46 protein-coding genes and 4 pseudogenes (1 of these 50 running past the window's edge) are annotated in these 47,177 nt (G+C 72.3%); 27 read left to right on the top strand and 23 right to left on the bottom strand.

Annotated features, from left to right (window positions below; all coding sequences use genetic code 11):
- Together ACZ5NH_RS19660 and pqqB are read left to right on the top strand one after the other, a co-directional pair.
- Positions 1 to 134, top strand: the 3' end of a protein-coding gene (locus ACZ5NH_RS19660; RefSeq protein ID WP_468776855.1) for a hypothetical protein. Its footprint begins 979 nt before the window's first position; the window shows 134 of its 1,113 coding nt (coding positions 980–1,113); its start codon lies off the left edge, out of view; it ends in the stop codon at positions 132 to 134.
- Positions 135 to 182: 48 nt separating this feature from the next.
- Positions 183 to 1,094 (top strand): pyrroloquinoline quinone biosynthesis protein PqqB, encoded by a 912-nt coding sequence (pqqB, locus tag ACZ5NH_RS19665; RefSeq protein ID WP_468776857.1) that lies wholly within the window; start codon positions 183 to 185, stop codon positions 1,092 to 1,094.
- Here pqqB and ACZ5NH_RS19670 read toward each other — a convergent pair.
- Both ACZ5NH_RS19670 and ACZ5NH_RS19675 read right to left on the bottom strand, forming a co-directional pair.
- Positions 1,091 to 1,510, bottom strand: a complete 420-nt coding sequence (locus ACZ5NH_RS19670) for a MarR family winged helix-turn-helix transcriptional regulator (RefSeq protein ID WP_451557080.1) — start codon at positions 1,508 to 1,510, stop codon at positions 1,091 to 1,093. The genes pqqB and ACZ5NH_RS19670 overlap by 4 nt on opposite strands.
- A 74-nt stretch (positions 1,511 to 1,584) precedes the next feature.
- Complete coding sequence (locus ACZ5NH_RS19675; RefSeq protein ID WP_468776860.1) at positions 1,585 to 1,935, bottom strand: VOC family protein; 351 nt, start codon at positions 1,933 to 1,935, stop codon at positions 1,585 to 1,587.
- 315 nt (positions 1,936 to 2,250) lie between these two features.
- On the opposite strand from ACZ5NH_RS19675, the gene ACZ5NH_RS19680 reads away from it, so the two are divergent.
- From ACZ5NH_RS19680 to ACZ5NH_RS19730, 11 genes are all read left to right on the top strand, one after another.
- Positions 2,251 to 2,538: an ArsR family transcriptional regulator gene (locus ACZ5NH_RS19680; RefSeq protein WP_468776862.1), complete on the top strand. Its 288-nt coding sequence runs from the start codon at positions 2,251 to 2,253 to the stop codon at positions 2,536 to 2,538.
- A 49-nt stretch (positions 2,539 to 2,587) separates the two neighbouring features.
- Positions 2,588 to 3,556 (top strand): SMP-30/gluconolactonase/LRE family protein, encoded by a 969-nt coding sequence (locus ACZ5NH_RS19685; protein WP_468776865.1) that lies wholly within the window; start codon positions 2,588 to 2,590, stop codon positions 3,554 to 3,556.
- Between the two features lie 67 nt (positions 3,557 to 3,623).
- Positions 3,624 to 4,085, top strand: a complete 462-nt coding sequence (gene crcB / locus ACZ5NH_RS19690) for a fluoride efflux transporter CrcB (RefSeq protein WP_388628565.1) — start codon at positions 3,624 to 3,626, stop codon at positions 4,083 to 4,085.
- A complete protein-coding gene (locus ACZ5NH_RS19695; RefSeq protein WP_468776869.1) occupies positions 4,082 to 4,462 on the top strand; it encodes a DUF190 domain-containing protein in 381 nt (126 codons plus the stop codon). The genes crcB (ACZ5NH_RS19690) and ACZ5NH_RS19695 overlap by 4 nt, the downstream gene beginning before the upstream one ends.
- Positions 4,459 to 4,833: a fluoride efflux transporter CrcB gene (gene crcB / locus ACZ5NH_RS19700; protein ID WP_468776870.1), complete on the top strand. Its 375-nt coding sequence runs from the start codon at positions 4,459 to 4,461 to the stop codon at positions 4,831 to 4,833. Before ACZ5NH_RS19695 ends, crcB (ACZ5NH_RS19700) begins: the two co-directional genes overlap by 4 nt.
- Before the next feature lie 75 nt (positions 4,834 to 4,908).
- Positions 4,909 to 5,745 carry an undecaprenyl-diphosphate phosphatase gene (locus tag ACZ5NH_RS19705; protein WP_388628556.1) on the top strand — a complete coding sequence of 279 codons (837 nt, stop codon included), beginning with the start codon at positions 4,909 to 4,911 and terminating at the stop codon, positions 5,743 to 5,745.
- A gap of 172 nt (positions 5,746 to 5,917) precedes the next feature.
- The gene (locus tag ACZ5NH_RS19710) at positions 5,918 to 6,598 is read left to right on the top strand and encodes a FadR/GntR family transcriptional regulator (protein ID WP_388629238.1); all 681 of its coding nucleotides are present in this window, start codon (positions 5,918 to 5,920) and stop codon (positions 6,596 to 6,598) included.
- The gene (locus ACZ5NH_RS19715; protein WP_468776872.1) at positions 6,595 to 8,034 is read left to right on the top strand and encodes an amino acid permease; all 1,440 of its coding nucleotides are present in this window, start codon (positions 6,595 to 6,597) and stop codon (positions 8,032 to 8,034) included. Before ACZ5NH_RS19710 ends, ACZ5NH_RS19715 begins: the two co-directional genes overlap by 4 nt.
- 40 nt (positions 8,035 to 8,074) lie before the next feature.
- The gene (locus ACZ5NH_RS19720) at positions 8,075 to 9,091 is read left to right on the top strand and encodes an asparaginase (RefSeq protein ID WP_388628550.1); all 1,017 of its coding nucleotides are present in this window, start codon (positions 8,075 to 8,077) and stop codon (positions 9,089 to 9,091) included.
- 143 nt (positions 9,092 to 9,234) lie between these two features.
- Positions 9,235 to 10,647 (top strand): aspartate ammonia-lyase, encoded by a 1,413-nt coding sequence (gene aspA / locus ACZ5NH_RS19725; protein WP_468776875.1) that lies wholly within the window; start codon positions 9,235 to 9,237, stop codon positions 10,645 to 10,647.
- Positions 10,648 to 10,711: 64 nt separating this feature from the next.
- A complete protein-coding gene (locus tag ACZ5NH_RS19730) occupies positions 10,712 to 11,650 on the top strand; it encodes a glutaminase (protein WP_388628545.1) in 939 nt (312 codons plus the stop codon).
- Between the two features lie 14 nt (positions 11,651 to 11,664).
- On the opposite strand, the gene ACZ5NH_RS19735 is transcribed toward ACZ5NH_RS19730, so the two are convergent.
- Entirely contained in the window at positions 11,665 to 11,796 is a 132-nt protein-coding gene (locus tag ACZ5NH_RS19735) for a hypothetical protein (protein ID WP_468776877.1), read from the bottom strand.
- A gap of 287 nt (positions 11,797 to 12,083) precedes the next feature.
- Here ACZ5NH_RS19735 and mptB point away from each other — a divergent pair, with 287 nt between their 5' ends.
- Together mptB and ACZ5NH_RS19745 are read left to right on the top strand one after the other, a co-directional pair.
- Positions 12,084 to 13,487, top strand: coding sequence for a polyprenol phosphomannose-dependent alpha 1,6 mannosyltransferase MptB (mptB, locus tag ACZ5NH_RS19740; RefSeq protein ID WP_468776879.1), 1,404 nt, complete (start codon positions 12,084 to 12,086; stop codon positions 13,485 to 13,487).
- Positions 13,484 to 14,884: a glycosyltransferase family 87 protein gene (locus tag ACZ5NH_RS19745; RefSeq protein WP_468776881.1), complete on the top strand. Its 1,401-nt coding sequence runs from the start codon at positions 13,484 to 13,486 to the stop codon at positions 14,882 to 14,884. The genes mptB and ACZ5NH_RS19745 overlap by 4 nt, the downstream gene beginning before the upstream one ends.
- A gap of 59 nt (positions 14,885 to 14,943) precedes the next feature.
- Here the strand turns inward: ACZ5NH_RS19745 and ACZ5NH_RS19750 are convergent.
- Both ACZ5NH_RS19750 and rho read right to left on the bottom strand, forming a co-directional pair.
- Positions 14,944 to 15,777 (bottom strand): annotated as a pseudogene (locus tag ACZ5NH_RS19750) (D-alanyl-D-alanine carboxypeptidase family protein); the annotation flags it as partial.
- Positions 15,778 to 15,877: 100 nt separating this feature from the next.
- Positions 15,878 to 17,026, bottom strand: a complete 1,149-nt coding sequence (rho, locus tag ACZ5NH_RS19755; RefSeq protein WP_468776883.1) for a transcription termination factor Rho — start codon at positions 17,024 to 17,026, stop codon at positions 15,878 to 15,880.
- A 363-nt stretch (positions 17,027 to 17,389) separates the two neighbouring features.
- Between rho and ACZ5NH_RS19760 the strand changes: the two genes are divergently transcribed.
- Positions 17,390 to 18,655, top strand: a complete 1,266-nt coding sequence (locus ACZ5NH_RS19760; protein ID WP_468776885.1) for a cytochrome P450 family protein — start codon at positions 17,390 to 17,392, stop codon at positions 18,653 to 18,655.
- Between the two features lie 138 nt (positions 18,656 to 18,793).
- Here ACZ5NH_RS19760 and ACZ5NH_RS19765 read toward each other — a convergent pair whose 3' ends face one another.
- Complete coding sequence (locus ACZ5NH_RS19765) at positions 18,794 to 19,192, bottom strand: nuclear transport factor 2 family protein (RefSeq protein ID WP_388628531.1); 399 nt, start codon at positions 19,190 to 19,192, stop codon at positions 18,794 to 18,796.
- 79 nt (positions 19,193 to 19,271) lie between these two features.
- Between ACZ5NH_RS19765 and ACZ5NH_RS19770 the strand changes: the two genes are divergently transcribed.
- Positions 19,272 to 19,835, top strand: a complete 564-nt coding sequence (locus tag ACZ5NH_RS19770; RefSeq protein WP_388628528.1) for a PadR family transcriptional regulator — start codon at positions 19,272 to 19,274, stop codon at positions 19,833 to 19,835.
- A 4-nt stretch (positions 19,836 to 19,839) separates the two neighbouring features.
- Positions 19,840 to 20,592 (top strand): class I SAM-dependent methyltransferase, encoded by a 753-nt coding sequence (locus ACZ5NH_RS19775; RefSeq protein WP_468776887.1) that lies wholly within the window; start codon positions 19,840 to 19,842, stop codon positions 20,590 to 20,592.
- On the opposite strand, the gene ACZ5NH_RS19780 is transcribed toward ACZ5NH_RS19775, so the two are convergent.
- From ACZ5NH_RS19780 to ACZ5NH_RS19805, 6 genes are all read right to left on the bottom strand, one after another.
- Positions 20,562 to 21,305, bottom strand: a complete 744-nt coding sequence (locus ACZ5NH_RS19780) for a GntR family transcriptional regulator (protein WP_451554465.1) — start codon at positions 21,303 to 21,305, stop codon at positions 20,562 to 20,564. The two genes, ACZ5NH_RS19775 and ACZ5NH_RS19780, sit on opposite strands and share 31 nt — an antisense overlap.
- 130 nt (positions 21,306 to 21,435) lie before the next feature.
- Positions 21,436 to 22,602, bottom strand: a complete 1,167-nt coding sequence (locus ACZ5NH_RS19785) for a serine hydrolase domain-containing protein (protein WP_468776889.1) — start codon at positions 22,600 to 22,602, stop codon at positions 21,436 to 21,438.
- A gap of 116 nt (positions 22,603 to 22,718) precedes the next feature.
- Positions 22,719 to 23,687, bottom strand: coding sequence for an acetylxylan esterase (locus tag ACZ5NH_RS19790; RefSeq protein WP_468776891.1), 969 nt, complete (start codon positions 23,685 to 23,687; stop codon positions 22,719 to 22,721).
- Between the two features lie 107 nt (positions 23,688 to 23,794).
- On the bottom strand, positions 23,795 to 24,379 hold the full coding sequence (locus ACZ5NH_RS19795) for an Rv1733c family protein (RefSeq protein ID WP_468776893.1): 585 nt from the start codon (positions 24,377 to 24,379) through the stop codon (positions 23,795 to 23,797).
- Positions 24,380 to 24,614: 235 nt separating this feature from the next.
- A complete protein-coding gene (locus ACZ5NH_RS19800) occupies positions 24,615 to 25,334 on the bottom strand; it encodes a ferredoxin reductase (RefSeq protein ID WP_468776950.1) in 720 nt (239 codons plus the stop codon).
- 385 nt (positions 25,335 to 25,719) lie between these two features.
- The gene (locus ACZ5NH_RS19805) at positions 25,720 to 26,325 is read right to left on the bottom strand and encodes a sulfite oxidase-like oxidoreductase (RefSeq protein ID WP_388628510.1); all 606 of its coding nucleotides are present in this window, start codon (positions 26,323 to 26,325) and stop codon (positions 25,720 to 25,722) included.
- Between the two features lie 196 nt (positions 26,326 to 26,521).
- On the opposite strand from ACZ5NH_RS19805, the gene ACZ5NH_RS19810 reads away from it, so the two are divergent.
- A complete protein-coding gene (locus tag ACZ5NH_RS19810) occupies positions 26,522 to 27,445 on the top strand; it encodes an NADP-dependent oxidoreductase (RefSeq protein WP_468776895.1) in 924 nt (307 codons plus the stop codon).
- 5 nt (positions 27,446 to 27,450) lie between these two features.
- Entirely contained in the window at positions 27,451 to 28,203 is a 753-nt protein-coding gene (locus tag ACZ5NH_RS19815) for a GNAT family N-acetyltransferase (protein WP_468776952.1), read from the top strand.
- Positions 28,204 to 28,223: 20 nt separating this feature from the next.
- Here the strand turns inward: ACZ5NH_RS19815 and ACZ5NH_RS19820 are convergent, their stop codons facing one another.
- Complete coding sequence (locus tag ACZ5NH_RS19820; RefSeq protein WP_388629230.1) at positions 28,224 to 28,640, bottom strand: MarR family winged helix-turn-helix transcriptional regulator; 417 nt, start codon at positions 28,638 to 28,640, stop codon at positions 28,224 to 28,226.
- A gap of 126 nt (positions 28,641 to 28,766) precedes the next feature.
- Between ACZ5NH_RS19820 and ACZ5NH_RS19825 the strand changes: the two genes are divergently transcribed.
- A complete protein-coding gene (locus ACZ5NH_RS19825; protein ID WP_468776897.1) occupies positions 28,767 to 29,855 on the top strand; it encodes an ABC-2 transporter permease in 1,089 nt (362 codons plus the stop codon).
- 86 nt (positions 29,856 to 29,941) lie between these two features.
- Here ACZ5NH_RS19825 and ACZ5NH_RS19830 read toward each other — a convergent pair.
- Positions 29,942 to 30,744, bottom strand: a pseudogene (locus ACZ5NH_RS19830) (vWA domain-containing protein); the annotation flags it as partial.
- A pseudogene (locus tag ACZ5NH_RS19835) lies at positions 30,710 to 31,285 on the bottom strand (hypothetical protein); the annotation flags it as partial. The pseudogenes ACZ5NH_RS19835 and ACZ5NH_RS19830, both read right to left, overlap by 35 nt.
- Positions 31,286 to 31,509: 224 nt before the next feature.
- On the opposite strand from ACZ5NH_RS19835, the gene ACZ5NH_RS19840 reads away from it, so the two are divergent.
- Complete coding sequence (locus ACZ5NH_RS19840) at positions 31,510 to 32,304, top strand: putative protein N(5)-glutamine methyltransferase (protein WP_468776899.1); 795 nt, start codon at positions 31,510 to 31,512, stop codon at positions 32,302 to 32,304.
- Positions 32,305 to 32,307: 3 nt separating this feature from the next.
- On the opposite strand, the gene ACZ5NH_RS19845 is transcribed toward ACZ5NH_RS19840, so the two are convergent.
- On the bottom strand, positions 32,308 to 34,386 hold the full coding sequence (locus ACZ5NH_RS19845; protein WP_468776901.1) for a SpoIIE family protein phosphatase: 2,079 nt from the start codon (positions 34,384 to 34,386) through the stop codon (positions 32,308 to 32,310).
- Between the two features lie 313 nt (positions 34,387 to 34,699).
- Here ACZ5NH_RS19845 and ACZ5NH_RS19850 point away from each other — a divergent pair, with 313 nt between their 5' ends.
- From ACZ5NH_RS19850 to ACZ5NH_RS19865, 4 genes are all read left to right on the top strand, one after another.
- Positions 34,700 to 35,581 carry a hypothetical protein gene (locus ACZ5NH_RS19850; protein ID WP_468776903.1) on the top strand — a complete coding sequence of 294 codons (882 nt, stop codon included), beginning with the start codon at positions 34,700 to 34,702 and terminating at the stop codon, positions 35,579 to 35,581.
- 104 nt (positions 35,582 to 35,685) lie between these two features.
- Positions 35,686 to 36,057, top strand: a complete 372-nt coding sequence (locus tag ACZ5NH_RS19855; protein ID WP_351545904.1) for a hypothetical protein — start codon at positions 35,686 to 35,688, stop codon at positions 36,055 to 36,057.
- 281 nt (positions 36,058 to 36,338) lie between these two features.
- On the top strand, positions 36,339 to 38,354 hold the full coding sequence (locus ACZ5NH_RS19860) for an NADPH-dependent 2,4-dienoyl-CoA reductase (protein WP_468776905.1): 2,016 nt from the start codon (positions 36,339 to 36,341) through the stop codon (positions 38,352 to 38,354).
- A 31-nt stretch (positions 38,355 to 38,385) separates the two neighbouring features.
- On the top strand, positions 38,386 to 38,934 hold the full coding sequence (locus ACZ5NH_RS19865; RefSeq protein ID WP_468776907.1) for a PadR family transcriptional regulator: 549 nt from the start codon (positions 38,386 to 38,388) through the stop codon (positions 38,932 to 38,934).
- 20 nt (positions 38,935 to 38,954) lie between these two features.
- Here ACZ5NH_RS19865 and ACZ5NH_RS19870 read toward each other — a convergent pair whose 3' ends face one another.
- Together ACZ5NH_RS19870 and ACZ5NH_RS19875 are read right to left on the bottom strand one after the other, a co-directional pair.
- Complete coding sequence (locus ACZ5NH_RS19870; protein WP_468776909.1) at positions 38,955 to 39,494, bottom strand: hypothetical protein; 540 nt, start codon at positions 39,492 to 39,494, stop codon at positions 38,955 to 38,957.
- Positions 39,495 to 39,600: 106 nt separating this feature from the next.
- Complete coding sequence (locus ACZ5NH_RS19875) at positions 39,601 to 40,575, bottom strand: fibronectin type III domain-containing protein (protein ID WP_468776911.1); 975 nt, start codon at positions 40,573 to 40,575, stop codon at positions 39,601 to 39,603.
- Between the two features lie 431 nt (positions 40,576 to 41,006).
- Here ACZ5NH_RS19875 and ACZ5NH_RS19880 point away from each other — a divergent pair, with 431 nt between their 5' ends.
- Positions 41,007 to 41,726: a glycoside hydrolase family 75 protein gene (locus ACZ5NH_RS19880; RefSeq protein WP_468776912.1), complete on the top strand. Its 720-nt coding sequence runs from the start codon at positions 41,007 to 41,009 to the stop codon at positions 41,724 to 41,726.
- 22 nt (positions 41,727 to 41,748) lie between these two features.
- Here the strand turns inward: ACZ5NH_RS19880 and ACZ5NH_RS19885 are convergent, their stop codons facing one another.
- From ACZ5NH_RS19885 to ACZ5NH_RS19905, 5 genes and pseudogenes are all read right to left on the bottom strand, one after another.
- On the bottom strand, positions 41,749 to 42,159 hold the full coding sequence (locus ACZ5NH_RS19885; RefSeq protein WP_468776914.1) for a PTS-dependent dihydroxyacetone kinase phosphotransferase subunit DhaM: 411 nt from the start codon (positions 42,157 to 42,159) through the stop codon (positions 41,749 to 41,751).
- Complete coding sequence (gene dhaL, locus ACZ5NH_RS19890) at positions 42,156 to 42,761, bottom strand: dihydroxyacetone kinase subunit DhaL (protein WP_468776916.1); 606 nt, start codon at positions 42,759 to 42,761, stop codon at positions 42,156 to 42,158. Before dhaL ends, ACZ5NH_RS19885 begins: the two co-directional genes overlap by 4 nt.
- 67 nt (positions 42,762 to 42,828) lie before the next feature.
- Positions 42,829 to 43,821, bottom strand: a complete 993-nt coding sequence (gene dhaK / locus ACZ5NH_RS19895) for a dihydroxyacetone kinase subunit DhaK (protein WP_468776918.1) — start codon at positions 43,819 to 43,821, stop codon at positions 42,829 to 42,831.
- A gap of 627 nt (positions 43,822 to 44,448) precedes the next feature.
- Positions 44,449 to 46,692 carry an RICIN domain-containing protein gene (locus ACZ5NH_RS19900; RefSeq protein ID WP_468776920.1) on the bottom strand — a complete coding sequence of 748 codons (2,244 nt, stop codon included), beginning with the start codon at positions 46,690 to 46,692 and terminating at the stop codon, positions 44,449 to 44,451.
- Between the two features lie 303 nt (positions 46,693 to 46,995).
- Positions 46,996 to 47,177 (bottom strand): annotated as a pseudogene (locus ACZ5NH_RS19905) (esterase); the annotation flags it as partial.

Raw genomic sequence — 47,177 nt, forward strand, 5'->3', positions numbered from 1 at the left:
GCCGGCGCTGCGACGCCGTACCCGCTCCGTGGACCGGTCCCCGCGACTTCCCCGGTGCGCCGATCCCGCCCGAGCGCCCGGCGGACCGCCGGCCGGGCGCAGGACGGCCGGAACTGCCCCCCGCCGCCGGGTAGTCCCCGGCCCGACACGGGAAGATCCCCAGCGAGAACAGGTCCGGACGCATGTCGAAGGAGCGGATGGTCGTGAGGGTCGTCCTGCTGGGCACCGCCGCCGGTGGTGGCTTCCCGCAGTGGAACTGCGCCTGCTCGCTGTGTACGGCGGCAAGGGACGGCAAGCTGCCCTCCCGGACCCAGGAGTGCGTGGCCGTCACCGGCAACGGCCGCGCCTGGTGGCTGCTGAACGCCTCGCCCGACCTGCGCACCCAGCTCGCCGCCACACCGGCGCTGTGGCCGGGACCCGGCCCCCGGGACAGCCCGCTCCGCGGCGCCCTGCTCACCGACGCCGAGGCCGACCACGTCACCGGCCTCGCCGGCCTGCGCGGCGCGGCGGGTTTGAAGGTCTACGCGGCCCCGCCGGTCCGCACCGTGCTGGCCCCCGCCCGGGCCGCCCTGGACCGCTATGCCCACTGGGAGTGGCCGGACAGCCTGGCCGACGGCGGGTTCGTGCTGGCCGGCGGGCTCGTGGTCACGGCCCATCCGGTGGGTGTGAAGATCCCGAAGTACGTGCCGGTGCAGGCGCCGGGACCGGCCGGCCCGTGGGTGACGGCGTACCGGGTGGAGTCACTGGCCAGTGGGGGAGTGCTGGTGTACGCGCCCTGTGTGGGCGCCTGGAGTCCGGCGCTGGACGACCTGTGCGCCGAGGCCGACTGCGTGCTGCTGGACGGCACCTTCTACGCGGCCGACGAGATGGGCACGGCGGTGCGGTCCGGCGCAGGGCAGGCCGCCATGGGGCACCTGCCGGTCACCGGACCGGACGGCAGCCTCGCCGCCCTGGCCCGGCATCCGGGCGCACGCCGGATCTACACCCACCTCAACAACACGAACCCGCTGCTCGACCCCGCCTCAGCGGCACACGCGCGTGTCGCCGAGGAGGGCGTCGAGGTCCTGCCCGACGGGGCCGAGCTGGTGCTCTAGTGATCCTGGCCGGCGCTCCAGCGCTCCTGCCCGGTCAGCATGCGCTCCAGCACTTCGCGCTGCAGCGGCAGCACCTCGGCGTGCAGCGCGCGGCCCTTGGGGGTCAGCGCCACCCACACCCCGCGCCGGTCCTCCGCGCACACCGAGCGCTCCACCAGCCCGTCCTTCTCCAGCCGGCCGATCAGCCGGGACAGCGCGCTCTGGCTGAGATGGACCCGGCCGACCAGGTTCTGCACCCGGCACTGGTCGCCCTCCGCGGGCGACTCGGTCGCCAGGATGTCCAGCACCTCGAAGTCGCTGGCGCCCAGCCCGTGCGGATGCAGGGCCCGGTCGATCTCGCACATCGTGCGCGCGTGCACGGCGAGGATGTCCCGCCAGCGTTCCTCGAGCCGGGCCTCGGCCGTCTTGACTGCCATACCCGCACCGTAGCACCGATCCGGCCAATCGTTGAGTGTGCAACTAGTGCCGGTGTGAGCGGAGGTGGCGGTGCTCAGGCGGCCGGGTCCTGGAGCAGGCCGATCAGGTTGCCGTCGGGGTCCTTCACGGAGGCGATCAGCCGGCCGTTGCCGACGTCCCGCACGTCCTGGACCACCTCGGCGCCCGCCGCGAGCAGGGCCGCGAGCCGCTCCCGGAGGTCGGTGACGTGCCAGAACGGCACCGGCCCGGTCAGGCCCTGGGCATGCCCGCTCGGGTCGAGGCCGATGTCCTGTCCCTCGGCCTTGAAGCCGACGTAGTAGGGCTGGTCCGCGTACGGCTCGACCCCCAGCAGGGCGGTGAACAGGGCCTTGGCACGGTCCTTGTCCTTGACGGGATAGATGATCGTCTGCACGCCGGCGGTCATGGGACTCTCCTTCTGCGGTGCGTGGCCCGACGGGTTTTCCGCCGGTGCACCTCACGCTAGGACCGGGGAGCCCGCTCCGGCTTCTTCGATCCTGACCGGTTGCGGGCTCCCCGGTGGCCACCGCTGAACCACCGGTGATGGGCCCGGCCGTAAGGGGCGGCCGGGCCTTCGCCGATTTTCCGGGGTCATATACACCCGCTCGGTCGTACGGCCGTTCGGTACCGGACAACGACCGTCGAGTCCCGGACGTGCCGGAGTCGGCCGCGCGACAGTGGGAACACTGCGTACGAGGAGGTCGGGGACGGAGGCGGACGGATGATGGGAACTCCCTCGGGCCGGGTGCGGCAGTCGATTCTGGAATGGCTCAAGGACCCCGCGGACCACTTTCCGGCGCCCCGTCGCCGCGACCTCGCCGACACGGGAGTCACCGCGCGCGCCGTCGCCGCCAAGCTGGGCGTGCCCCGCCGGACCGCCGTCGCCCACCTGGACTTCCTCACCCGCCTCGGCCTGCTGCGCACCCGCCGCAGCTACCGGGGCACCTGCTACCGGCGCGACGAGATCCGCATCGCGGAGGTGGCCCGGGTTTTCGAGAAGGGGTGGTGAGGGGACGACACAGTCGTAATGGGCCGACCCGACCGCGAAGGGCACGCGCATGGACCGACCCACGGCACTCGTCCCGCTCCACCACGTCCCCCTGGGCGCCCGCGGCCCCGAGGACGTCGTCGTCGACGCGCACGGGAGCGTGCTGACCGGAGTGGAGGACGGCCGGATCCTGCGCGTCCACCACCCCGGCAACCGGCGCACGGCCCGCGTGGAGGTGCTGGCCGAGACCGGCGGCCGTCCACTCGGACTCGAACCCCTTCCGGACGGCGCCCTGCTGGTGTGCGACGCGGAACGCGGACTGCTGCGCGTCGATCCCGGCGAAGGCTCCGTCGGCACCGTCCGCGTACTCGCCGACTCGGCGGCGGGGGAGCGGCTCCGCTTCTGCAGCAACGTCGTCGCCCTGCCCGACGGCACCGTGTACTTCACCGTCTCCAGCCGCCGCTACCCACTGGACCAGTGGATCGGCGACATCGTCGAGCACACCGGCACCGGACGGCTGCTGCGCCTGCCTCCGGAAGGCGGTGAGCCCGAAGTCCTGCTGGACGGGCTGCAGTTCGCCAACGGACTGGCGGCGAGTGCCGACGGCGGCTTCCTGGTGATCGCCGAGACCGGCGCCTGCCGCCTCACCCGCTACCACCTCACCGGTCCGCGCGCCGGCCACGCCGACCTCTTCGCCACGCTGCCCGGCATGCCGGACAACCTCTGGCGCGAGGGCCCCGACGGCCCGCTCTGGGTCGCGCTCGCCGGTCCCCGGGTTCCGCCGCTGGACCTTCTGCACCGCACGCCGCCCGCGGTGCGCGGCGCTGCAGCCCGGGCCGCCGTACACGCGCCGTACCGCCCGAGCGGGACGATCGGGGTGATGGCCCTCGACGACAGCGGGCGGACGGTCCGGCACCTCACCCGCCGCCGCTCCGGCTTCCGCATGGTCACCAGCGTCTGCGCGAGCGGGGACCACCTCGTCCTCGGCAGCCTGTGGGAGTCCGGTGTCGCGGTCTGCGCACGGACCGCGGCCCGCTGACACGGCGGTACGCTGGTGCCCGGCCGTGATCACCCGACGGGGCGGGCCGAACAGGAGACGCACCAGCATGACAGCCCCGGAAGCGCAGAGCCTCCGCGTCCGCCCCACCCCACGGCGGCGGCCGGAGTGGCGTGCCCAGATACCCGTCGTCGCGATGGTCGCCCTCGGCGGCGCCCTCGGCGCGTGCGCCCGCTACGGCCTCGCCCTCGCCTGGCCCACGCCGCCCGGCGGCTTCCCCTGGGCGACCTTCCTCACCAACGTCATCGGCTGCGCGGTGATCGGCGTCTTCATGGTGCTCATCACCGACGTGTGGGCCGCCCACCGCCTCGTACGCCCCTTCTTCGGCACCGGCGTGCTCGGCGGCTTCACCACCTTCTCCACCTACGCCGTCGACATCCGCAAGCTGGTGGACGCGGGCCGCCCGGGCCTCGGGCTCGCCTACCTCGCCGCGACGCTGTGCGCGGCCCTCGCCGCGGTGTGGCTCGCCTCCGTCGCCGCGCGCCGTGTGCTGATCAGGAGGAAGCGATGACGTCACTCACCGGCCGCGCCCTCAGGCTGACCGTCTACATCGGCGAGGACGACACCTGGCACCACAAGCCCCTCTACTCCGAGATCGTGCACCGCGCACACGTGGCCGGCCTCGCCGGGGCGAGCGTCTTCCGGGGCATCGAGGGCTTCGGCGCCTCCTCTCTCATCCACACCTCCCGCCTGCTCTCCCTGAGCGAGGACCTGCCCGTGGCGGTCGTCGTCGTGGACACCGAGGAGCGGGTACGGGCGTTCCTGCCGCAGCTCGACGAACTCGTCGAGGAGGGGCTCGTGACCCTGGAGGAGTGCGAGGTCGTCCGGTACGTGGGGCGCACCGGCGGCCCCGAGGGCACGAAGCCGAAGGGTAAGAAGTCGTTGTGAACTGGCTGCTCGTCATTGCGGGGGCCGTGGTCGGCGCACCGCTGCGCTATCTCGCCGACCGTGCCGTGCAGGCCCGGCACGACTCCGTCTTCCCCTGGGGCACCTTCATGGTGAACGTCACCGGCTCGCTGATCCTCGGGCTGCTCACGGGCGCCTTCACCGCCGGGGCGGCCGGGCCCCATCTGCAGCTGCTCCTGGGCACCGGGTTCTGCGGAGCGCTGACTACGTACTCGACCTTCTCCTACGAGACACTGCGGCTGTCCGAGGCGGGCTCGGGCCTCTACGCTGCCGCCAACGTCGTGGGGAGCGTGGTGGCGGGGCTCGCCGCCGCCTTCGCCGGAGTCTCGATCGCCGCCACCCTGTGGTCCTAGGTGCTTGCCGGAGCGCCGGACGCAACAAGTACTGTCTACAACAATGTCGACCAACTCTCCTCAGAACTGGATCCCATGAGCGCCATCTCCGTCGGTCAGGCCGTCGTCCTCGGAGTAGTCGAGGGGGTGACCGAGTTCCTCCCGGTGTCCTCCACCGGTCACCTCAAGATCACCGAGGGGCTCATGAACATCCCCGTCGACGACAAGTCCGTCGTCGGGTTCTCCGCCGTCATCCAGGTCGGCGCCATCGCCGCCGTGCTCGTGTACTTCTTCAAGGACATCAAGCGGATCGTCTCGGCCTGGTTCCGCGGTCTGACCAACCGCGAGGAGCGCTACCACCACGACTACAAGTTCGCCTGGTGGGTCATCTACGCCACCATCCCGATCGTGCTGGTGGGCCTGGCCGCCAAGCCGCTGATCGACGGGCCGCTGGGCTCCCTCTGGGTCGTCGCGGGCTCCCTGATCCTCGGTTCCGTCGTGATGTGGTGCGCGGACCAGATGGGCCGGCACAAGCGCGGTGAGGACGACACCTCGTTCAAGGACGCGATGTGGGTCGGCTGCTCGCAGATCCTCGCCCTGCTCTTCCCCGGCTTCTCCCGCTCCGGTGCCACCATGTCCACCGCGCTCATCCTGGACCTGGACCGTGTCGCCGCCACCCGGCTGTCCTTCTTCCTCGGCATCCCGGCCCTGACCGGCGCCGGCATCTACGAGCTCAAGGACGCCCTCGGCGCGGGCGTGGGCGCGGCGCCGCTCGCCGTCGGCACCATCGTCTCCTTCGTGGTCGCCTACGCCTCCATCGCCTGGCTGCTGAAGTTCGTCGCCAAGCACTCCTTCAACGCCTTCGTGATCTATCGGATCGTCATCGGCGTGGGGCTGCTCGGCCTGCTCGCCACGGGTGTGCTCAACGCCTGACCGAACCCTCCTGATCACCCACGGGGTGCGGATGCCTGCATTCAGGCGCCGCACCCCGTGAATGTTTCCTTACGCGATGCCTTGACAGTGCGGGCACGCAACCCGCAGGATCGCTCCCGTGAACCTGTCAGACAGCCAGACAGGTGGTCTGGGTCCCCGGCGTGTGAGCGCCATGGAAGCGGTCCTCGCCCACCTCCGCGGCGCCATCGAACGCGGCGAGTACGCCATCGGCGACAAGCTCCCCTCCGAGGCCGAGCTGTGCCGCACCCTCGAGGTGTCCCGGCCCGTGCTGCGCGAGGCGCTGCGCGCGCTGCAGACGATGGGCCTCACGGTCTCCCGGACCGGCAAGGGCACCTTCGTCGTCGCGAACGCCGTCGAGGACCCCACCTTCGGCGACTACGCGGCCAGCGACCTGCTGGAGGTGCGCCGGCACATCGAGATCCCGGTCGCGGGCTACGCGGCCGTGCGCCGCACCCCGGAGAACCTGGACCACCTGGCCCATCTGCTCGACCGCATGGAGCGGGAGACGGACACCACGGCCTGGGTCGCGATGGACACCCTCTTCCACCTCGCGATCGCCGAGGCCGCCCAGAACCCGGTCTTCCGCCGGGTCATCGAGGAGATCCGCGACGCACTGGCGCGTCAGTCGGCCTTCCTCAACGAGCTGGGCGGCCGCCGCGAGCAGTCCAACCGCGAGCACCGGGCCATCGTCGAAGCGCTGATCGACGGTTCCGAACACGACGCCGTCCAGGCCATGAGTCACCACCTGGACCGCGTCGAGACGACCCTCACCGACATCGTCCGTCCCCAGCGGACGGACGATCTACCCACGGAAGGCGGACCCGAGGCGTGAGCGAGCAGCACCTCAAAGACGAGACGCGCCCCTCGTCCGGCCATGTCGACGCCGGAGACGCCGGCTACAGCAAAGGCCTGAAGCACCGGCACGTCAACATGATCGCCATCGGCGGAGCCATCGGCACCGGCCTCTTCCTTGGCGCGGGCGGCCGGCTCGCCGACGCCGGGCCCTCCCTGTTCATCGCCTACGCCGTCTGCGGCGTCTTCGCCTTCCTGGTCGTACGCGCCCTCGGCGAACTCGTCCTGTACCGCCCGTCCTCCGGCGCCTTCGTGTCGTACGCCCGGGAGTTCCTGGGCGAGAAGGGCGCCTACACCGCGGGCTGGATGTACTTCCTCAACTGGGCGACCACCGGCATCGCCGACATCACCGCGGTCGCCACCTACACCCACTACTGGGGCATGTTCTCCGACATCCCGCAGTGGGTGATCGCGCTGATAGCCCTGGCGGTCGTCCTGACCGTGAACCTGATCTCGGTGAAGATCTTCGGCGAACTGGAGTTCTGGTTCGCGATCGTCAAGGTCGGCGCGCTCGTGGTCTTCATGGCGATCGGCATCTTCCTGCTGGTCACCCAGCATCCGGTGGCCGGCCACCACCCCGGCCCGTCCCTGATCACCGACAACGGTGGCATCTTCCCCAATGGCCTGCTGCCGATGCTGCTGATCATCCAGGGTGTCGTCTTCGCCTACGCCTCCGTCGAGCTGGTCGGCGTGGCCGCCGGTGAGACCGAGAGCCCCGAGAAGATCATGCCGAAGGCGATCAACTCGATCATGTGGCGGGTGGGCCTGTTCTACGTCGGCTCCGTCGTCCTGCTGTCCATGCTGATGCCCTGGAACGCGTACAGCGCCGGCCAGAGCCCCTTCGTGACGGTCCTGTCGCACATCGGCATCCCGGCGGCCGGCGACGTGATGAACCTGGTCGTGCTCACCGCCGCCATGTCCTCGCTGAACTCCGGCCTCTACTCCACCGGTCGCATCCTGCGCTCCATGGCCATGAGCGGCTCGGCCCCGAAGTTCACCGCGCGGATGAGCCGCAGCCAGGTCCCGTACGGCGGCATCCTGCTCACCAGCGGAATCTGTGTCCTCGGCGTGGGCCTCAACTACGTCGTCCCCGCCGACGCGTTCGAGATCGTCCTCAACTTCGCGGCGATCGGCATCCTCGCGACCTGGGGCATGATCATGCTCTGTCACCTGCTCTTCTGGCAGAAGACCCGGAAGGGCGAGCTGACCCGGCCGTCGTACCGGCTGCCGGGCTCTCCCTGGACCGAGGTCGTGACGCTGGCGTTCCTCGCCTCCGTCCTGGTCCTCATGTACGCCGACGGCGGCGCCGGACGCACCACCGTGCTCTGTCTGCCGCTGATCGTCGCAACCCTGGTCGCGGGCTGGTACGGCATCCGCGGCCGGATATCCCGCACATCCACCGGCGCCGACGCGTGACCCGCGACCCGGGCGTCCCAACCCATCGATGCAGGCAGTGATGTACAGCAGTTCCCCCGCAGACGCACCCCTCGTCCGCGAACCACTCCACGCCCCGGTCGCCCACCTCATCCGCGGTGGAGTCGTCGAGGGCATCCACCACGGCTCCGTCGTCGTCCTCGGCGCCGACGGCCGGGTGGAGTTCCAACTCGGCGACATCGAGGCCGCCTTCTACCCGCGCTCGGCCGTCAAGCCCCTCCAGGCCGTGGCCATGCTGCGGGCCGGGCTGCCGCTGGACGGCGAACTGCTGTCGCTGGCCGCCGCCAGCCACTCCGGCGAGGACCGCCACCTGGCCGGCACCCGGCGCATCCTCGAACTCGCCGGGCTCACCGAGGACGACCTGCGCAACGTCCCCGACATGCCGTTCGACCCGGTCGTCCGGGACTCCTGGGTGCGCGAGGGCCGCATGCCCTCCCGGCTCGCCCAGAACTGCTCCGGCAAGCACGCGGCCATGCTGTGGACCGCCAAGCTCAACGGCTGGTCCCTGGGTGACTACCTCGACCCGGAGCACCCGCTCCAGCAGGCGATCCAGGAGATCGTCGAGGACCTGACCGGCCAGCGGGTCGCCCGGGTCACCGTGGACGGCTGCGGTGCGCCGCTGTTCGCCATCTCCCTGCACGGCCTCGCCCGCGCCCTGTCCCGGATCACCTCGGCCGCCCCCGGCACACCCGAGGCCCGCGTGGCCGACGCGATGCGCACGCACGCCGAGATGGCCTCCGGCTCGGGGCGCGATGTCGCCGCGCTCATGCGGGCCGTGCCGGGGTTGCTCGCCAAGGACGGGTTCGAGGGCGTTCAGGTCGCTGCCCTGCCGGATGGCCGTGCCATCGCCGTGAAGATCGCCGACGGGGCGAATCGGGCGCGGATCCCGGTCGCGGCGGCGGCGCTCGCTCGCGCGGGCGTGGATCCCGAGTTGCTGACCGAGTTCGCCGGAGAGCCGTTGCTCGGGGGCGGGGAGCCGGTGGGCTGCGTGCGGGCTGTGCGTGCGCTGGATCCGGTTCCGTTCACTGCCTGCGCGTAGCCCTCGGCTGGATCGGCCGTCCTGCAGCCGCGGGTCCGTTGTGGTTGATCGCGCCCGCGCGGCCGAGCCGCATATCGAACACCGCCCCGCGCCCCTTTCGGGGCGCCTTCACTTCCGTACCTCAGAAAGAGGACCGTACCCTCATGACCGCCGCCACCACGCGCAGTGAGCACGATCTGCTCGGCGACCGTGACGTACCCGCCGACGTCTACTGGGGTGTGCACACCCTGCGCGCGACGGAGAACTTCCCCATCACCGGCACCCCGATCTCCGCCTACCCGCATCTGATCGACGCCCTGGCCGCCGTCAAGGAGGCCGCCGCCCTCGCCAACGAGGAACTCGGCCTGCTGGCGCCGGAGAAGGCGCGCGCGATCGTGGCCGCCTGCCAGGAGATCCGGACGGGCAAGCTGCACGACCAGTTCGTCGTCGACGTCATCCAGGGCGGCGCCGGCACGTCCACCAACATGAACGCCAACGAGGTCGTGGCCAACCGGGCGCTGGAGCTGCTCGGTCACGTCAAGGGCGAGTACAGGTATCTGCACCCCAACGAGGACGTCAACCTCGGTCAGTCCACCAATGACGTCTACCCGACCGCCGTCAGGACAGCGACGGTGTTCGCGGTCCGTGGACTGCTCAAGGCGATGGCCGTACTGCAGAACGCCTTCGCCCGCAAGGCCGTCGAGTTCCGTGACGTGCTCAAGATGGGCCGTACACAGTTGCAGGACGCCGTGCCGATGACGCTCGGTCAGGAGTTCTCCGCATTCGCCGTCATGATCGAGGAGGACCGCAGCCGTCTCGCCGAGGCCGTCGAGTTGATCCATGAGATCAACCTCGGTGCCACGGCGATCGGTACGGGCCTCAACGCCCCGGCCGGCTACGCCGAGGCCGCCCGCCGGCACCTGGCCGACATCACCGGGCTGCCGCTGGTCACCGCCGCCAACCTGGTCGAGGCCACCCAGGACTGCGGTGCCTTCGTGCAGATGTCCGGCGTGCTGAAGCGGATCGCGGTCAAGCTCTCCAAGACCTGCAACGACCTGCGGCTGCTGTCCTCCGGTCCGCGCGCGGGCCTCGGTGAGATCAACCTGCCGCCGGTGCAGGCCGGTTCGTCCATCATGCCGGGCAAGGTCAATCCGGTGATCCCCGAGGTGGTCAACCAGGTCGCCTTCGAGGTGATCGGCAACGACGTCGCCATCACCATGGCCGCCGAGGCCGGACAGCTCCAGCTCAACGCCTTCGAGCCGATCATCCTGCACTCCCTGTCGGAGTCCATCACGCACCTGCAGAGCGCCTGCCTCACCCTGGCCGAGCGCTGCGTGTCCGGCATCACCGCCAACACCGGCCGGCTGCGCGCCACCGTGGAGAACTCCATCGGCCTGGTCACCGCCCTCAACCCGCACATCGGGTACACGGCCGCCACCGAGATCGCCAAGGAGGCGCTCGTCAGCGGCCGGGGCGTGGCCGAACTCGTCCTGGAGAAGGGCCTCCTGCCGGCCGAGCGGCTCGCCGAGCTGCTGCGCCCCGAGGTCGTCGCGGGCAGCGGGGCACCTGCCGCCTGACCTGCGGTTACGGGCAGATATCAACCCGTACGCGAATGGGCTCCAGGGCCGGTCCGGAGGCACAATGGTGATCATGACAACGACGTCGTCCCTCACCTTCCTGCCGGTCCTGGAGCGCATCGCCGAGGAGATCGAGCGCACACCCGGCCGCGGCCGGGCCGCCGACTACATCCCGGCCCTCGCAGCCTGCGATCCCCGCCGTTTCGGCATGGCCGTCGCCGAGCTGGACGGCACGGTGTACGGGGTGGGGGACTGGCGCGAGCCGTTCTCCACGCAGTCCATCACCAAGGTCTTCACCCTGGCCCTGGACCTGGCCCGCGAGGGCGACGAACTCTGGGAGCACGTGGGCCGTGAGCCCTCCGGCAACCCCTTCAACTCCCTGGTCCAGCTGGAGTACGAGAACGGCATCCCGCGGAATCCTTTCATCAACGCGGGCGCCCTCGTCGTCACCGACCGCCTCCAGACCCGTACCGGTGACGCGGCCGGCGAGCTGCTCACCTTTCTGCGCACCGAGAGCGGCAACGCCACCCTGGACTTCGACAAGGAGGTCGCCGCCTCCGAGACCACCCACGGCGACCGCAACGCCGCCCTCGCGCATTTCATGGCGTCCTACGGCAACATCGACAACGACGTGCCGACCCTGCTCGACCAGTACTTCCGGCAGTGCTCGATCACCGCCTCCTGCGCCGACCTCGCCCTCGCCACCGGCTTCCTCGCCCGGCACGGCATCCGCGCCGACGGCGGCCGGCTGCTCACCCGCAGCCAGGCCAAGCAGGTCAACGCCGTGATGCTGACCTGCGGGACGTACGACGCGGCCGGGGACTTCGCCTACCGTGTGGGCCTGCCCGGCAAGAGCGGCGTCGGCGGCGGGATCATCGCCGTCGTACCGGGCCGGTGCACGCTGTGCGTGTGGAGCCCGGGCCTGGACGAGCGCGGCAACTCGGTGGCCGGAGTGGCGGCCCTCGACCGGTTCACCACGCTGACCGGGCTCTCGGTGTTCTGACCGGCCCGCACGCTTCAGTCCAGGAACTCGTGCAGCAGCGGCAGGGCCGTGCGGCGCATGAGCGCCAGACGGGTGGTGCCGGGCGGCATCGCCGGCCGGGCGTCGGGGATCGGTTCGCGGATCTCGGCCGCATGCTCGATCCGCACGAAGTGCTCCGCTGGAGGTGCCGCGATCCTCCATCCGTCGCCTGCCGCACCGTCGTGGCTGGCCGCGCAGTTCCCCGCGCCCCGTCAGGGCGCGACGAGCGAGCCGTGTGTTCAGGCGAGGGTGGGCAGGAGGGCGCCGAAGGACAGGCCGATGGTACGCAGAAGTGGCCTCCCGTACGCCCGGAAGTCATCGTTTCTCACACGCCGGTCACGTGCGGGCCGCCCGCAGGTGAGAGGAGCGTCGCCTTCCGGCCACCCGGCGTTGACACGCTGAGCCAGTGTTGGCCATGGCATTCCCCGTCGATCTCCGCAGCTGCCAGGTGCTCGGGCTGGCCGGTACCGCCTTTCTCGCGCTCGGCGGTGAGACGGCCGGTGCCCTGCCCGTGCAGGATCTGCTGGCCCCCGCCTCGGTGCAGGCGGCACTCGGCCTGGTCGGGGTGTACTTCGGTGTCGTCCTGCTGATAGCGGCCTGGGTGCTCCTCGGCCGTCTGGTGCGCGGGCCCCAGCCGCCCACCCCGCGCGCCCTGCTGCTGGTGCTCGCCGTATGGACGGCACCGCTGCTGCTGGCACCGCCGTTGTTCAGCCGGGACGTCTACAGCTACCTCGCGCAGGGCGCCATGGTCGACCACCACATGGACGTCTACACCCAGGGCCCGGCCCAGCTCGGCGGCCCGCTCGCCGACGAGGTGGCCCCGATGTGGCAGCACACCGGCGCCCCCTACGGCCCCGCCTTCATGGCCCTGGCCTCCGCGCTGTCCGGGCTGACCCGCGGACAGTTGCCGGCCGGCCTGCTCGGCATGCGCCTGGTCGCCCTGCTCGGCGTGGCCCTGATGGCGGTGGCGCTGCCCCGCCTCGCCCGGCACAGCGGCGCCGACCCGGCCGCCGCCCTCTGGCTCGGCGCCCTCAACCCGCTGGTCCTGCTGCACCTGGTGGCGGGCGCCCACAACGACGCCCTGATGCTCGGTCTGCTGGGGCTCGGCCTGGTCGCCGCGCGCGGGGAACGGCCGGCCGGCGGAGTCCTCGGGGCCGTCCTCGTCACCCTGGCCGCCCTGGTCAAGGCGCCGGCCGCGCTCGGCCTGCCGGCGGTCGTGGCCCTCCAGGTCCGCTCCGGCCGCCGCCCGCTGCCGGCCGTCCTGACCGCGGCGGCCGCCTCCGCCGTGACGACGGTCGCCGCCACGGCCGTCGCCGGCACCGGCTATGGCTGGATCGGCGCCCTGGCCACCCCCGTCTCCCCGCACAACTGGGCCCTGACCAGCCTGCTCGGCCGCGCCACCGGTGCCCTGCTGGAGCACCTCGGCAGCAGCCTGGCCCCGCTGGCCGTACCGGCCTGGCATCTGCTCGGCCTCGCCGCCACCGCCGTCGCCGTGGCGCTGATATGGCTACGGCTGCGCGTCAGACCGGTGTACGCCCTCGGGCTCAGCCTGCTGGCGGTCGCCGTGTTCGGCCCGGCGATCCGCCCCTGGTACATGCTGTGGGGCCTGTTCCTCATCGCCGCCGCGGCGCCCAGCACCTCGGTACGGCACCGGGTCGCGGCCCTGGCCGGCGTCCTCGCCCTCGCCGTACTGCCCAGCGGCGGCCCGGCCGACCCCGGGCAACTCGTGCTCGCCGTCTCCGGCGGGGTGCTCGGCGTGGTCGTCCTGTGGCAGGCCCACCAGGCGGCCCAGGCCCCGGCCCCGGGACGCATGGCGTGAGGGGGCCGCGTACGACGAGGGGCCGTCTGGCGCTGGTCCTCGTCCTCGGCGCCGCGGTCACCGTCTTCACGGCGACCGTGCCGCTGCTGCGCGACTTCTTCGACCTGCGCGTCTACTACGGCACTGTGCACACCTGGGCGCACCACGGCGGGCGGATCTACGACTACCAGGTGCCGGGCACCACGTACGGCTTCACCTATCCGCCGTTCGCCGCGGTCGCCATGCTGCCGCTGGCGCTGCTGGACCGTGACTCGGCGATCGTGGCGTCCCTGCTGGTCAACCTGGCCGCGCTGGCGGTGATCCTGCGCATCCTGGCCGGCCCGGACTGGCGGCGGCACGGGTGGTACCGCTGGTCGCTGTGCCTTTGCCTGCTCGCGCTGTTCGAGCCGCTGCGGGACACCTTCAGCTTCGGCCAGGTCAATCTGGTGCTGCTCGCCCTCGTCCTGGGGGACTGTCGGCTCCTGGCGACCGGCCGGGAGCGCTGGGCCGGCGCCGGGATCGGCCTCGCCGCCGCAGTGAAGCTCACGCCCGCCCTGTTCATCGGTCTGCTGCTGCTCGCCGGGCGGCGCCGGGCGGCCGGAGCCGCGACGGCGGTCGCCCTCGCGGCGACCGCGCTGGCCGCCTGGGCCGATCCGCGGGCGTCCCGCTACTACTGGACCGAGGCGCTGTGGGACACCAGCCGGGTGGGCCGGCTCGACTATGTGTCGAACCAGTCGCTCCAAGGAGTGCTGGCCCGCCTCGGCGAGCCGGGCCGCCCGCTGTGGGCGACGGCGGTCCTGCTGACCCTGTGCGTCTGGGCGTGGCGGACCCGTCAGGCGGTGCGGGCCGGTGACTGGACGGCCGCCTTCGCACTCACCGGGGCGGCGGCCTGCCTGGTCAGCCCCATCACCTGGGTGCACCACCTGGTGTGGCTGCTGCCGTCGTTCGCCGTGCTGCTGCGTACAGGGCACCCGCGGATCGCGGGCGCCCTGTACGCGGTGCTGTGCACGAGCGTGGTGTGGCTGTGGTTCGACGACGCCTCCGGCATCGGCGGCTTCCTCGGCAGCAACACCTACGCCTGGATCACGCTGGGGCTGCTCCTCGGCCTGCCGACGGGTCAGTCGCGCGGGGTGCGCTTGCTCCTGGCCCGCACCGTCGCCACCGCGACGGCCCGCAGCGCCACCACCGCGGCGCCGGCGACGAGACCCGCGAGCCCCGCGACGACGGCGGGGCCGGGCCAGCCCGAGTCCGCTGCGTGCGACGCGGCAGCGGCCACCGGTTTGGCCTTCGACACCGGCCGCGAGGTGACGCGCAGCCCGTCCAGCGAGCCGACCGGGTCCACCCGGCCGGCTGCCGCGAAGCCCCAGTCGAGCAGCTCGCGCGCCTCCTGGTACACCGCCAGTCCGCCGCCCTCCTGAGGGTTCATCACGGTCACCACCAGCGTGCGGCTGCCATGGCGGGCGGCGGCCACCAGGGTGTTGCCCGCCTTGGTGGTGTAGCCGTTCTTGATGCCGATGAGGCCGGGATACTTCTTCACGCCGCTCTGGCCGGTCAGCAGCCGGTTGGTGTTCCTGATGCCGTACGTCGCGCCGTCACCGGGGAAGTCCGCCTCGGCGGTGGAGCAGTACCGGGCGAAGTCGGGATTGCGCAGGCCCTCCCGGCCGAAGACCGCGAGGTCGTAGGCGGAGGACACCTGGCCGTCGGCGTCGTAGCCGTCGGGGGAGACGACATGGGTGTCCATGGCGCCGAGCGAGCGTGCCTTGGTCTGCATCTCGGCGGCCGTGGCCTCCCAGCCGCCGTTCAGCGAGGCGAGCACGTGCACGGCGTCGTTGCCGGAGTGGAGGAAGACCCCGCGCCAGAGGTCGGACACCCGGTAGGTGAGTCCCTCCTTGACGCCGACCATGCTGCTGCCCGCGCCGATGTCGGCCAGCTCCGTGTTGCGCACGGTGTGCCGCATGTCGGCGGGCAGGGCGGGCAGCACCGTGAGGGCGAACAGGGTCTTCAGGGTGCTCGCGGGCGGCAGCTTGCGGTGCGCGTCGCTCGCGGCCAGCACCGCCCCGCTGCCGGCGTCGGCCACCACCCAGGACAGCGCCGACACGTCCGGCAGCTCGGGCGCGTCCTGGTGCGGCCGGACCAGGACGCCGGAGCGGTAGAGCTGGTTGGGGCCGGGCATCGCCGCCCGGGGCGCGGGCGGAGCGGGTTCCCCGGTACGGGGCCCGGCGAAGGCGGTGGCCGGGGTGAGTGCCAGCACGCCCGCCACGCAGAGGGCACAGGCCGACGAGGCCACCCGATGAGAAAGTCCGGTGATCATATGATCAACGTACGAACGGGTTCGCCGTCTCTCGCGCTGGAAGGGCCGTTCGGCCCACGCGAGCAACCCGGACGCGGCATCCCTGCCTTCGGCGCAGGGCTCAGCCGGTGGGCAGGGTGGGCCGGATCTGTCGCAGGAACGCGGCGTTGTCGGGCGTGGAGCGCAGCCGCTCCAGGAGGGTCTCCAGACCGGACGGAGCGCCCTCGCGGGAGCGCAGGACGCGGCGCAGACCGTGGACGGCCGTCAATTCGGCCGGAGTGAGGAGGAGTTCCTCGCGGCGGGTGCCGGTGGCGTCGAGGTCCACGGCGGGGAAGAGACGCCGGGCGGCGGCTTCCCGGTCCAGGCGCAGCTCCATGTTGCCCGTGCTCTTCAGCTCCTCGAAGTAGTAGCCGTCGGCGCGGGAGCCGGTGTCCACCAGGACGGTGGCGAGGATGGTCAGCGAGCCGCCCTCCTCGGCCTGGCGGGCGGCACCGAAGAACCGCTTGGGCCCGAGCAGCGCGCCCGCGTCGACACCGCCGCTCAGGGTGCGGCCACCGGCGGCGGAGGCGTTGTTGTGCGCCCGGCACAGCCGGGTCAGGGAGTCCAGCAGGATCACGACGTCCTCGCCGGCCTCCACCAGGCGCTTGGCCCGCTCGACGACGAGCTCGGCGAGGGCGATGTGCTCCTTGGGCGTCCGGTCGAAGGTGGAGGCGTACACCTCGCCGCGCACCGAGCGGCGCATCTCGGTGACCTCCTCGGGGCGCTCGTCCAGCAGCAGGACGATCAGCCGGCACTCGGGGTGGTTGCCGGCCACGGCGGCAGCGAGCTGCTGGAGCAGCACCGTCTTGCCGCTCTTCGGCGGGGCCACGACGAGTCCGCGCTGGCCCTTGCCGACCGGCGCGAAGAGATCGGTGACGCGCCCGGCCAGTCCGGACGCGGGGTGTTCGAGGCGGATGCGCTCGTGCGGGTGGAGCGGGGTGAGGTCGCGGAAGTGACGCCGGCCGCGCAGGTCCGCGGGGTCGTGTCCGTCGACGCGGGTGACCTCGGTCAGCGCGCGCCGGTCGCCCCGGACGCCTTCGACGAGGTCGCCCCTGCGCAGCCCATGGCGCCGGATCAGGCCCGGCGGGATCTGGGGATCGGCGGGGGAGGCCAGCAGGTGCGGTGCCCGCAGGTGCCCCTTCCCCTGCGCGTCGATGTCGAGGACACCGGTGACGAGCCGGGCGGCCGGGGCCTGCTGGACCACGGGAGGGTGTTCGAGTGTGGTGGTCATGGCGGGAGGTCCTTTCACGGACGGGAGAAGAGAGCTGGGAGGGGGAGAGTGGCCGCGAGCGGGAGGGCTTGAGAGCTGCCTCCGGGCGGCGGGAACGGCACCTCGGGTGTGGCGGAATCGCCCTGGTCACGAGGTGGTGCAGAGAAGAAGCCCGGGCCGGTCGGAAGCCTCGGCCGAGGGGCTGGTGGAGAGAACAGCGGCACCGGTGTCCGTACGACGCGACACGCACATGCGCTGATCGCACTATACCCGTGCGCTCGGTTCGGTCAACATGATGCCGTCCGCGCCTATTCCCGTCCCGAGCCAACCGGCTCCTCCGCCGAGCCGCCCTGCTATTCCGCCCGACCGTCAGGAGAAGAACCCGTGGAGACCTCTGCCGCCCGGCCCCCGCACCGACTCGACCCCGCAGGCGGCTGCCCGCACACCGTCAACGCACGGCTGCTGGCCGGCGGTGCCGTGGCCCCGGTGGAACTGCCCGGCGGGATCGAGGGGATGGCCGTACTCGGGCACGATGCACTGAGGGAGTTCCTCCAGCATCCGGAAGTCGCCAAGAACGCATGTCACTTCACGGATCTGCGAGAGGGCCGGATCCCCGCGGGCTGGCCGCTGCTCACGTTCGCCACCGTGCAGGGCATGACCACCGCCGACGGGGAGGACCACCGGCGGCTGCGGTCCCTGGTCGGGCACGCCTTCACGCCCCGCCGGGTGGAGCAACTACGGCCGAGGATCGAGCAGTTGACCGCCTCCCTGCTGGACGACCTGGCGCGGGCCGCGCAGGCCGCGGACGGCGTCGCCGACCTGCGGCGGCACTTCGCCCTGCCCCTTCCCCTGGCGGTCATCTGCGAACTCCTCGGTGTGGAGGCCGCATTCCGCGACCGGCTGCACCACCTCAGCAGCCAGGTCGTGGCCACCGGCATCGAGCCGGCCGAGGCCATCGCCGCGAACCGCGAACTCGTCGCCGTCCTGGGTGAGATCGCGGCGACGAAGGCCGCGGCGCCCGCCGACGACCTCACCAGCGCGCTCATCGCCGCCCGCGACGAGGGCGGCGACCGGCTCGGCGACCAGGAGCTGATCGGCACGCTCCTGCTGATGATCGTCGCCGGGCACGAGACCACGCTCAACCTGATCACCAACGCCGTACGCGCCCTGTGCGCCCACCGCGACCAACTCGACCTCGTGCGCGCGGGCCGGGCGAGCTGGGCCGACGTGGTCGAGGAGACCCTGCGCTGGGACGCGCCGGTCAGCTACTTCCCGTTCCGCTACCCGGTGCGCGACCTGACCGTCGACGACACGCTCATACCCGCCGGCACCCCCGTGCTCGCCGGCTACTCCGCCGCCGGCCGCGACCCCGCCGCGCACGGCCCCGACGCCGACCGCTTCGACGTCACCCGTCCCGCCCGGCCCGGCGCCGTACGCCATCTCTCGCTCGGGCACGGCGCGCACTACTGCCTGGGCGCGCCGCTCGCCCGACTGGAGGCCGGCATCGCGCTGGAGCGGCTCTTCACCCGCTTCCCTCACCTCGAACTCGCCGCGGCCGAAGGCGACCTGGTCCCGCACGCCGGTTTCGTCGGCAACAGCGTGCGCACCCTGCCGGTCCGGCTCACACCCGGCGCATCTCCCGGAGTCTGAGCCGCACACCGGCCATACGAACCCCCGCCCTTTCCGTGGGGCCGTCAGGTCATGGAAACGGCGGTTACGACAGCAGCGGTTCCCGCTTCGCCACGCTCGCCGTCGGGACAGCTCAAGGGCTGACGCGTTCGTGGGTGCTCACACCGACCGTGCCTCCGCCTCCTTCGCGATCTCGTCGAACCGCGCGCCCATGGCCTCGGCGAGGGCATGCGCCCCGGACAGCGGACGGACCATGACCATGAGCTCGTCGATCAGGCCGTCCTCGTTCACATGGAGGAAGTCGCAGCCGGTCAGCTCGCGGTCGCCCACCCGGGCGGTGAAGACCAGCGCATGGTCGGAGGAGGCCGGGTCGCCGATCTCCCGGACGTACCGGAAGTCCTCGAAGACCTGGGACACCGCGCGCAGGATCGCCGCGGTGATCGCCTTGCCCGGATACGGCTTGAAGACGACGGGGCTGGTGAAGACGACGTCCTCGGCCAGCAACGCCTCGACGGCATCGATGTCGCCGGCCTCGACCGCGGCGCGGAACGCGTGCATCGGGTCACCTCGCAGAGTGACTAGTCAATTAATTGAATAGGTGCGGATGAGATTAATCAACGACTGCTAGCCTGTCCATATGTCGCTCAAGTACGCCGTCCTGGCCGCCCTGCTGGAGGGCGAGGCCTCGGGCTACGAGCTGTCGAAGTCGTTCGACGTCTCGCTCGCGAACTTCTGGCCCGCCACCCCGCAGCAGCTCTACCGGGAGCTGGAGCGCCTCGCGCAGGACGGGCTCGTCCAGGCCCGGACGGTGCAGCAGGAGCGGCGGCCGAACAAGCGGATGTTCACGCTCACCGAGTCCGGCCGGGCGGAGCTGGACGCCTTCGCCGCCGAGCCCCCCAAGCGGCCCACCGCCATCCGCGACGAACTCCTCATCAAGATCCAGGCGATGGACGGCGCCGACCCCGAGGTCACCCGCGCCCTGATCGAGGAGCGCATGGGCTGGGCACGGGGAAAGCTCGACCGCTACCGGCGGGTGCAGCGCCGCCTCCTCGACGGCCGGACCGAGGACGAGTACCTCCGCGGCGCCGACCGCGTCGGCCCCTACCTCACCCTCATGGCCGGGATCGGCTTCGAGGAGGAGAACCTGCGCTGGTGCGAGCGGGTTCTCGCGGTCCTGGCCGAGCGCGTGGCCCTAGGCTGAGGAGATGTTCGGTCCCCAAGGCCCCAGCCTGCGTGAACTCGCCGTGCAGGCACTGTCGTCCGTCGAGCACGGCTACGACCTGCTCGCCCCGAAGTTCGACCACACGCCCTTCCGGACACCCGACGACGTCCTGGAGTCCGTGGCGAAGGCGCTCACCTCGCTCGGCCCGTTCGAGGACGGGCTCGACCTGTGCTGCGGCACGGGCGCGGGTGCGGAGGTCCTCACCGGGCTGTGCCGGCGGAGCATCACCGGAGTCGACTTCAGCGCGGGCATGCTCGATGTCGCCCGGCGCCGGGGGCGGCCCGCCGGCGGGGCCGAGGTCGCCTGGGTGCGCGGCGACGCCCGGGCCCTGCCGTTCGCGGCGGCCTTCGACCTCGTGGTCTCCTTCGGGGCCTTTGGTCACTTCCTGCCGCGTGAACTGCCGGGGCTGTTCACCCAGGTCCACTCCGTCCTGCGGCCGGGCGGCCGGTTCGCCTTCCCGGTGCTCGCCCCGCCCCGCCCGACGCAGGCCGGCTACTGGGTGCTGCTCGCCTTCGACGCGGTGATGCGGGTGCGCAACGCGCTGTGGCGGCCGCCGTTCGTCATGTACTACCGGGCCTTCCGGCTCAGTGGCGTGCTCACGGAGTTGGGGCGTGCCGGGTTCACCGTCGAGCTGCACGCCCTGCCCGAGTTCGGGCGGCGCGGCGACGGCAGCCCCCGGGCCCGGCTGGTGGTGGCCCGGCGGGCTCAGCCGGCCGCGGGCAGCGTGAACTCGTAGACCAGCGCGTCCCGTTCGGCGTCCACCACCAGATCCGTGATCTCCAGCGGCCGGGCGTACTGGTCGTGCACCCGCCGGGTCACCCGCACCGACGCGGCGCCGTCGACCTGGGTGATGGAATCGCGGTGGTGCAGCGACAGGCCGGCCTTGCGCATCCAGTCGTAGGCCCGGCGCAGCTGCGCGGGGGTGGTGCCGTCGGCCCGGCCCCGGTAGCGGGCCAGCTCCGCGACCTCGGTCAGCGCCACCGCCGAGAACGACGTCACCGCCGTCCGCAGCGCCCGGCCGTCCGGCGTGGCCGACCGGTAGCGGTGCACCAGCGTCGGCCGCTGCGGCGCCAGGCCCAGCTCCCGCGCGTGCTCCTCCGGCGGCGCCTCCCAGGTCACCGTGGCCCGGTCGACCGCGGACGGGTCCGCCGAGTGGGCGCCCAGCGGGAAGGCCGGAGTCCCCGGCGCCGCGACCGGCCGGGCGGGCAGCGTGGCATGGCTGCCCCGCCGGTCGGTGGCGACGGCACCGCTGCGCCGCAGCACCTCCAGCGCCTGCCGGACGGTCTCCCGGCTGACCTGGAAATACGCGGCCAAGTGCCGTTCGCCCGGCAGTCGTTCGCCCGGCGGAATGGTGCCGGCGCGCAGTTCGTCGAGGAGCAGCGCCGCGATCCGCCCGTACAGGGGCCGGTCGTCGCACTGCGCGGGTTCGTGCGGGGTGGTGCGGGCCATGCCGCGCCCTCCTGTGGTGACAAGACGTAGTCGTGCGGGCTCGTTGCGCGACCACAAATAGCATTGGTCTAAACCACGAGGGAAGAGCGGTCTGCCGGTTCGGCCGAAACCCGCCCGCGCGATCACGTCGTCACAGTGCGCTGTACAGGGCGTCGATCAGCGCCATCTTCCGTGGGTCGTCGGCGATGCGCGGCCCCATCCGGTTCATCACGTACCCCAGGGACACGCCCGCCTCCGGATCGGCGAGCCCGCACGAGCCGCCGAACCCGTCATGACCGAAAGCCCGTGGATTCGGGCCGTACGACCCGTTCGGCCCGCTCAACCACAGACCGAGCCCGACCTCGGTCTCGCCCTCGAAGCCCGCGCCCAGCACCAGATCGCGGCAGCTTCCCTGGCCCTCGCGCACCCGCTCCGCCGCCTCCGGCGACAGGACGCGCCGCCCGCCGTGCGAGCCGCGCCCGGCGAAGACGCCGTACAGTGCAGCGACGGCGCGTGCGGTGCCGTGCCCGTTCGCCGCGGGGATCTCCGCCGCCCGCCACTCGGGCGTGTTCGCCTCCGCCGCGCCGACCACCGGATTGGCCAGCGCCGCCAGCGCGGCGGGCGTCAACTGGCTGAAGACAGCCGCCTGTTCACTGCGGGAGGCGGCCGGTGGAGGCACCAGCTCGGCCGCCCGGCCCGCCTCCTTCGCCGGCAGCCCGACCGTGAAGTCGATGCCGAGCGGCCCGGTCAGCTCGCGCGCCAGGAAGGCCCCCGGCCGCAGCCCCGAGATCCGCCGGACGACCTCGCCGACCAGAAAGCCGTACGTGAGCGCGTGATAGCCGGAGCGGGTGCCCGGCTCCCACCACGGCTCGGTCGCCGCCAGCCGGGCGGTCGTCAGCTCCCAGTCGTACAGGTCCGCCAGGGAGTGCGGCTCGCGCAGGCCGGACAGCCCGGCGCGGTGCGACAGCAGATGCCGGACGAGCACCTTCTCCTTCCCCGCCGCTGCGAATTCCGGCCAGTACGCGGCCACGGGCGCGTCGAGGTCGAGCAGCCCCCGGTCGGCGAGCAGGTGTGCGCACAGGGCTACCGGGCCCTTGGTGGTGGACCACACGTTGACCAGCGTGTCCCGTTCCCACGGGCGGGTACCGGCCGTGTCCGCCCAGCCGCCCCAGAGGTCCACCACCGTGGTGCCGTCGACGGTCACCGCCACCGCGGCGCCCAGTTCGCCCCGCTCCCGGAAGTTGTCCTCGAACGCCTCCCGCACCGCCGCGAATGGCGCGTCGCAGTGGCCGTGGACCTGTGTCTCGTGCGCGGACATGGGACCTCCGTCGTCGCCGGAAACCCGGGCCGCGACGCTGCGACCGGGGTCCCGAACGTACCGACTGGTCGGACTGGAGGGAAGTGTCCGGCAGATGCTCGCGTCCGTCCGCCGCCTCAGGCGTACGACCGCAGCCAGCGCAGCTGCTCCGCCTCGTGGAAGGGGCCGCCGCCCTCGTGGTCGTTGAAGTCGTAGACCTCGATCGCCTTGTCCTCGTGCGCCCAGGCGTTGAACGCGGCGAACACGGTCGATGGCGGGCAGGTCTGGTCCTCCAGCGCCGCCGAGAACATCGCCGGGGCCCGGCCGCGGGCCGCGAAGTGCACCCCGTCGAAGTAGGAGAGCGTGCGCAGCACCTCCGCCGAGCGGCCCCGGTGCGTCTTGAGGAACAGGCCGATCTCACGGTAGGGATGCCGGTCCGTCAGCGTGGTCGCGCGCGGGAAGTCGCACAGGAACGGCACGTCCGGCGCCACCGCGACCAGGTCGGGGACCAGGCCGCCGACGGCCAGGGTGATGCCGCCGCCCTGGCTGGCGCCGAGCGCCACGGTACGGGCCGGGTCGGTCAGCGGGTGCGAACGGGCCGCCTCGACGGCGCGTACGGCGTCCGTGAACACACGCCGGTAGTAGTAGTTCTCCGGCGCGTCGATGCCCCGCGTCATGTACCCGGGGTACGCCGGGCCGGTGCCGACCGGGTCCGCCGTGCCGCCCCCGGCGCCCCAGGCGCTGCCCTGGCCGCGGGTGTCCATCACGAAGTGCGCCCGGCCCGTCGAGGCCCACAGCAGGTTCTCGTGCGGCAGTCCGCGCCCGCCGCCGTAGCCGACGAACTCCACGACCAGCGGCAGCGGTTCGGTCGCGCCGGCCGGCAGCCGGAGCCAGCCCTTGACCGGGTGACCGCCGAACCCGGCGAACGTCACGTCGTACACCTGGACCGTCGACAGCCCGGTGTCCACCGGCTCGAAGCGGGCGTCCAGCTCGTGCTCGCGTGCCTCCTCCAGGGTCTTGTCCCAGAAGGCGTCGAAGTCCTCGGGCTCGGCGGACTCGCTGCGGTGCTCGCGGAGTTCGTCGAGGGGCAGGTCGAACAGGGCCATCTACAACCACCTTCGCGAAGGGAGACTGCGTCAGTTCACCGTACGTGGGTGCCGCAGGAGGGGCCAGCAAGCGTTTGCTCCCCCGTCGGCGGACGGGCACCTGCCCCTCACGCCCGGGGCTGGGTCCACCTCGGTCCCGTCCGTGCCCATTCCCGTTCCCACTCCGCCAGCCGGTGGCGCAGCGCGATCCGGCGCTCGACGGCGTGCACGAGGAGCACGGCGGCCGCCGAACCACCCGCCGCGACCAGCCCGATGGTCACCGCGTGCTGCCAGACCGCCGCGTCGTCCGGCGGCGGTGCGACACTGCGGCCCCGGGCGTCGAACCACACCGAGACCGCGTCACCGGTACGGGTGCCCGCCGGCACCCGGGCCCACGCCGTACGGGTGCCCTTGCCGGGCTCGGTCCAGCGGACGTGGGCGCGGTACGGGTACGCGCGGTCGCCCTGCTCGGCGGACAGCCGCTCGGGCGGGTCGCCGAACACCCGTGCACGGACCTGGTGGCGCTCGGCCCGCTGCGCGGCCGCGACGCTGCGGGCCGTGTCATGCGCGCGCAGACCCGCGGCCACGCCGACCAGCGGTGTGACCACGAACAGCAGGACGGCCACGATCAGCAGCGTCCATGCCTCCACGACATCCGAGCGGCGCCGCAGCGGATTGTGCTGCCAGCGCCAGCCACACACCCCGGTACGCATGTCCACCTCCTCGCACCGTCGGAGCCGCAGAGCCGACGAGCCGGTCCATGAGGCCCGGACTCGTCGCCCCCCTCCGCCGCTCACGCACACGAGCGTCCACACCCGTCTCGTACCCCGTACGGAGTACGGAGCACCTCGCTCGCGCCGCGAACCGCGGGTTCAAGCCCACTTGGAGCACGGAACGCGCCATGCGCCCCACCGCTGCGCGAACGACCTCAGCGCGCGACCCGGAGGGTCAGCCGAACCGCTCGATGCGGATCCGGTCCACGGGCTGGCCCGCCGCGACCAGCAGCCGGGACGCGTGCTCCGCGAACCCGTTGGATCCGCACACATAGGCCTCCCACCCACAGGGAGGCTGCTCGGCCAGGAGCGGCCCCACATGTGCGGCTGCCATACGTCCCACGGGCACCCCCTGTGGGGCGCTGCGGGTGAAGACGGGCGTCGTCTCCGCGCCCAGCTCGGCCGCGTAGATCAGCTCCTCGGGGCTGCGCGCGGACACCAGCATGCGCAGCGGCACGGTGAGACCGCGGCTGCGGTGGTGCCGCACCATCGACATCAGCGGGACGATCCCGGAGCCGGCGCCGATCAGCAGCGCGGGCCGGTCGCCGGGCCAGGCGAAGAAACCGCTCAGCGGCCCGCGCACCTCGACGGTGTCCCCGGGCCGGGCGACCGTGTGGAACCAGCCGGAGACCTCGCCGTCCGGTACCCGGTCCAGGGTCAGCTCGATGTGCCCGGAGTCGTCCGGGGCCGATGCGATCGAGTAGTGCCGCTGCGCCACATACCCGTCCGCCGCGGTCAGCCGCAGCATCAGGTGCTGGCCGGGCAGATGCCCCGCCCAGCCCGGCACCGCCAGCCGGAAGGTGGCAGCGTGCGGCGTTTCCCGCCGGATCTCCGTCACCGTGGCGATCTGCCACACGGCCGCCACCTGATCGCTCACGGCGATGCGTCCGGGCACCGCGAAACGCCTCGCGGCAACGGCGGCGCCGTGGGACGGGAGGCCCGGGGGGAGGGAGGCCGCGGCCAGGAGCGGGGCCGTGATGGCGGTCGCGTCCTGCGAGCGGGCAGCGAGGCCGGGGGCCGCCGCCGGTCCGATCGGCTCAGGGCGCGGGGAGGGGGTGGCCGTGTCCGGGAGTGGAGCTTCCAGGTTCCCGGTTGCCGCCCCGGCGGTCGGGTCCGCGGGGACGGCCGGGCCCGGGGCCGCAGCGCGGGCGCACTCGTCCGGCGCGCAGCCGGCTGCTTCCGGTGCCGTGGCGCCGGTGGCCGGGGCCAGGGCCCGAGGCACGGGCGGAATCCCTGGTTCCGGGCGTGTGGCGTGGTTGCCCGGGTTCGTCGTCACCGTGTCAGTCACCGGAGTACCGCTGCTCCTGCCAGGGATTGCCGCGTTCGTGGTAGCCGTTGCGTTCCCAGAAGCCCTGCTCGTCGTGGTCGAGGAGTGTCAGGCCGGCGATCCACTTGGCGCTCTTCCAGAAGTAGAGATGGGGCACCAGCAGCCGCGCCGGGCCGCCGTGCTCGGCCGGGAGCGGCTTGCCGTCGTACTCCCAGGCGATCCAGGCCCGCCCGCCGGTGAGGTCGGCGAGCGGCAGGTTGGTGGTGTAGCCGGTGTGGGAGCGGGCGAGCACATGGGTGGCGGACACATGTGGCCGCACCACATGGAAGAACGCGTCCAGCGAGACCCCGCCGAAGCGCACGCCGAACTTCGACCAGCCGGTCACACAGTGGATGTCGCCGTCGTACGCCGACGCCGGCAGCGCGTGCGCCGCGTCCCAGTCCCAGCTGTGCGGCTGTTCCACCAGGCCGTCGATGCGGAAGGACCAGTCGGCCGGTGCGAGGTCGGGGGTGACCTCGGCGGACAGGACCGGCCACTCCTCGCGCGCGTCGTACTGCCCGGGCGGCAGCCCAGGGTTGTGGACGCGCGGACGGCCCGTGAAGCCTCGCGTTACGTTCATCCTTCAACCGTACGTGGTCGTTCCGCGTGCTCCGTCCCTGGTCATCGCCCCTCACGCCCGGATGATGGCGGCCGCATGAACTCTTTCGGGCCACGGGAATAGCTCTGCGGCGCTTCTCCTTTGCCCTCGATGCCGGCACCGGTACACCGGTACACCGGTACACCGGTGGCAGGGCGAGAGAAGCGAGGGAAACAGCATGTCCAAGGCGTATGTCCACACGCGGCACGGGGGGCCGGAGACCGAGGCGCTGATCGACCTCGACCGCCCCGGTCCGGGCCCCGGCGAGATCCTGATCGCGGTTCGCGCGGCGGGCGTCAATCCCGTCGACTGGAAGCTGCGCCAGGGCTTCCGCCGCCCCGGCGAGGGCGAGCCTGTCTTTCCCACGGTCCTCGGCAGCGAGGCCGCCGGCGTCGTCGAGGAGGTCGGCCCGGGAGTCACCGGCTTCGCCGTGGGCGACGAGGTGTTCGGCAGTGCCGCCCGTGGCGCATTCGCCGAGTACGCCCTGCTCACCGCCGACGTGACCGCCCACAAACCCGCCGCGCTGTCCTTCCGTGACGCCGCCACCCTCCCGGTCGCCGCCGCGACCGCCTACGACGGCGTCCGCCAGCTCGACCTGCCCGGCGGCTCGACCCTGCTGGTGACGGGCGCGGGCGGCGGCGTCGGGACCGCGGCCGTGCAGATCGCCCGGGCGTTCGGACTGCGGGTCGTGGGCGTGGCGAGCGAGGGCAAGAGGGAGTTCGTGGAGTCGCTGGGCGCGGTGCACGTGCCCTCCGGACCCGACCTGGCCGAGCGGGTGCGGGCCGCCGCGCCGGACGGCATCGACGGGGTGTACGACCTGGTGGGCGAGCCGGTGCTCACCGAGGCCGCCGAACTGCTGAAGGACCGCGGCAAGCTGGTCACCGCGGGCTCGCCGCAGCAGGCCGCGGCCGCACTCGGCGGCGCCCCCGTCAGACGGGTCCGCACCGCCGCCGTGCTCGAGGCGGTGGCCGACCTCGCCGTACGCGGCGCCCTGAAGCCGCACATCACCCGCACCTTCCCGCTGGAGCAGGCCGGCCAGGCGCTGCGCGCCGTCGAGGACGGGCACGCCCTCGGCAAGATCGTGATCGAGGTGGCCGCGTGAGCGTCATAGCCGGAGCGGCCGTCGGCGACGGGCCCGCCGCCGACGGCCAGCACGTCCTCGACAACCCCGCTTTCGCCTCCCTGACCGGTCCGCACGCCCGCTTCGCCGAGCGGCGTGGCCGGGTGCTGCGCTACCCCGTCGACGTCTCTCCCTGGCTGGCGCTGCCCGACGAACCGGACGCGCGGGACTGGGCCGACCTGGCCGCGCTGGCCGGTTCCGGCGCGGAGATCCCGCTGGCCGGGTACTGCGGCGACGTACCGGACGGCTGGGAGATCACCTTCCGCATCGAGGGCGTGCAGTTCGTGGACGACGGCCTGGCCGCCGCGCCGGACGCGGAGGCGGTGCGCCTCGGGCCTGCGGACGTGCCCGAGATGCTCGATCTCGTGGACCGCACCCGGCCCGGACCGTTCCTGCCGCGCACCGTCGAACTCGGCACCTACCTCGGCATCCGCCGCGGCGGCGCGCTGATCGCGATGGCGGGGGAGAGGCTCCGCCCGCCGGGCTGGACCGAGATCAGCGCGGTCTGCACCGACCCCGCCTTCCGCGGCGAAGGCCTCGCCACCCGGCTGATCCTCGCGGTCGCGCACGGCATACGGGAGCGCGGCGAGACGCCCTTCCTGCACACGAGCGCCCAGAACACCGGCGCGATCCGGCTGTACGAGTCCCTCGGCTTCCGGCTTCGCCGCCGTACGGCCTTCCTCGCGGCGCGCGCCCCGGAGCGGCTGGCCGACGAGCGGGCCGCGGTGCCGGTGGCGTAGCCATCGCGGCCGGTGCGCTGTCATCCCGGGGCCGGCGGTCGGTCGGCCCCGGTCTCGCCCGGACCCGCGTTGTACCGCTCCAGGTAGGCCGCGAAGCGCATCAGGTCCTCCTCCGGCCAGTCGGCGAGCCGCTCGCGGAACGCGGCCCGGCGGCTGCGGGTGACCTGGGCGAGGATGTCCCGGCCGCCCTCCGTCAGATGCAGCACCTGGACCCGGTGGTCCTCCGGATCGAGGCGGCGCTCGATCAGCCCGGCCCGCTCCAGCGCGGCCACCTGGCGGCTGACCGTGGACTTGTCGAGCGCGTAATGGGCGGCGAGATCCGTCGCCCGGCAGCCGCCCTGCTCCTCCAGATGGCCGAGCAGGGTGTACGACACCAGGGACAGCTCCGGGTGCATACGGCCCGCCGAGGCCCGGGCCCGGCGGGCGAAGATGGTCATCTCGCGCTGGATCGTCTCCACGGCCGACTCCGCTGCGCTCACGGGAATACCTCCTCCGGCGTTCTAGTTGTATAGTACAACTTGATGTGAGAGTTGTATAAGCCAACTACCTGGAGGTCGCGCGCGATGAGGTCGCCCGCACTGCGCCATGTGCTCACGCACCTGATCACCCCGCTGCTGATGTGCATAGGCATGGGGCTCGCGTACATGGGGGCCTTCGTGACCCCGGAGCCGCACCACCTGCCGGTCGCCGTCGTCGGCAGTGCCCCGCAGGCGAAGGTCTTCGCGCAGACGGTCAAGGACACCGCCGGGGACAAGCTCGACGTCCGCACGGTCGCGACCCGTGCCGACGCCGTCCACCTGCTGAAGTCCAGGGATGTGACCGGCGCCTACGTGCCGAGCGCCAAGGCGCCCGAACTGCTGGTGGCCAGCGCCGCCTCCGACATGGGCGCGACGGCGGTCGAGAAGGTCTTCACGCCGGTCGCCGCCAAGGAGGGCGTGCCGCTGCAGGTCACCGACGTGGCCGAGCCGGTCGCCGACGATCCCACGGGGCAGGGCCTGTTCTTCCTGCTCATCGCCCTCAGCATCGGCTCCTACGCCTCGGTCGCCGCGCTCGGCGCCGCGGGCGCCGCCCTCTCCATGCGGGTACGGGCGCTGCTCACCCTCGGCGTCTCCGCCGTGGTCGGCGGCATTGGAGCGCTGCTCGCCGGACCGGTGTTCCACCTCGCCCACCACGACCTCGCGGGCGTCTGGGGCATGGCCTGGCTGTACTCGGCCGGCATCCTCTTCATCGGCGTCGGACTGCACACCTTCCTGAAGCGGTGGACCACGCTCACCATGATGGTGCTGTTCGTGATGCTCAACTTCACCAGCTCCGGCGGGTTGTTCCGGCCCGAGCTGCAGAACGGCTTCTTCGGTACGCTGCACGCCTTCTGGAACGGCGCCGGATTCGTCGAGGGCGCGCGCAGCCTGCTGTACTTCGGCGACGACGGCCTCGCACGCAACGTGTGGACCCTCGGCGTCTGGCTGCTGGTGGGCCTGGTCGTGACCGGGATCGCGGCCCTGTACGAGCGGCCCCGGCAGGCCCGGCACGCGGTCGGGCACCCCGGCACCGCGACCGCGACCGAGCCGGCTGCCCCGCCCGCCGTGGCACCGACCGAGCGGGAGGCGGCGCGGGCGGCCGAGGAGGAGGTCGAGGAGACGGTCGGCGTCTGACCCGGTGCCGCCCGGAACAGGGAGCGGGCCCGGCGACGGGCGGGCTCCCTGCCGGCATGTCGTCGGACGGGCCCCGGTCCGGCCTGTCATCCCGCCGCCGACCCCATCGTCACCACTCGCGCCCACGCCGGGGGCGAGTCCGGCCGGTAGTCGGGACGATCCCCGTCGTACGACCCACCGGCCCGCGGAAACAGCCCCACCACCGTCCGGCACGACGGCCGCTCCTCGGGCCACGGCGTCTGACCGTCGGTCAGGACCACCACCGCGTCGGGCCGGGTCCGCAGCGCGCGGGCGAACCCGGTGCCAGATCCGTCCCGCCGCCGCCCACCAGCTCGATGCCCTCCGTCCGGCACAGCGGCTGCACGGTCCGGGCCGCGGCATCGCAGGACAGCACGGAGACCAGGTCCCGCCGTCCGCCCACGGCTCGGCAGATGGCGGTCACCTCCAGCAGCGCGCTGCCCAGTTCCGCGTCGCTGACCGACCCCGAGGTGTCGATGACGGCGCACACCCGGGGCGGCCGGCGCCGCAGACTCGGCAGGACGATCCCGGGCAGCCCGGCCGAGCGCCGCGCCGGCCGGCCGTAGCTGCAGTCCTCGCCCACGCCCGGAGCGGAGACCGCCGACCGCACCGCCGAGCCCAGCAACTGCCGCCATGGCTGCGGCGGATGGAACACCTCCTCCGCCCACCGCCGCCAGCCCTGTGGTGCGTCGCCCGGGCTTCCCTTGATGCCCTGCGCCACCCGGAACCGGACCGCGTCCCGCTCCTGCTCGCTCAGCCCGTGCGCGCCGTCCGGCCCCAGCTCCCAGCCCCGGTCCAGCCCGTCGGCGCCGCTGCCGCAGTCCAGCCAGGCCAGCCGGTCCAGGCGCGGCCGGAGCCGGAAGGCCCGCAGGGTGGTCGCCGGCACGACCACCACGTCCGGTGCCCCGGTCTCCATCGCCCGCACCAGCAAGGCCCAGGCGGCGTCCCAGCGGGCCCGCTCGGGGCGCCCCCGGACCGCGTCCGGACGGGTCGGCCGGATCGAACAGGGAGAGGCTGATCCGCTGGCCGGCATCCGCCCAGGCCGGCGGCGTACGGGCCACGAGATGCAGTGGGCCGGCCCTGCCGGGCCGCTCGTACCGGGCCAGTGTCAGGGTCAGGCCGGGGCGCAGCAACCCGTCGGGCGCGATCCTCGGCATGTGCCAGCGCAACAGGTCCGGTGTGAGACGCCGGAGGTCGGCGCGGAGCCGGGCCGCGATCTCCCGGCCGTGGGCGCGGGCGACGGAACGCAGATCGAGGTCGACGTCGATCCGGGCGGCGGCGCAGGCCCCCGCCCAGTCCCCGGCGGCACGGCGGCCGGTGGCGAGCTCGATCATGGACGGTGGCACGGCGTACGTCCGTACGCGGAGCCACAAGGAATGCCGGGTGTCCCCGTGCGCGGTGGAAGGGAGCATCAGCGCTCACTTTGCGCGGACGGGACCCCCAATCTCTGCGAGGCGTGAGTCGTCATCGCGGCGAGCGTAGCCGCCCGGCTCGCCACCGCGCCAGGCGTTTTTCCCACCCGGAACCGGGCGCACCCGTTGGGGTAGGGTGGCCGTCCGGTCGCTGACGGCGCACCGGCAGCGGTGACCGCGAGAGCGCCCTGAAGTCCCGCGGTCCGAAAGGCTTTCCGCCCCCCATGTCTTCTTCTGGTCCCCTGTCCTCTTCTTCTCCCGCCACCCTTGTCTCCGCGCTGCGCGCCGCCGGGTGTGTCTTCGCCGAGGACGAGGCGGAGTTGATCCTCGCCACCGCCCGCACGCCCGAAGAGGCGGCCTCGATGGTGGAACGGCGCGCCGCCGGGCACCCGCTCGAACACGTCCTGGGCTGGGCCGAGTTCCACGGACTGCGCGTCACGGTGGAACCGGAGGTCTTCGTCCCCCGCCGCCGTACCGAGTTCCTGGTCGACCAGGCGCTGGCCCAGGCGCCGCGGGCGAGCGTCGTCGTGGACCTGTGCTGTGGCTCGGGCGCCCTCGGCGCGGCACTCGCCGCCGCCCTGGACGGTGCCGAGGTGCACGCGGCCGACATCGACCCGGCCGCCGTACGCTGTGCCGCGCGCAACCTCGCCGCCTTCGACGGCCGGGTCCATCAGGGCGACCTCTACGACGCCCTGCCCGCCGCGTTGCGGGGCCGCGTCGGCATCCTCACCGCCAACGTGCCCTACGTCCCCACCGCCGAACTCCCCCTGCTGCCGGCCGAGGCCCGTGACCATGAACCGCGCGTCGCCCTGGACGGCGGCGCCGACGGCCTGGACCTCCTGCGGCGGGTGGCCGCCGGGGCGCCCGAGTGGCTCGCACCCGGCGGCTGTCTGCTGACCGAGACCAGCGAACGCCAGGCACCGGCCGCCGTACGAGCCTTCGCCGACGCGGGTCTGACGGCCCGTACGGCGGTGTCGGATGAGCTGTCCGCGCACGTGGTGATCGGCGTACTGCCGTAACCGTCAGGGCAGTTCCTGCGCCCGGGCGATGAGCAGGGCGACGTCGTCGTGGTTGTCGGGGTGGTGCAGGGTCCGCAGCAGCAGGTCGCAGGTCTCCTCCAGGGGGCGGGCGGGGTCGTCGAGCAGGGACAGCAGGGAGTCCAGGCGTTCGTCCAGGGAGTGGCTGCGGGTCTCCACCAGGCCGTCGGTGTAGAACACCAGCTCGTCGCCGGGCTCGAAGTCGACGGTGACGGTGGAGAACGCGACGCCGCCCACGCCCAGTGGCACACCGGTCGGCAGGTCGAGCAGTTCCGGCGGCCGGCCCGGGCGGAGACGGGCCGGCGGGAGATGGCCGGCGTTGGCGATCCGGCACTGCCGCAGATGCGGATCGTGCACGGCGTACATACAGGTCGCGATGGAGTGGTCCAGGGCCGACGTCGTCTTGTCCAGGTGCTCCAGCAGCAGTGCCGGGTCGAGGTCCAGGGCGGCCAGTGTGGTGGTCGCCGTGCGCAGCCGGCCCATGGTCGCGGCCGCGCTGAGTCCGCTGCCCATCACATCTCCCACCACGAGCGCGGTCTTGCCGCCCTCCAGCGGGATGACGTCGAACCAGTCGCCGCCGACCTCGCTGGTGGCCCCGGCGGGCTGGTAGCGGGAGGCCACCTCCAGTCCGGTCGTCACCGGCGGGCTGCTGGGCAGCAGACTCCGCTGCAGGGTGAGGGCGGTGTTGCGGGCGTTCTGGTACCAGCGCGCGTTGTCGATCTGCACGGCCGCGCGGGCCGCCAGCTCCCGGGCGAGCAGCACGTCGTCCTCGTCGAACGGCGCCGGATTGCGGGTGCGTTTGAGATCCAGGGCGCCCAGCACCTCGCCGCGCGCGATCAGCGGCACCGCGAGATACGAGTGCAGCCCCGCGCGGCCCAGTAGTTCGGCCGCCTCGGGGCTGCGGCCGATGCGCGGCAGGTCCTCGTCCTTCACCTGCGGCACCAGCACCGCCTCGCCCGAGCGCACACACTCGGTGACCAGCCGGTCGGGTCCGTACCGCGCGATCCGGCCGGGCGGATCGGCGGCCAGCACCGCGTCCGAGCCGTCCTGCGGACGCACCGCGAGGGCCCGGATCACCGCCGACTCCGACGGCCCGAGCGTGCTGCGCCGGCCCTCCACCACCGAGTCCAGCAGATCCACGGCCGCCAGGTCGGCGAGCTCCGGAACCGCGACCTCGGCCAACTCGCAGGCGGTGCGCTCCAGCTCGAGCGTCGTACCGATCCGGGCGGAGGCGTCGGCGATGACCGCGAGCCGGCGGCGGGCGGCCTCCGCCTCCATGGAGGCCCGGTGCTGCTCGGTGATGTCGACCACCGTGACCGCGACTCCGAGCACATTGCCCATGGTGTCCTCGAGCCGGTACAGCGAATGGGCCCAGGTGTGGTCCTCGTCCGGATCGGCGGGGGTACGGCCGACCAGCGTGTTGTCGATGACCGGCACACCGGTGTCCAGCACCTGCCGGGCGTCGGTCTCCACCGGCTCGGAGTCCAGCATGGGCAGCACCTCACGCAGCGTCCGCCCCACGTGCTCGGCGGCCGGCACCCCGTTGATCTTCTCCAGGGCCGGATTGACCGAGACGTACCGCAGTTGTGTGTCCAGGACGGCGTAGCCGATCGGTGACTGCTTCACCATCCGCTCGGACAGCGCCACGTCCTGCTCCAGACGCCGTACGGTCGACTGATCGGCGCACAGCCCGAGCGCGTACACGTCACCGCGGTCGTCCAGCAGCCGCATGTTGCGGAATTCCACCAGGCGGGTGCTGCCGTCCTTGTGCCGGATCGGGAAGCCGCCGGCCCAGCTCTGCCCGGTGCGCATCACATCGGCGAAGAGCTTGCCGACCAGCTCGAAGTGTCGTTCGTGGACCATGAGCCGGGCCGCGTACTGGCCGAGGGCCTCGCCCGCGCCGTAGCCGAACAGCTCCTCCGCCTGCGGGCTCCACAGCACGATCCGCCCGGTGGTGTCCAGCACCACCGACGCCACGCCCAGCACGTCGAGCAGTCCGCCCGGCCGCACCGGCCCGCGCACGGGCTCGCCGCCCTCCGCCACCGGAGCCTCGGCTGCACTCATGCCATGCACCGCCTTCGCCCGTCCGCACGGCACGCCGTCCCCCGTGCCGACTCCCCTTGATCCACCAAGCTCACACCCGACTCTCCGACGCCGTGCCGGTTACCTCCACCATCTCTCACCACAGCCGTGCACGTCCGTCGAAGCCCGTAGGCCGGGGCCGAACTCCTGTCCCGGACATCCTGCACGCCCGTTCGGCGGACGGGGAGAGTTCACGCTCATGTTGCTGCATTGGCCTGTACATGACTAATGCGCCACGCCAGACTGTCCGCCGACCGAGTGTTCCCAGCCCCGCCCCCCGCCCGAGGAGTCGGCCATGCCCGCGCCCGCCCGGCAACGTTGTCACGCAGTCCTCGCCGGACTCGTCACCCTCGCCACCGCCGCCGTCGTGTCCCTCACCGCACCCGCGCCCGCCTCCGCGGCCGACACCTGGACGGAGACCGGCTCCGACCGCGCCCGACCGCTGGACGAGAGCCAGGGGCTGGCCTCCGTGGAGGTCCCCGCGAACAGCCCCAACCGGTACACCGGTATCGGCACCATTCCCCTCGGTGTCTCCATGCGCGGCTGGAACCACGTCGGCGACCCCGACGCCTCGTACAACGGCTACTACATCGAGCCCTACCAGCGGGACTCCGGCAACTCGAAGATGTACCGCGTGCAGGCGCCCGACGGCACCTGGTCGGAGTACGTCCACACGCTCAGCCCAGGCGAGGCGCCGAACAACTCCTGGGACGCGATCTCGCCCGACGGCCAGTGGATGCTCTCGGGCGAGTGGGGGACGATGAACCGCCTGCTGGTCTTCCCCACCCCCGGCGTCAACCCGTCCACCTCGGCCTCGGCGAACCTCCCGCAGGTCTCCACGGTCGACCTCGACCATGCCGTCCGTGACGTCCAGGGCTGCGACTTCTCCGGTCCCACCACCCTGCTGTGCTCCTCCGACGACCCCGACGGCAGCCTCTTCGGCATGACCAAGCCGCTGCTCCAGATCGACCTGTCGGCCCCGCCGAACGGTTCCGGGGACGTCACCGGCCATGTCACCGCCCTGCGCCAGCTGCCGCTGCGCAGCTCCTGCTCCGGCAGCTTCGAGGTGGAGGGCATCGACTACGACCGCCGCACCGGGATCCTGCGCGTGATCGTGATGTCACCGGGTTTCTGCATCCTGACGGACAGCAAGACGTACAAGTTCTCCCGCGGCTGAACCCGCCTGGGGTGTGCCGACCGGCAGGTGGTGCTTTCCTGAGGGTGGACGCGGTCCGGCGGGGTACTCCCTTGCACCGCGGCGCGCCACGAAAGGAGCGATCAATGGCACACACGGAGCGGTCGCATCCGGAAACCGTCACGGTGGAGATCAGTGGTTCCAAGGAGGACGCGCGCCTCGTCTTCGACGCGCTGAGCTCCTGCTTCGCGTCCGACCGGGGCGCGGACGAGATCCCTCAGCAGCTCCACGAGGTCCGTCCGATGGTGTGGCTCGGCACATACGACGTCGCGGACGCCCGGGGGCCGGGCTGCCCGCCGGTCCACCTCGACGCGGCCGTCCAGGCGGACGTCCAGGGCGGCTACTGGGCCGTGGACCGGTTCCGGCACACCCTGGACTCGATGTTCGCCGTCGAGGAGACCTGTACGGCCTCCGGCGACCAGGAGAGGGACCTGCATCTGCGGCTCCGCAGCCGCTGACCCCCTCCCGCCCTACGGCAGTGCCCCGGCCGGCCCGGCGTCGGCCGGGGCGTAGTGCGCCTTGCCGTCGCCGAAGGGCCAGTCGACGGACGTGTGCCACGAACACCACTCCGTCGTCCTTGCGCACGCCCAGGTGGTCGCCGTAATTGGTCGGCCCTGACTGTACATACTAGTAGGTACAAAGTGGTTGGCGTCACCCGTCGCTGGTTGTGCAACTAGTTGCATAAAGGCTCGCGTTTCCTCTACAACAAGAAGCGACGACACCGCGCACGGAGGGCCCGATGAGCCGTTACCCGCATCTGATGACCCCGCTCGACCTGGGCTTCACCACTCTTCCCAACCGCGTGCTGATGGGCTCCATGCACGTGGGCCTGGAGGAGGCCGAGCGCGGCTTCGAGCGCATGGCGGCGTTCTACGCGGCCCGGGCTCGGGGCGGGGTGGGCCTCATCGTCACCGGCGGCATCGCGCCCAACGACGAGGGCCGGCCGTACGCGGGCGGCGCCAGGCTCACCACCGAGGCGGAGGCCGAGCAGCACCAGGTGGTCACCGAGGCCGTGCACCGCGAGGGCGGCCGGATCGCGATGCAGATCCTGCACTTCGGGCGTTACGCCTATCACCAGGACCTCGTCGCACCCAGCCCGCTCCAGGCACCGATCAGCCCGTTCGTGCCGCGCGAACTCACCGACGCCGAGGTCGAGCGCACCATCGACGACTACGCCCGTGCCGCCCGCCTCGCCCGGCAGGCCGGCTACGACGGCGTGGAGATCATGGGCTCCGAGGGCTATCTGATCAACGAGTTCATCGCGGCGCAGACCAACCGGCGCACCGACCGCTGGGGCGGGTCGTACGAGAACCGGATGCGTTTCCCCGTCGAGATCGTCAGGCGGGTCCGCGAGGCGGTCGGCGAGGACTTCATCGTCATCTACCGGCTGTCCATGCTGGACCTGGTTCCGGGCGGTTCCTCGCTGGACGAGGTGATCACCCTCGGCAAGGCGGTCGAGGCCGCCGGGGCGACGATCATCAACACCGGCATCGGCTGGCACGAGGCCCGCATCCCCACCATCGCCACCTCCGTCCCGCGCGGCGCCTACACCTGGGTCACCAAGAAGCTCATGGGCGAGGTGTCCGTGCCGCTGGTGACCACCAACCGCATCAACACCCCGGAGCTGGCAGAGGAGTTGCTGGCCGGCGGCTACGCGGACATGGTATCCATGGCCCGCCCGATGCTCGCCGACCCCGACTTCGTCGCCAAGGCCGCCGCCGGCACCCCCGAGGCCATCAACACCTGCATCGGCTGCAACCAGGCCTGCCTCGACCACACCTTCAGCGGCAAGATCACCTCCTGCCTGGTCAACCCGCGCGCCTGCCACGAGACGGAGCTGCTGCTCTCCCCGACCCGGCTGAAGAAGCGCGTCGCGGTCGTCGGCGCGGGACCGGCGGGCCTGGCCTGCGCGGTGAGCGCCGCCGAACGCGGCCACGAGGTCACCCTCTTCGACGCCGCGAGCGAGATCGGCGGCCAGCTCAACGTGGCCCGCAAGGTCCCCGGCAAGCAGGAGTTCGACGAGACGCTGCGCTACTTCCGCCACCAGCTCGACGCGCACGGGGTCGACGTACGCCTCGACACCTGGGTCACCGCCGAGACCGTGGCCGGCTACGACGAGGTCGTGGTCGCCACCGGCGTCACCCCGCGCACCCCCGACATCCCCGGCGTCGACCACCCGCGCGTCGTCGGCTACCTCGACGTGCTGCAGGGCCGCGTGTCCGTCGGCGACCGGGTCGCCGTCCTCGGCGCCGGCGGCATCGGCTTCGATGTCGCCGAATACCTCACCGACGGCGGGGACAAGGCGAGCGAGGACCCGGAGACGTACTTCCGCGCCTGGGGCGTGGACATGGACTACCGGACGCCGGGCGGCCTCGCCGCGCCGCAGCGGCCCACCCCGCCGCGCCAGGTCCACCTGCTGCAGCGCAAGACCACCAAGGTCGGCGCGGACCTCGGCAAGACCACCGGCTGGATCCACCGCACCGAACTCAAGCACCGCGGCGTGACCATGGTCCCGGGCGTCCGCTACGACCGGATCGACGACGCGGGCCTGCACCTCACCGTCGGCGAGGAGAGCACGGTGCTGGAGGTCGACACGGTGGTCCTGTGCACCGGCCAGGAGCCGCGCCGCGACCTGTACGAGGAGCTGGCCGCCGCCGGGCGCAGCGTCCATCTCATCGGCGGCGCGGACGTCGCCGCCGAGCTGGACGCCAAGCGGGCCATCAAGCAGGGCACGGAGCTGGCGGCGGCGCTGTAGGGCGCCGCCCGGCGATCCCTAGGATGAGGCCATGTCACTCCCGCACGCGATCCTCACCGCCCTGCTGGAAAAGCCGTCGTCGGGACTGGAGCTGACCCGCCGGTTCGACAAGTCGATCGGCTACTTCTGGTCAGCGACGCACCAGCAGATCTATCGCGAGCTGGGGAGACTGGAGGCGCACGGCCTCATCCGCACACTGCCGGCGGAAGCGCCGGCCCGTGGGCAGAAGAAGAGCTACGAGGTCCTGCCCGCGGGCCGCGCCGAACTGGCCCGCTGGGCCGCCGCCGCGCAGGACCCCAAGCCGCTGCGGGACACGCTCCTGCTGCGGCTGCGGGCCGCGGCGGTGGTCGGCACGGCGGGCCTGGAGGCGGACCTGCGCCGCCATCTGGAGCTGCACCGACGGCAGTTGGCCGAGTACCAGGAGATCGAGAAGCGCGACTTCCCGCCCGACCGGGACGCCCCCGAGGACCGGCTGCGCCATCTCGTGCTGCGGGCCGGCATCGACCTGGAGACCTTCTGGACCCAGTGGCTCACCCATGCCCTGGCGGAGTTCGCCGCACTGCGACCCGAGGGCGGCTGAGCCGGTCCGCGGCCGCTGCGTCAGAGCCGGTAGGGCTTCGCACGCCGGCGCAGATACCAGCCCGTGGCGATGGCTCCGGTGCTCACCAGGGCCGCGCCGATGCCCAGAGTCAGTGGGCCGTAGTCCCGGGCGGCGCCGCCCAGGCCGCCCAGCACACCCCGGGCGGGCGCCGGCGAGGCCGTCGAGGAGATCGTCGGTTTCGATCCGGACGAGACGATCACCGACTGGCTGCCGGCGGTGCTGCCGCTCGAACAGACCACGACCACGGTGTACGTCCCCGGCTTCACCTTCGACCAGGTCGCGGACTGGCGGACGGACGTGCCCGTCAGCGGCACCTGCCGGCCCTGGGAGAAGTTCGCCTGCCTGCTGGTGAGCAGGGCCGCGTTGCCCCAGCTGCCGTTGATCTCCGAGCAGGCGCCGGTGACCACCGAGACGCCGGACCCGGTGGTGCTGACGGAGATGCCCGAGGCCGCCGCGGACGGCCCGGCGAGGGTGGCCGGGAGCGCCGCGGCGGCCACCAGGGCCAGACCGGAGCGGACGAGGAGTCGCGAGGTGTGCATGGGCAGCAGCCAACGTGGCTGCGGGGGCGCGCGCACCTGGGAGGCAGCCGGTCAGGTGACGGTTTCCTCCGGCCGGCGCAGGGCGCCATGGACCGCGCCCTCCGCATCAGCCCTCCGTCGTTACCGTCAGCTCCGGAGACCAGCCGCCCCACGTGCCGTCCGGCAGCCGTGCCCGCAGCCGTACCCGGTGCTCGTCCCCGGGGGTCCGGCCGACGTAGAAGCTGTAGGTCGCCCCGCCGCGCGGGGGAGTGCCGCCCCACACCAGCGAGGTCGCCGCGGTGCCGTCGAGCTGGATCTGGTACTCGGCGATCACGCCGTCCGCGCGCGGCGGATCCCAGGCCAGGTCGAGGTAGTACGCTCCGTCGGCCCGGTGGGTCTTCGCGGTGAAGCCGGTGGGGGCGGTGTTCCGGCCGTCGTCGGTGCCCGGGGTGGTGAGGCGGACCTGGACACTCGCGGGGGAGAGGTTGTCGGCGGCGTCGCGGGACCGCACCGTGAAGACGTAACGGGAGCCGGGGCGCAGTCCGGTGAGCACGGTCGCGGTCTGGTTCCCGCCGACGCTGTGTATCTTCGCCCCGCTCTGGTACACGTCGTACGACACCACGCCCCGGTCGTCGCGGGAAGCGCCCCAGGACAGCTGGACCTCCCGGGCGCCGAGCACCCGCCCGGCGGGATGCGACGGCCGGGTGGGCGCCGAGCGGTCCGCCGCCACCCTCGCCGGGGTCCGCGCCCGCACGGTACGACTCGGCGGTCCGAGCCGCCCCGCGGTGTCCCGGGCCCGCACGGTGAAGGCATACACGGTGGACGGCCTGAGGCTGGTGACGTCCACCATGTGCTGCGAACCCGGCACGTCCTCCACCTTCGTGGTGCCGCGATACACCTCGTAGGTGCGGATGCCAGGGCTGTCCGGCACCGCGTTCCACATCACGTGCACGCTGGTGGCACTGCCCGCCTGCGCGGTGACCCCGTCGGGAGCGCCGGGCGCCAGGCCTTCGTCGCCTTCGCCGGCCTGGCTCCAGGCGCAGGACGCGACCAGCAGCAGGGCACCGCCGACCGGCACGAGCGGCCATGGAACGCGTCGCACGGCTCTGCCTCCCCGGGGCCGGCGCCATGGGCATCACGCAAAAGTCCGGACCAATATGGCGCGGCGGTGCGGGCGCGGCAAGAGGGCCGCACGGGTGACCTGGGGGGCCCGCGTTGGTGACCATGCCGGGAAGTTACGTATGCTGAGCTTCCCTAGGGCTGAACTACCCAAGAAAGCAGGGGAGTTCATGCCGCTGGCGCGGACACGCTGTCGTCGCCGAAGCCGCGCCGACGCGGGTGGCCGGGGGATCGGGGGCGGACTTGTTCCCGATCCCCGGCCCCTGTTGTCCCGCAGCGTCCTCTTGTCCCTCATCAGGCGTCAGAAGCGTGCTCCATCCAGCCCTTTCCGGGCGGCCGGTACGCCCGGCCGCCCGGACCGCCACCACAGTGTGCTGGATGTCCGCCCGTCCCCGACGAGAGGGTTCTCTCATCGTGCGTCTCCCGTCGCTGACGCCGGCCCTGGCCGGCGTCGCCCTGCTCGCCCCGGCCGCACTGCACCTTCCGGCCTCGCTGTACGTACCGGCCGCCCCCGTCCCGCCCTGGGAACGGCCCGCGGCCCGCGGCGCGGGCGCGGTGGCCGCCACCGACCTGCTGGCCCGGCTGGGCGAATGCCACCAGATCTCCCGCGGCCGGTACCGCACCGACGCCGGCAGACCCGCGACCGTGCCCGTCTGCGGCACCCAGGACGCCGTCTTCTGGAAGGCCGACATGGACGTCGACTGCGACGGACTGTCCACCGCCCGCTGCAACCGCCGCACCGACCCGCAGTTCGCCACCATGACCGCCTACCAGCAGTCCGACGGCCGCCATCTGAACGCCGAGACTCTGCCCTACATCGTGGTCCCGGCCCCCAGCCGTCTCTGGAACCCCCGCAAGCTCGGCGTACGGGGCGGCTCGGTCGCCGCCGTCATCTACCGGGACCGGGTGCAGTACGCGGTGGTCGGCGACACCGGTCCGCGCGACCTCATCGGCGAGGCCTCCTACGCCACCGCCCGGGCCCTCGGCATCCGGGCCGACCCGCGCAGCGGCGGGGCGCCCTCCGGGGTCACCTACGTCGTCTTCAGGCACTCCCGCGTGCACCGCATCGAGGACCACATGGCGGCCGTCGCCGCGGGAGCGCGGCTGACCAGGCTGTTCGTCGCGAACAGATGACCAGCCTGCTCCCACGGCCGGGTCACACCTTGCGGTAGCCGTACGCCTCCGCCGCCGCGGCCTCCACCGCGTCCAGGTCGGCCCCGGTGGCGGCGGTGACCACCGCCGCGACCGCGCCCTCGACGAACGGCGCGTCCACCAGCCGGGTGCCGTCGGGCAGTTCCTCACCTTCGGCGATCAGCGCCTTCACGGTCAGTACGGCACTGCCGAGATCGGTGAGCACCGCCACCCCGGCGCCCCGGTCCACCGAGGCCGCCGCGGCGGTGATCAGCTCGGCGCTGGTGCCCAGCCCGCCGCCCTCGGTGCCGCCCGCCGGGGCCACGGGAACCGCCGGGGCCCCGCCCGCCAGGCCCTTCGCCAACTCGGCGACCGAGGCGGCCACTTCCGCGCTGTGCGACACCAGCACGATCCCGACCACCTTCTCGTCACTCACCGTCCGCCCTCCGCCGCCTCTTCGAGACCGGCGATGAGCAGCGCCGACGAGGTCGCCCCCGGGTCCTGGTGGCCGATGCTGCGCTCGCCGAGATAGCTCGCCCGGCCCTTGCGGGCCTGCAGCGGGGTGGTGGCCACCGCGCCCTCCTCGGCGGCGGCCCGCGCGGCGGCGAATCCGTCGCTGAGCGCGTCCACGGCCGGCACCAGGGCGTCGATCATCGTCTTGTCGCCGGGGGCCGCCCCGCCCAGCGCCATCACCCCGTCCACACCCGCGCGCAGCGCCTCGGCCAGCTGCTCCTCGCTGACCTCCGCGGCCTCGCCGAGGGCCTTGCCGGTCCGGCGCAGCAGCGTGCCGTACAGCGGCCCCGAGGCGCCGCCGACCGTGGAGATGAGCTGCCGCCCGGCGAGCACCAGGACCGCGCCCGGGGTGTCCGGCGCCTCCTTCTCCAGGGCGGCGTGCACGGCGGTGAAGCCGCGCTGCAGATTGCTGCCATGGTCGGCGTCCCCGATGGCCGAGTCGAGGGCGGTGAGCCGCTCCGCCTCGCGGTTCACGGACGCGGCGGTCGCCGCCATCCAGCGGCGGAAGAAGTCGGCGTCGAGCACTGGATCTCCTTGCGTGGTAGGGGTGATGACCGGCGTGCTACGGGTGATGGTCGCCTCGTCCGCCGTATCACATCCCCCACCGCAGCGCGGGAGTCCGCACCGGCGCGTCCCACAGCCGCAGCAGCTCCTCGTCGACCTGACAGAGCGTCACCGACGCGCCCGCCATGTCCAGCGAGGTGACGTAGTTGCCGACGAGCGTGCGGGCCACGGCCACCCCGCGCTCCCGCAGCACCCGCTGCACCTCGGCGTTGAATCCGTACAGCTCCAGCAGCGGGGTGGCGCCCATGCCGTTGACCAGTACCAGCACGGGGCTGCGCGGTGGCATGTCCTCCAGGATCACGTTCACCGCGAAGTCGGCGATCTCCCCGGAGGTCATCATCGGCCGCCGTTCCCGGCCCGGCTCGCCGTGGATGCCGATGCCCAACTCCAGCTCGCCGTCCGGCAGATCGAAGGTGGGGCTGCCCTTCGCCGGGGTCGTGCAGGCGCTGAGCGCGACACCGAAACTCCGGGAGTTCTCGTTCACCTGACGCCCGATGGACTCGACCCGCTCCAGCGGCTGCCCCTCGGCCGCGGCGGCGCCCGCGATCTTCTCCACGAACAGCGTCGCGCCGGTGCCGCGCCGGCCGGCCGTGTACAGGCTGTCGGTGACCGCCACATCGTCGTTGACGAGCACCTTCGCGACCTGGATGCCCTCGTCCTCGGCCAGTTCGGCCGCCATGTCGAAGTTGAGCACGTCGCCGGTGTAGTTCTTCACGACGAACAGCACACCGGCGCCGCTGTCCACAGCCGCCGCGGCACGCGCCATCTGGTCCGGCACCGGGGAGGTGAACACCTCTCCGGGACATGCGGCGGAGAGCATGCCCGGGCCCACGAACCCGCCGTGCAGCGGCTCGTGCCCCGACCCGCCGCCGGACACCAGCGCCACCTGCCCGGCCACCGGAGCGTCCCGGCGGACGATCACCCGGTTCTCCACGTCCACGATCAGATCGGGACACGCGGCCGCCATTCCGCGCAGCGCGTCCGCCACGACGGTCTCCGGAACGTTGATCAGCATCTTCATGGGTGTCTCCTCGGGAGCTTGGCACTTGGTTTCAGGGCCTGCGTCTTCGCAGGTCATCGGCACGGAGGGCCTTTCTCGATCTTGGCGGTTCGTGGCGGTCGGAGACGGCTTGTGACGGGGGGTCAGGTACTGGGGCCACCCTGATCGGGGTAACGTCCTCCCGTCTATCGGCAGTATCGACCTTGCACCAGCGAGGGTCACCTGTGGCCGCCGGCTTTCACGCATTGTGGCGGTTCGTGAGCCATGCGTGGACGGTCGGGGCGTCACGAGTTCGAGGAGTCGTTTGTAGCAGCAGAGGGCTGCGGCGAGGCCGAGGAAGGCGAGGTGGTCGCGGGCATGGCGTTCGGATGTGGCGCTCGACGGCGCGGCGGCGGAGCTGGCACGCGACGAAGAACGAACAAGTACCCAGCGCGTGGCACTTATGGTGGAGGCCTCGACCTTGTTCCGCATGCGCCCGAGTGAACTGGCCTGGATCGGCACCGGCGGGATGCGCAGTCTCACGCCAGTTGCGGGGGGCGTCGTCCTTGCCCTGGCTCCGCTCCGCCGAGAGGGCCCGGGCGGTCCCCCGCCCGGGCCCTCTCGACCATGCCGGCCTCTCTCCTGGGTGCCCTCAGGTCCGCGCCGGACTTACGGATAGCCGACCAGGTAGGCCACGTTGCTGCTCGGGGTCACCTGGTTGCCGGTGCCGTCGACGATGTGGTTGATGGTGCCGGCACCGCCCAGGACCGTGGTGACCATGCTGTGGAACTTCACCGTGGACGTGGTGGGTGTCTCGATGGCATGGCCGAGCACGACGGAGGGGTTGTCGCGGAGGTAGGCGTAGACACCCACCCCCCACGCCTCGTGTGAGGTGACCGAGTTGGCGACCTTGTAGGAGGCGTAGCCGAGGTCGCCTCCGCTGGTGGTCCAGCTGGACTGGTCGGGCACGTCGTAGGGGGTCTCGCTCTGGTAGAAGTACGTGCGGCCGCCGTTGCCGTTCCAGGTGGTCTGGTACTTCTGGTAGTGCTCGACCGCCAGGCCGTACATGGTCACGTCGTTGCCGTTGACGATCAGTCCGCTGGCGGCCGGGTTGGTCGTCCAGCCGACGCCGTTGGTGTGGTCCGCCCGCCACAGCCAGAGGTCGTCGCCGATGACGTCGTTGCTGTTGACCACCAGCGTCTGGGTGGCCTTGCCGGCGATGTCGCCGCCGATGCGGAAGAACACGTCGTGCAGCACGATGGGGTCGCCGGTGTGACTGGCGGTCGAGCCCGCCGGGCCGACCTGCAGCAGTGTGCTGGAGTTGGTGGTGTTCGCGCTGATCAGCAGCCCGGCGATGTCGATGCCGTCGACATCGGCGGTCGTGATCGCCGTGACGCCGTTGTCCGGCACGAGGGTGGCCAGGCCCAGTCCCAGGACCACCGTGTCGGGGCGCGCGATGTTCAGCGGGGCGGACAGGTGGTAAACGCCAGGAGTGACGATCAGGTTCTGGCCCGCGGCGAGCGCGTTGTTGATCGTCGTGGCGGTGTCACCGGGCTTGACGATGTAGAACTGGCTGATCGGCAGCGAGGTGCCGGGAGCGGTACCGCTGATCCAGTCGGGGCCCTGCGCATCGGTGCGGACGGACGGGACGAACACCTGCCAGTTGCCCGAGCCGTCGACGTAGAGGAACGGCTTCTCGCGCATCACGGGGCTCTGGGCGACGGTGGTGTACTGCGGATTGGGGAAGCTGGTCGCCGGGGCGCCGGTGTCGCCGACGAAGACCATGTTCCAGTTGTGCCCGGTCCAGCCGCCGTCCATGGCGGTGTCCTGGGTGAGGAACTGCTGCTGTGTTCCCGAGTTGATCTGGCCGGAGACGCGGGAGTCGCCGATGTAGCCGCCGCTGGACCAGTTGGTGGTGGTGCCGTGGGTGTCGTCCCACAGCTTCATGCTGCCGTGTACGTCCATGCGCCGGAACGGGTCCGCCTGCGACACGGCCCACATGGTGCTTCCCGAACTGGGACTCACCGACATGTTCTCGGCGTCACGCCAGAAGTTCTGGGTGGCGTTGCCGTCGCTGGTGTGCCCCTCGACGTGCACGCCGCCGCCCGTGATCGACACCTGGTCCGGTGACAGGCCCAGCCCGGAGACCTGGGTGTAGTAGCCGACGGGTATGTCGACGTTGTAGGTGCCGGGGGTGAACAGCAGGGCGTTGCGCTGGGTGCCGAACTCGTTGGTCTGCTGGGTGCGGTAGACCGAGTCGATCTTCGACTGGATGGAGGACGTCGGCATCGACGGGTCGAACACCGTCACGTTGGGGCCGAAGTCCGGGGTGTTGGGCGGCGAGGTCAGACCGCCGGTGAGCGTGAAGGACTGGGCGCCGGTGCCGTTGCAGGTGTACTGCTGCAACTGGACGCTGTCGGCAGTGGACGCGGACGGCACATCGAGGCACTTGCCGCTGTTGCGGTTGACGAAGTGGTACGTGCCGGAGGCCTCGGCGACGGGCAGCCACTGCTGGTTGGCGCCGCCGCCGTAGAGCCACAGTTGGGTCAGGGCGCCGTCGGCGGTGGAGACGTCGGTCTCGTCCCAGACCTGATTCGGCGCGGAGGCGACCCCGATCCGGTAGTAGCCGCTGTCGGTCGCGGTGAACTGCCAGGACTGGGCGCCGGTGCCGTTGCAGGTGTACTGCTGCACAGCGGTGCCGTTACCGGTGGCCGCGGCACGCGCGTCCACACATTTGCCGCTGTTCGCGTTGACGACGGTGGTGGGGGTGGCGGGGATGGTCGCGGCGCCGGCGCTCGGGGCCGAGACCAGCGCGATGCCGGCGGCGGCCGGCAGCAGGAGCGTAGCCGTGAGGGCGGTTGCGCGTCTGCGATGACGGTGGGCTCGGACGAGCACAGTGAGAACGTTTGCCACGCGTGTCTCCTAGGTCGCCTGCGGGGCGAGAGGTTGATCGGACGTTAGGCGCCACCCGACGAACCGTCAATATAAGTTGAAAGAAAAGTCATGAACTATGTTCCATGGACTGTCGGAACGTCGTGTCGTTGGAGTCGCGCCAGCCGCTGATGCGGTGCTCGTCGTCCGGGGGAAGGCATGCTGAGCACTCCCACGCCGAGCCCCTATCTGGGGCCGGGGCAGGCGGGGGAGCCAAGGGGGACCCCCGCCCCGTAAAAACCCGGCCACATCACCGGCTTTGCGCGGCGTCAGTCGTGTGGGGGCTCAGTGGGCGACCAGCCGTGAGCTGAGCCACTGGAGGGTGGCGGGGATCTCCCGCCGCCAGGTGTTGAAGTTGTGGCCGCCGCTCGCGAGGATGATCGACGAAATCCTGGTCACGTTCGTGTCCTGCACGCTCTTGATGAAGGAGAGCGTGTCCTTGTAATTGTGCTCACCGATCCTGCTGC

It is taken from the genome of Streptomyces sp. NPDC031426 (genome assembly GCF_055581585.1).

Coding starts and splice junctions, on each gene's coding strand:
- ACZ5NH_RS19720 (WP_388628550.1), top strand. CDS start 8,075: ATGTACAGCAGTTCCCCCGCAGACGCACCCCTCGTCCGCGAACCACTC.
- ACZ5NH_RS19710 (WP_388629238.1), top strand. CDS start 5,918: ATGGAAGCGGTCCTCGCCCACCTCCGCGGCGCCATCGAACGCGGCGAG.
- ACZ5NH_RS19780 (WP_451554465.1), bottom strand. CDS start 21,305: ATGGCCCGCACCACCCCGCACGAACCCGCGCAGTGCGACGACCGGCCC.
- ACZ5NH_RS19850 (WP_468776903.1), top strand. CDS start 34,700: ATGCCCGCGCCCGCCCGGCAACGTTGTCACGCAGTCCTCGCCGGACTC.
- ACZ5NH_RS19765 (WP_388628531.1), bottom strand. CDS start 19,192: ATGCACGCGTTCCGCGCCGCGGTCGAGGCCGGCGACATCGATGCCGTC.
- ACZ5NH_RS19670 (WP_451557080.1), bottom strand. CDS start 1,510: ATGGCAGTCAAGACGGCCGAGGCCCGGCTCGAGGAACGCTGGCGGGAC.
- ACZ5NH_RS19685 (WP_468776865.1), top strand. CDS start 2,588: ATGGACCGACCCACGGCACTCGTCCCGCTCCACCACGTCCCCCTGGGC.
- ACZ5NH_RS19820 (WP_388629230.1), bottom strand. CDS start 28,640: ATGACCATCTTCGCCCGCCGGGCCCGGGCCTCGGCGGGCCGTATGCAC.
- ACZ5NH_RS19805 (WP_388628510.1), bottom strand. CDS start 26,325: ATGAACGTAACGCGAGGCTTCACGGGCCGTCCGCGCGTCCACAACCCT.
- ACZ5NH_RS19695 (WP_468776869.1), top strand. CDS start 4,082: ATGACGTCACTCACCGGCCGCGCCCTCAGGCTGACCGTCTACATCGGC.
- aspA (WP_468776875.1), top strand. CDS start 9,235: ATGACCGCCGCCACCACGCGCAGTGAGCACGATCTGCTCGGCGACCGT.
- ACZ5NH_RS19870 (WP_468776909.1), bottom strand. CDS start 39,494: ATGCACACCTCGCGACTCCTCGTCCGCTCCGGTCTGGCCCTGGTGGCC.
- ACZ5NH_RS19770 (WP_388628528.1), top strand. CDS start 19,272: ATGTCGCTCAAGTACGCCGTCCTGGCCGCCCTGCTGGAGGGCGAGGCC.
- ACZ5NH_RS19840 (WP_468776899.1), top strand. CDS start 31,510: ATGTCTTCTTCTGGTCCCCTGTCCTCTTCTTCTCCCGCCACCCTTGTC.
- ACZ5NH_RS19825 (WP_468776897.1), top strand. CDS start 28,767: ATGAGGTCGCCCGCACTGCGCCATGTGCTCACGCACCTGATCACCCCG.
- ACZ5NH_RS19675 (WP_468776860.1), bottom strand. CDS start 1,935: ATGACCGCCGGCGTGCAGACGATCATCTATCCCGTCAAGGACAAGGAC.
- mptB (WP_468776879.1), top strand. CDS start 12,084: ATGGCATTCCCCGTCGATCTCCGCAGCTGCCAGGTGCTCGGGCTGGCC.
- pqqB (WP_468776857.1), top strand. CDS start 183: ATGTCGAAGGAGCGGATGGTCGTGAGGGTCGTCCTGCTGGGCACCGCC.
- ACZ5NH_RS19860 (WP_468776905.1), top strand. CDS start 36,339: ATGAGCCGTTACCCGCATCTGATGACCCCGCTCGACCTGGGCTTCACC.
- ACZ5NH_RS19705 (WP_388628556.1), top strand. CDS start 4,909: ATGAGCGCCATCTCCGTCGGTCAGGCCGTCGTCCTCGGAGTAGTCGAG.
- crcB (WP_388628565.1), top strand. CDS start 3,624: ATGACAGCCCCGGAAGCGCAGAGCCTCCGCGTCCGCCCCACCCCACGG.
- ACZ5NH_RS19865 (WP_468776907.1), top strand. CDS start 38,386: ATGTCACTCCCGCACGCGATCCTCACCGCCCTGCTGGAAAAGCCGTCG.
- dhaK (WP_468776918.1), bottom strand. CDS start 43,821: ATGAAGATGCTGATCAACGTTCCGGAGACCGTCGTGGCGGACGCGCTG.
- ACZ5NH_RS19775 (WP_468776887.1), top strand. CDS start 19,840: ATGTTCGGTCCCCAAGGCCCCAGCCTGCGTGAACTCGCCGTGCAGGCA.
- ACZ5NH_RS19845 (WP_468776901.1), bottom strand. CDS start 34,386: ATGAGTGCAGCCGAGGCTCCGGTGGCGGAGGGCGGCGAGCCCGTGCGC.
- ACZ5NH_RS19730 (WP_388628545.1), top strand. CDS start 10,712: ATGGTGATCATGACAACGACGTCGTCCCTCACCTTCCTGCCGGTCCTG.
- ACZ5NH_RS19795 (WP_468776893.1), bottom strand. CDS start 24,379: ATGCGTACCGGGGTGTGTGGCTGGCGCTGGCAGCACAATCCGCTGCGG.
- ACZ5NH_RS19855 (WP_351545904.1), top strand. CDS start 35,686: ATGGCACACACGGAGCGGTCGCATCCGGAAACCGTCACGGTGGAGATC.
- ACZ5NH_RS19785 (WP_468776889.1), bottom strand. CDS start 22,602: ATGTCCGCGCACGAGACACAGGTCCACGGCCACTGCGACGCGCCATTC.
- rho (WP_468776883.1), bottom strand. CDS start 17,026: ATGACCACCACACTCGAACACCCTCCCGTGGTCCAGCAGGCCCCGGCC.
- ACZ5NH_RS19810 (WP_468776895.1), top strand. CDS start 26,522: ATGTCCAAGGCGTATGTCCACACGCGGCACGGGGGGCCGGAGACCGAG.
- ACZ5NH_RS19790 (WP_468776891.1), bottom strand. CDS start 23,687: ATGGCCCTGTTCGACCTGCCCCTCGACGAACTCCGCGAGCACCGCAGC.
- ACZ5NH_RS19680 (WP_468776862.1), top strand. CDS start 2,251: ATGATGGGAACTCCCTCGGGCCGGGTGCGGCAGTCGATTCTGGAATGG.